This is a genomic window from Thalassomonas sp. RHCl1 (assembly GCF_947387555.1).
GTDB lineage: Bacteria > Pseudomonadota > Gammaproteobacteria > Enterobacterales > Alteromonadaceae > Thalassomonas.
Map to the genome: position 1 here is coordinate 1 of NZ_CANDNZ010000022.1, position 57,671 is coordinate 57,671.

Sequence of the window (57,671 nt, forward strand, 5' to 3'; positions counted from 1 at the left end):
ATTGTCTGATATCGGATTTTGAAGCCTTTAAAAGATCGGTCAAGTGATCATTTATTTTCTTAACTGATCGGCATTACGCTTTATGCGGCTTTTTTATGATGGAGCTTGGTTTACATGGCTGCAATTTGCTCTTTTTGCTCAAGCATTTTTGCTAAGGTTGACTCGGCATCGGCGAGCTTCTCTTTTTCCTTGTTAATCACTGCTTCCGGCGCCTTACTGACAAAGTTTTCATTGCTGAGCTTGCCGCGGACACGTTCTACGTCTTTGGTGAGCTTTTCAATGGCTTTGCTTAAGCGGGCCAGTTCAGCGTCTTTGTCGATATTACCTGCCATAGGGATCATCACTGTCATGGCGCCGATCACCGCGGTAGCAGAAGCCGGGCCGTTATCGTCACTGGCTAATACTTCAATGCTGTCAAGCTTCGCAAGGGCGCTTAAAAACGGCTTATTCTCATCAAGGCGGCGTTGGTCGTCGGCATCGACATTTTTCAAAAATACCGGCAACGGTTTGCTTGGAGAGATGTCCATTTCGCCGCGGATATTACGAATGGCAACAATAAACTGTTTCACCCACTCCAAATCGTCAATAGCGGTTTGATCGCATAACGCGGCATCAAACTGCGGGAAGCTTTGGATCATGATGCTGTCGGTGCCTTTGGCGGCTTTCTCGGCGAAATCCGTTAACGGCATAACACGTTGCCAGATGGTTTCCGTGATATAAGGCATGATAGGGTGCATCAGGCGCAATAATTGCTCCAGGATATTGACCAGGGTGTGGCGGGTGCCACGTTGCTGGGCTTCGCTGCCGTTAAACAGCACAGGTTTAGTCAGTTCCAGGTACCAGTCACAGAACTGGTTCCAGGTGAACTCATATAACGCTTGCGAGGCCTGGTCAAAACGGAAGTTTTCAAAGGCTTCATGTACGGTTTTAATGGTTTGCTGGAACTGGCCGGTGATCCAGCGATCCGCCAGCGATAATTCCATGTCGCCGCCGGTGCGGCCGCAATCCTGCTCTTCAGTGTTCATCAGCACATAACGGCTGGCATTCCATAACTTGTTACAGAAATTGCGGTAACCGTCCAGGCGCTTCATATCCCAGTTGATATCACGGCCGGTTGAAGCCAGCGAGGTCAGGGTGAAACGCAGGGCATCGGTGCCGTGGGCTTCTATGCCGTCAGGGAATTGTTTCTTGGTGGCTTTGGCAATCTTGGCCGCCAGTTTCGGCTGCATCATGTTGCCGGTGCGTTTTTCCAGCAGGCCTTCGAGGGAGATACCGTCAATCATATCTAACGGATCCAGGACATTACCTTTAGATTTTGACATCTTCTGACCGTCGTCATCACGGATCAAACCTGTCATATAAATCTTTTTAAACGGTACCTGAGGTTTGCCGTTTTCATCTTTATTGAAATGCATGGTCATCATGATCATGCGGGCAACCCAGAAGAAGATAATATCGAAACCCGTTACCAGCACATCGGTAGGATGGAAGGTTTTCAAATCGTCGGTTTGCTCCGGCCAGCCTAAGGTGGAGAAAGTCCACAGCGCGGAAGAGAACCAGGTATCAAGCACGTCGTCGTCTTGTCTCAGCGGTACCAGAGGTTCTATATTGTGTTTCTCGCGTACTTCTGCTTCGGTGCGGCCAACATAAACCTTGCCCTGGTTATCATACCAGGCGGGTATTCTGTGTCCCCACCACAGCTGGCGGGAAATACACCAGTCCTGGATATCGCGCATCCAGGAGTAATAGAGGTTTTCGTATTGCTTAGGCACGAATTCGATTTGGCCGTCTTTAACCGCATCAACGGCGGGACCTGCCAGTTTTTCAACGCGCACATACCACTGGTCGGTTAATAGCGGCTCGATGATCACGCCTGAGCGGTCACCGTAAGGGGCTACTAAGTCGTGATCTTTAACTTCTACCAATAAACCTAAGTTTTCGAATTGATCAACGATTGCCTTACGGGCAACAAAACGATCTAAACCGGCAAAGGCTTCTGGCAAGGCGGTGTCGTAGGCGTCGCTTGGCTCACCTTTAGTGTCGTAAACTTCTGCTTGTGGCAGGATGGCGGCATTAATATCCAGGATATTAATGAGCGGCAGGTTATGACGTTTACCGACTTCGTTATCGTTAAAGTCATGGGCCGGGGTGATTTTCACACAGCCGGTGCCTTTTTCCATATCGGCATGGTCATCACCAACGATAGGAATTAAACGGTTTACCAGCGGCAATAATACATGTTTGCCGATCAGGTCTTTATAACGTTCGTCATTAGGGTTTACCGCAACCCCGGTATCACCCAGCATGGTTTCAGGACGGGTGGTGGCCACGACTAAATAGTCTTTACCTTCGGTGGTTTTTGCACCGTCGGCCAAAGGATAACGTAAGTGCCACATATGGCCTTTTTTATCCTTGTTTTCCACTTCCAGGTCAGAAATGGCGGTATGGAATTTAGGATCCCAGTTAACCAAACGCTTGCCGCGATAAATCAAGTCATCTTCAAATAAGCGCACGAAGACTTCCTGTACCGCTTCAGACATGCCTTCGTCCATGGTGAAACGTTCACGGGTCCAGTCGATGGAGTTGCCTAAACGGCGCATCTGCTGACCGATGGTGCCGCCGGACTCGGCTTTCCATTCCCAAACTTTATCAATAAAGGCTTCACGGCCGTAGTCGTGACGGGTTTTGTCTTCTTCGGCAGCTATTTTACGTTCAACCACCATCTGGGTAGCGATACCGGCATGGTCACAACCCGTTTGCCACAAGGTATTTTTACCTTGCATGCGCTGGTAGCGGATCAGGGTATCCATAATGGTTTGCTGGAAAGCATGACCCATGTGCAGGCTACCGGTGACATTTGGCGGCGGTATGGCAATGCTGTAGCTGTCGCCTTCGCCGGTAGGGCTAAAATAACCTTTCTCTTCCCAGCTCTGGTAAAGAGATTGTTCGATATCGGAGGGATTAAACGTTTTTTCCATCGGACTAGTACTTAATTTTTAATAACATGTTTTGATTCACCGGCGGCCGGGGCAGGTTGGGTATCAACCTGGAATCCCCACTGGCGGCAGGTGCGGAAACGGTCACGCGCCTGCTGCTTTTGTTCTTCGTCCGCCGGGACAAAATCTATGATATGTGAAAACTGATTAGCAAAGTTTGGCACTGTGCTGGTTAAATTAATTAAAACGGCTCGACGGTTAGTAGGCGCTTGCCAACTGATTTCTACCGCGGCGCCGTTTTTTGGCCCCTCGCCAATGAGGTTGTGAGGGACAAAGCTGTCGGGATCAAAACCCCAGAGCAGCTCATCTATTGCCAGGGCTTGTTCCCGGTCACAGGTGTAAATAAACACCCGCTGATTGCGGCGGTAACATCTCGCTGCCTGGATACAGGCATGAAACAAGGTGTCGTTATTATCCGACTCCTCGTTTAATAATAAAAATGTTACCTGGGTTTGCAGCATAAGCTTATTCGCTTTGTTCCTGGCCTGAACGGTTCAGTAAGAACTGGGTTAGCATGCTGACCGGACGACCGGTGGAACCTTTGTCTTTACCGCCACTGCGCCATGCGGTACCGGCAACGTCCAGGTGCGCCCAGTGGTATTTCTTGGTAAAGCGCGCCAGGAAACATGCGGCGGTAATGGTACCGGCCGGACGGCCACCTAAGTTGGTGAAGTCGGCAAACGGGCTTTCCAGCTGCTCCTGGTACTCATCCCATAACGGCAGGCGCCAGGCGCGGTCGCCACTTTGATCCGAGGCGTTGAGCAGTTCATGGGCCAGCGGGTTATGGGTACTAAGTAAGCCGGTGGCGTGTTTACCTAAGGCAATCACACAGGCGCCGGTTAAGGTGGCAACATCAATAACCGCTTCCGGGTCGAAACGCTCAACGTAGGTTAAGGCGTCACATAATACCAAACGGCCTTCGGCATCGGTATTGAGGACTTCTACTGTTTGTCCCGACATGGTGGTGAGTACGTCACCCGGACGGTAGGCATTGCCGCCCGGCATGTTTTCACAGCCGGCCAGTACGCCGATCACATTAATCGGCAGATCAAGCTCGGCCAGGGCGTGCATGGCGCCTAAGACACCGGCGGCGCCGCCCATGTCGTATTTCATTTCGTCCATGCCTTCGCCCGGCTTGAGGGAGATCCCGCCGCTGTCAAAGGTCAGGCCTTTACCGACTAAAACAATCGGGTTGGAGTCGTCACCGGCGCCATCGTATTTGATGATGCTCATCAAAGATTCGTTTTCAGAGCCGCGGCCCACGGCCAGGTATGACCCCATACCCAACTCGGCCATTTCTTCTTCATCAACCACTGTGGTGGTGACTTTGTCGTATTCGCTTTCCAGGTTTTTCGCCTGGTCGGCTAAATAGGCCGGGTTACAGATGTTTGGCGGCATATTGGCGACATCTTTACAGGTATTGATACCGGCTGCTACCGCCAGACCATGGTTGATGGCGCGCTCACCGATAGGTAATTCGCGGCGGGTCGGCACGTTAAAGACGATTTTGCGTAACGGGCGACGTGGCTCTTCTTTGCGGGTTTTTAAGCTGTTGAAGCTGTAAAGGCAATCTTGTGTTGCTTCTACCGCCTGGCGTACTTTCCAGTAGGTGTCGCGGCCTTTTACATGCAGCTCGGATAAGAAGCAGACTGCTTCCATGGAGCCGGTTTCATTTAAGGTGTTGATGGTTTTGCTGATGATTTGGCGGTACTGGCGTTCATCCAGTTCGCGCTCTTTACCGCAACCGACTAATAAAACCCGCTCGCTTAAGATATTCGGCACATGATGCAATAACAGCATCTGGCCTGATTTACCTTCGAGATCGCCACGGCGTAATAAATTGCTGATATATCCTTCGCTGATCTCATCAAGTTGTTCAGCTATAGCCGAAAGACGACGTGGTTCAAATACGCCAACAACAATACAGGCACTGCGTTGTTTTTCAGGGCTGCCGCTTTTTACACTGAACTCCATGGGGGCTCCTTTGGCAATAACATCTGTTTTCCAGATAAATTATTGGCTTAAACTTATTAAAATTGATAAATAAACAGGTAACTAACAGCTAAGTTTACTATTAAACCGGCCGTGCTAAGGGCTATAATTATAACCGGATCCGCCAGTTTTACCTAAGCAGGTTAACTTTTAATTACTTATAAAAACGACCAGTTTACCGAAAAATCGACGCTATGCCAGAAAAAAACTAAGTTATTCTCTGTCTATGTCATATTCTTTAACGATTTATTGCTTGTTAATGAAAGACAAAAGGGGGCATATCGTTGAAAACGGGTGGGATCTAAGTCAAAATAACGGCATATTTTTTCAGTCACAAAAAGCGCTGGCGGATAGGCCAGTTTCAAATAATCGTTATTTTCCAATTTTAAGTCGTTGTTGAGACTTTTCCCGGGCTTTTTCCGATATAGCAGGGACGGATTATTTGAACGTTTAACTTGGATGTAAAAGCGCTATCGCGCTGAAAGAGCCAAACAGGCAAATGAGGGTTTAGAGGTCAATTTGATTATTTTTCGTTATTTACTAAAGGAAGTTGCCAAAACTCAACTTGCTGTTTTTTTTGTGCTGATGACCATTTTTATCAGCCAGAAATTTGTCCGGGTGCTCGGAGATGCATCTGAAGGGGGCATTCCTGGCCAGCTGGTGATGACCTTTATCGCATTAAGAGTGCCTGATTTGGCGGGGATGCTGTTGCCGCTCAGTTTATTTTTAGGCATCTTGCTGGCATACGGACGGATATACGCCGATAACGAAATGACGGTGTTACATTCCTGCGGTGTCAGTGAATGGTATATTGTGCGGGTGACCCTGGTGCTGAGTTTAATTACCGCCCTGGTGACCGGTTTGTTTACCCTCTATCTGGCTCCTATGGCGGCGGAATATGAATATCAGGTAAAAGAAGAGCTGGCGGCCGATTCGGGATTAAGTGCCCTGGTTTCCGGGCGTTTTCAAAAAACCGGTAACGGCAAGGCGGTGGTTTTTATCCATGATAAAGACAGGGACAGCAATAATCTGGAAAAAGTCTTTGTTGCCCAGTTGCCGGATAACGGCGAAAACCGTGAAAGCATTATCAATTCAAGCCTGGTATATGCCGCTAAAGGGCAAGTGATTGAAGAAGATACCGGCTCGCAGCGCCTGGTATTGGAAGACGGCATACGTTATCAAAACGACGCAGAGCAGGGGGAATTCCGTGCGGTGGAGTTTTCCAAGTATTACATCCAGATCAAAGAGCAGGAAATAGAGCACAAAAGGCGCAAGTTAAACGCCTTGCCGCTGAAAACCTTAATGAGTCAGGATTTACCTGAATATAGTGCCCAGATCCAATGGCGCATTGCCTTCCCGCTTGCCTGTTTAATCTTAACCCTGATTGCAGTGCCGTTAAGTGTGGTAAATCCGCGGCAGGGTAAATTCGGTAAGATGATGCCGGCACTGTTGTTATTCCTCGGCTATTTCTTATTGCTGATTGCGCTGCGCTCAAGCATAGAGCGGGGATCTGTGCCCCATACCCTGGGCTTGTGGCCGATACATGTGCTGGCGTTTTTGTTGGGGTGGTTATTGCTGATCAAAAGCCGCACCAGCGGCATGAAGATCAAGGCGAAACTCCCCTGGGTTGGCCGAAGTAAAACCACAAAAGGAGCGGCATAATGCGTATTCTTGACTGGTATATCGGCCGGATTATCACCTCTACCACTTTTATCACCCTGGCGGTATTTGTCAGCGTCAGCGGCATTATCAAGTTTGTTGAGCAGATGAAAAGCGTGGGTAAAGGCAATTATGACCTTGCCCATGCCGCTCTGTATGTGCTGTATGCCATTCCCCGTGATGTGGAAATCTTCTTCCCGATGGCGGCGCTGATTGGTGGCCTGATTGGTATAGGTATGCTTGCCAGCAACAGTGAGCTGGTGGTGATGCAGGCGGCGGGACTTTCCCGGCTCGATATCATCAAATCGGTGATGAAAACCGCGATGATCTTAGTGGTGGTAAGCATGGCGGTGGGCGAATGGCTGGCCCCCAGCGGTGAAGCAGCCGCCAGGGAAATCCGCGCTCAGGCGATATCTGGGGGCAGTTTGATCTCGGCTAAAAACGGCATCTGGGCCAAAGACGGCGATTATTTTGTCCATATCACCGAGGTTGAAGATCAGGGGCGGCTTAACAAGGTACAGGTATACCGCTTTAATGAACAGTTGAAACTCGATAGCTGGTTGTCGGCAGAAAGCGCCGTGTATGTTGATAAAGCCTGGCAGTTAAATAATGTTGTTGATACCAGTATCAAGGACGAACAAATCACCCAGAAAAAAGCGCATATCCAAAGCTGGCAATCCAGCCTGACCCCGGAAAAGCTAGGCGTGGTGACGGTAAAGCCTGAGTCTCTGTCGGTACGTGGCCTGCTTAATTACCTGGATTATCTTAAAGCCAATGAGCAGGATCAGAGCCGTTATCTGCTGGCATTTTGGCGTAAGGCGATGCAGCCGGTAACCGTGGCTGTGATGTTGCTGGTGGCGCTGTCGTTTATTTTTGGCCCGCTACGCTCTGTGTCTATGGGGGCGCGGATCATGATGGGGGTCGGTACCGGTATCTTGTTCTTTGTTTGTAATGAAGTGCTTGGTTCTTTGAGCCTGGTGTATCAGTTCCCGCCGATACTTGGGGCTATGATGCCGAGTGTGATCTTTATTACCGTGGCCCTGTATTTCATGAATAAAAGGGCCGGTTAGCCGTTTTTTATTAGCAAATAGCGGATACCATTTCATTAAAAAACCTCAAGTGCTGCATGGCACTTGAGGTTTTTTTATAGATGAAAGCATCTATTTTGGAAGGTTAGACTGTGGAGGTAATCAAGGCGGTGTGCAGTTCACCAGGATTACAGACGCCCTCTGTTGGCTTCTTTGGATAAGGTGACCACTTCGGTATCTGTTAACTTATCTTGCAGGCTTAACTTGTTTTTTCTGTCGAGCAATACCCAGATATTGCCTAAACCAAGCAAAGTCGGCAGCAAGCGCTTAATGGCGGTTCTTTTGCTGATTAAGCTGCCGTCCTGGTTTTGCACCCTTAAACGCCAGGCTTTCATGCCTAAGGTTTGGCCGCTTTTTGACCAGAACCAGACAAAGAAAAATGCCACCCAGCCAAGGTTCCAGCCATAAATCAACACGCTGTAGACAATAGAGCTTTGTTGTAAGTCAATCAGGTGATCATGACCTTGCATCGACAAAACACCGTAATTAACCAGCAAGCCAAAGATTAAAAAGCTTATTGCTCCGGCGGCCATATAAACGGCAACTGACAGCAACACATCATAAACCCAACCGCCGAAGCGGCGCATAAAACCGGCGCGGGGAAAGGTTTCTTGTGTCGCGTTTTGTCTTGAGTCTTGAGTCGTGTCTGTCATAAGTTGCACCCGGAAAAATTTGCGCTAGTCTAGCAAATGCCCTGCTTGAGGTGAAGGGGCAGCTTAATTGCACTGAAGCGCGAAATTTAAGCTTTTGGCCGGGTTTTGCCTAAAGAAGCAGCAGACGGATGAAAATCCTGATAAAAGTGTTGCCATGCCTGGTTTTTTTCGTATAATGCCTGCCACTTCAATATGTTTTTGCTTTAAACATATTTGATGTCACTGTGTCGCCGGAGTGGTGGAATTGGTAGACACGACGGATTCAAAATCCGTTGCCTTCGGGCGTGACGGTTCAAGTCCGTCCTCCGGTACCATTTCTTGTTTATAGGCAAGAAAACAATAAACCAGCTTAGTGCTGGTTTTTTTGTGTCTGAAGTCTTGTGCATCTTTATCGAAAAAGCCCCAGTTAAACGCATTATTCATAAAAATACAGGGATAAATTACTCGTTCAATAATGAATAGATCATTTATACTATTTTCATTGATATTTCATCATTAGCCGTATCCATATTTCAAAGGAATGAAAAATGACTACAGCAAATCTGGCGCCTTTGCCTATCCCTGAAGAATACGCCATCCATATCGTTGAGAAAGCCATGCCGGTGGATCAGCTGATTATGATCCTTTACGACTTCCCTGAACAAATAGTCTATGACCATTTTAAACTGGTCAATTCACATATTAAAAATGACGAGGTACACCCCGGACAGATAGTGCTGTTGTCACCAGCTGATGCCACTCAATGCACTATTGAAGAAGCTGAGTTTTTAAAAGTGGCGGAACAGGTTGATCTAACTCTGCTACAGCTTTCAAATTCAGAGCGGGAAATACTGGCAAGACGTTATGATTTGCTATCTAGTATTGGCTCTTATTCCGGGTTATTGCTTGGTGTGGCCAATAGTTCATGGACTGCTCACGTGAAGCAGGTGGAACTTATCCTGAAAGATATCGAAGAAACTTATGTTACCAGCTATAACCGGCAGGGAAATCTGAATAATCAAATATTCTTTCAACGACGTAGAATGCACTTCACCCGTTTAGATGCCGCTTTGAGCCGGTTGGGGCAGCCTGAAATCAGTGGCAGGATACTTCCCGGAGATATTCGCAGTAACCTGGGCTTAAGTTCTAAAAGTACTATTCGCCAATGGAAGAAATTAGGCGGGGCTGCTGAAACCATACCAAACTTTGCACGAAACTATGAAGCTGTAGCTAAGATGTCGCGTAACTTAAAACGTGTAGGTTATGTTGGTATTGCTTTAACGGGCCTTGATGCCAGCCTCAATATTCGTATAGCCTGCATTGCCGGTGATGAAGAGACATGCAGGCAAACAAAATATAGTGAAACCGGTAAAGCTATAGCTAATGTTGCTGGTGGGTTAGCGGTTGGTTATCTGACTACATGGGGGACTTGTTCGTTAATTTTCAGTTTACCTTCGGGAGGCACAAGTGCATTTTGGTGTGCTTTAGTTGCCGGAGCTGGTGGTGGCTATGCAGGAGGGCTTGGAGGCGGCTCTCTTGGGGAAGAATTAGGAATGATTTTATACGCAGCTAATGCTCAGCATTAGCTTGGAGTTAAGCAATAATGAATCATGAAACCATTATCTATATTGCAGCAATGATTGGAGCTGTAGCTTGTGTAGGCATCTTTATCTGGGTTGGCTTAGTCCTTTATTTAAAGGCTAAGTGGTTACCTTATGTCGAAGATATTCTTGATGGCCACCGGTTTTATTCTTTAAACATTTTTCTGGCCGGACATGGTGTTTTAAATTATGGCACTGTATTTACCAGCCGCTGGCATGCTAATCGTATGAGTATGTTAGAAAAAAGAAAACAAGTGCCCAAAAAAGTACAGCGGTTATTTATTTTTAGCTTTTATTTTTTTATGGCAAGTGCGGTTTTATTTTTTTGTTCGGCGGGTGTGATTTATTTTTTCAGAAAAATGATATAGCTAGCTCTAGGGCCGTAACTACTTGTATTTTTATGCCAGACGTTTTTTAGACAGGACGAGCAATGGATATCGAAAACATTTTGGATATAGGTATAAGTATTGGGGTGTTATTGGTTTTTATATGGATGGGCTGTGTCTTATATCTGAAAAATAAGTGGTTGTGCTTTATTGAAGATAGGCTTGAAGATGGGCGTCATTGGTATTCTCTTAATTTCTTTTTGGCAGGTCATGGAACATTGCACTATGCCACTGTATTCCTGAGTAAATTCCATGCCAGACGTTATGGGCTATTGGAAAAGAGAGATAAAGTACCTCTGCATGTGCAGCGATTATTTATTATGGTTTATTGTCTTTTTATGACCAGTATTATCTTGCTTTTTGGCTTTTCTGGGATTCTCTCTTTTTTACAAGATGGTTAAATCGCATCATATACAGGAATATATGAGAAGGTGGGGGAGTAGCTAATTTAAAGGATATATTGTCAAGTTAGCTCTATTAATTGATATGCTATTAACTACAGATGAAATATTATTTTTGCTCGTATTGGGAGTTGGCTTTTCAGGGATTTTTATTTTTATCTGTTTTACCTTCTATTTAAAGTCTCACTGGCTACCTTTTGTTGAAGATATTCTTGATGGGCAAAGGTTTTATTCTTTGAATATTTTTTTCGCAGGGTTAGGGGTTTTGCAATATGCAACCATCTTTCTGAGTAAACTCCATGCAAAGCGTTACGGTATGTTGGAAAAAAGAGAGCAAGTACCTAAAAAAGTCCAGCGCTTATTTATTGCTGGTTTTTGCCTTTTCATGATTAGCGGTTTATTGATGTTTGGTGCTTCTATTTTCTTTGAGGAAGTGAAATAAATTAAGAGGATATTAGCTAACAGGGAGGTATCAATGAGCATTGAAGCCCTTGTGGATATATCGACGACATTGGGATTCATTTTAGGAGCCTGCTGGATTGTTTTTGTGTTCTATCTAAAATCTAAGTGGTTACGATATGTTGAAGACGTTCTTGAAGATGGCCGTCGCTGGTTTTCACTTAATATATTCTTGGCTGGGCATGGCGTATTACATTATGGGACGATTTTTTTCAGTAAATTTCATGCAAAACGTTATGGCATGGTAGATAAGCGGAAGCAGGTACCGGTAAATGTACAGAGACTTTTTATTTTTAGTTTATGTCTTTGCTTGTTGAGTGGATTATTGATGTTCGCCTCTCCTGGCATTATTCACTTTTTTATGATTTCTAGTTAATGGGGCTGGCTATTATCAAGTTCATTTCCATCATTACTTCTATATCACCTTTATTTGTGTCATAGGTGATAGCTAGGCTCAGTTTGCTTGTTAGAGTCACGTTCCCCTCCATTTTACAGCTGATAGCCGCTATACCTGAAATAACGCCTTAACTAAATGACTTATTGGCGTACTGCCATGAAAAGAGTCGCTGAAATTGGCTGAAAAATGCTTGTTTAAGTGAACAAGGCGGATAATCATCTTTAGGGCTGTTGTCACCCGGCAAGGGCATTATCACAAGGAAAGTTTGCGCCGGAACAAAGCTGGGAAAAACCATTGGCGCTACTATAAAACCTTGGGCACTGTCGTTATAACCTGCCATTACTTTATGTGCTGCTTAAAGGTTATTTGATGAAGACAGGTTTTTCTTAAGCCGCCAGTTGGGAAGGTGCAAAATATCATGGAAAAAATGTTTTGGTTAAAAGTCATTGTCGGCATGGTATCCGGGGTTGCGGTAGGCTTATTGTTGTCGCCGGATGCCCTGGGGTTAATCGAAAAAGATATCGCCTATGCCATAGCTCCCTGGATTGCCCTGGTCGGCAATGTTTTCTTAGAACTGATCAAAATGATCGTGATCCCGCTGGTGATGAGTTCGATCATTATCGGCATTACCAGTGCCGGCGATACCGATACATTGAAGGAGCTGGGACTTAGGATCGCTCCTTATTTTATCTTTACCACGGTAGTCGCGGTTGCTATCGGCATGTCGGTGTCCTTTTTGTTGCAGCCGGGGTTGTCGGTATCAACGGAGGTTTTGCGTTCGCTGCCGCCGGCGGTAGAGGTCAGCAAATCCGCCGAGGCCACTTTTACCACTTTGCCTGACATGATAGTCAAGCTTATCCCGGTCAATTCGGCGCAGGCTGAACTTGACGGCAATATCCTGTTTTTTGTGATCTTGGCGGTCTTTATGGGGGTGGCGCTGATCAATATGAAACACAAAGACGCCCAGCCGTTATTGCAGTTATTCTCATCGCTGCAGGCTTTTGCCATGACCATAGTGGGCTGGACCATGAAACTGGCCCCTTATGCGGTGTTTGGTTTGTTGTGCAGCATCACCATTAAGGTGGGCTTGGATGCCATCGTATCTATGTTCTTTTATATTGCCACGGTTGTCCTTGGTTTGCTGGCGCTGCTGTGCTTTTATTTTATCGTTATATACGTCACTGCAGGCATTCCCCCCTGGCGCATGCTGTCTTTGGTGAAAGAAGTGCAGTTGATGGCATTTTCAACCTCAAGCTCTGCGGCTGTGATGCCCCTGTCCATCGAAACGGCAGAAAACAAGTTAAAGGTGCCGCCGAGTATTTCCAAGTTTGTTATCCCTCTGGGCGCCACGGTGAATATGGACGGTACCGCGCTTTACCAGGTGTGCGCGGCAATTTTCCTGACCCAGCTTTTTGGTATTGATTTAAGCATTAATGAACTGCTGATGCTTTCTATTACCACGGTTGGTGCGTCAATCGGTGCGCCGAGTACGCCCGGGGTCGGCATAGTGATCCTGGCAACCATTTTGCAAAATATCGGGGTGCCGGTGGAAGGCATAGCGCTTATCCTGGGGGTGGATCGCATCTTGGATATGTGCCGGACAACAATAAATGTTACCGGCGATTTAACGGCTTCGATGGTTATGACTCGCCTGGTGGGCCAGCGGGAAGTTGCAAGCAAGCCGGTAGAGGATGGTCAATCGTGATCCCTGGTACCCTTTAATTTAAGGGGGCTGATGCTTGTTAATTGCAAATGATAAACCGTCCTTAGTGCCGTCGGTGATTATTTCGAAGGGGGAGCCTTGCGAAAGTGTTCAATAACAGGTTCGCTCACCTGAGTGCTTTTTCCTGACTCGCATGCCGTGAGGTAATCTCTATAGGCTGCATCATAAGCATGAACGTGATATTTCAGCTCCAGGTTATTTGGGGCAAACGGAAGTAAATTCAGCTCCTTATTAAAGGCTTCGTTATCAAAAAGGATAATATCCGTGCCGTGAGTTGCTACCGCTTTAACAAAATTAAATCTGCTCTCCAGGGATTTGAGCAGGAAGCTTTTTTTAGGATCCGTGAACCAGGTGCCGGGTTTGAGTAATTGCAGCGGTTGCTTATGGTACCAGCGGTGCTTTTTCTGACATGTCCAGGTATTTCCGGGACCTTTTTCATTACAGGGGTTGAGAGCCAGAACCGACTCTTGATAAGCATATAGGGCAAGTTCAAATTGTGAAGCTTGGGTCAGGCAGCGCATTAATATCTTCCCGTTAATTGCGGACAATTGAGGGCTACTGATCTTGAGTATAGTTTACCGGCTCGTATGAACTTCGGGCATCAGGCGTAAATGTGCTTTTGCCGTTCTGGATTGAAGTTGTAGTAATAAACCCAGAAGGCGCTCTGAAGATTGCATTTAACCCCTTGATAGGAGCTTGGGGGAAAAGGGAAGGGGGGAAGTTTCCATTTTCATGCGCAGAATGACGCTAAGTTTTATCCTGTTTTTTTATCGCTATCCGGTGCTAAAGCTGCCTTGGCCGAATGTAAACCATTACGGACAAATCCAGCGTCAGCCACTGTAAAAACAGCCAGCACCATTATTGCTTTAACCGCTAATAAGGTCTTTCATTAAGAGTGCCCATCCAGTCAACAAAGGAGCGCACAAAAACCAATATTGCCCATTCATTAATGGTCGCAACCCCTGAGTGTACAGACCACTCAGAGGTCGCTAACCACAACGAACTAAACAGGAGTCCGTCATGGCTGAATATCATCATACGTCAGAGCCAAGCTCGGCAAAAGTAAAATATCCCATTTATCGGCAACTTACCGTAGTGGAAACCGTGTGCGAGTCGGCGGTGAAAGTCCGCGGCGTAGGCATTAACTATGCGCCGGTAAAGCTTGAGCCTTGTATCGTGCTCAGGGGGAAATGGTTACACAAGGCCGGTTTTACCGTCGGCCAAAAGGTCAGCATTGTTGTCAATCAAGAGGAGATGAATATCACGCTTAAACAGGGCGGTTGAGCAAATAGCGGTTAAAGCCAGGGCTACTACTGTTTAAGTCACAGCAGTAGCCTTTTTTATCATTAAAACAGTATGATAATGGCTGTCTACGGTTATTGAGCTTTGGCTTCCATGCCATTATAGCGGGCATAAAAGGTCGGTTATATCGTTTTGTAAGGGGTTATGACCCTAATAAACGGCCCTTTAAATCATTGCCATAAGTTTAGAGGAGCGGTCGCTGGTATCCCGGGTGACATGCTCTGACAACTCAACCACATTGCCAACCCCAGCCTGCACCTCCTGGGTAATACTGGATACCATATCGGCATTTTGGGCAATCTCGGCAGTAGTCATGGTTTGCTGCTCGGCAGTGGCGGCAATCGCCTGTATCTTAGCCACGACTTCATCGACACTGATAATAATATCCCCCAGGGAGCTGGCCGCCTTATTGGACATTTCCACGCCGTTCTCAATTTCACCGCCGCTTGCATTGATCAATACCACGGCATTGTCGGTTTCTTTACGCATGGTTTCTATGGCGCTTTCCACTTCCACCGTGGCACTGGTGGTACGGCTGGCCAGCTGGCGCACTTCATCTGCCACTACGGCAAAACCCCGTCCCTGCTCTCCGGCACGGGCCGCTTCAATGGCGGCATTAAGCGCCAGCAAATTGGTTTGCTCGGCAATGCCGCGGATCACACTGAGGATACTTTCAATTTCCTTGCTGTGTTCACTCACCGTGGCAATGGCACTGGCGCTGTTATCAAAGGCGACTTTAATGGCTTCCATATGGGTTAAGGTTTGCTTGACGACCTCTCCGCCGGATTGTGCCAGGTTTGCGGCGTCCGAGGCGCTTTGTGAAGCATCATTACAATTGCCGGAAACCTCTACCGATGAAGTGGAAAGCTCTTCAATCGCTGCGGCAATCTGTGCCATTTGCCCGACCTGATCTTCTATGCTTGACGCCATATCCCGGTTGGCACTGGAAATTTTATCGGTTCCTTTAGACGCATCTACCATAGAGTTTGCCGTTTGTTGTACCAGGGACTTTAAAGAACCAGACATCTTATTTACCGCAACGGTTAAGTTCGCCAGTTCATCTTGCCCTTTAATGGTCAATTCTTTACCTGTCATATCGCCATCGGCAATCTTTTCGGCACGTCCTAAAATCACCGCTAAGCGTTGCAGCAAGTCTTTGCTAAAGAGCAGTGCACAGGCTATCCCTACAGCCAGCGAAATCAGGGTCAGAATGACTAAATTGGTTTTTAATGCCTGTACCAGGCCGGCGGCTTGTTCGGTATCTGTTACTAGCAATTTCTCCTGGGAGGCTTTCATTTCATCCAGCAAGGTGAGAATTTTTTTCGCTGTCGGTGCCGCCTTGGTGCCGAGCCAGTGGTTCGCCTGATTCCAGTTCGGCGCACTGCGCAGGGCGAACATGTTTTCAGGCAAAGGAGCAAACTGCTGGCGGGTTTGTAAAAATTCCTGCCAATGCCCTTGCTGTGTTTCGGTAAATAATGTCTGTTGGCTGGCATTAATGGTCTTTACCCTGGCCTCATTTACCTGCCATTTTCCGTCAAAGTTTTCTTTGAATTTTTCATCGCCGGATAACAGGTAGGCCCGGATATTTGCCAGCCCCACGGCAAAGGAGCCCCGGGTATCGGCCAGATTTTTCAGCAGGCTTTTGCGTGCTGCAGTCGCCTTTAATTGGGACTCTTCATCAATAATGGCAGTGATACTGGCCAGCATGGCTCCAGCTTTAGGGGCGGCCTGGCTTAACAGTAAATTATAGGAGGGGATATTTTCACCGCTTTGGGCAATGTCTTCAATTTCCTGTTGCGCCTGTTTAAAAACCGCCAATTCTTGCCTGATAGCCTGCAAGCGCTTTACATTTTCCGGTACGGTCCAGTTTTTGGCTAATTGCTGAAACTGCTTTATCGACGCTTCTATTGTTTTCCAGGCTTCGGCACGGGCATTTATCATTAACTCGGCTTTAGCCGGATCTTTTCCCAGGATCATATAACCCCGCAATGCCGCCAGTGAAGCATTAATACCGTTAGTGACATCCTTACCCAAGAGCACGGTTTTCATTCTTAAATTTACCACCCGATCCTGAACTTTTTCATTATCGAGCACCAGGGTGTAGGTTACGCTACCAGAGATAACCATCAAGAATAAGATGACACCAAAAGAGAAGCTTAGTTTTTTACCAATAGATAATTTCATAGCTTTATCAACCTGTTAAAAATATAATTTCAGAATCAGCCAAACTTTTATCAAAAATACAACTCGGATTGATTTGATATAGCTTTTGCCCCCTCTATTTCATTTTCCTGCTCGATGCGATAACGGATACTGAGCAGGCTCTTTTTTGAAAGATAATAAAAGTTATAAGCGTCTTATCCCCCTTTAAAAATCAAGGACTTCTGGTTGGCGTTGATTCTTTTTCTTCTGCTCTTCCCTGGCGTGGACACGTGTGGTTTTTGGCGGTTAAGGATAAACATAATTTTCTCCTTCATATCGATAGATGGGAAATATAAGCGACATCAAGCAACCCCTGGATATTGTCCGCTTTTTCCGGGCGGGATATATAGTAGCCCTGCACTACGTCACAGCCAATCGAGCACAATTGCTGGCAATGCTCCTGTTCTTCCACCCCTTCGGCCACCACTTTTAGTCCCATCTTATGGGCCATATTGGTAATGGCCTGCACTATGTGGATGTCATCTTTGTGGTGATGCAGGTCTTTAATAAAGGAGCGATCGATCTTCAGGGTATCAACGGGCAGTGATTTAAGATAAGCAAAGGAAGAATAACCGGTACCGAAGTCGTCGATTGATATGCATACTTTACGTGCTTTCAATGCTTTAAGCATAGGGATGATCACATCCATATTTTGCATCATCATGTTTTCGGTTATTTCGATTTCCAGGCATTCTGCGGGCAGGTTATATTTTTTCAATGTTTTATCTATATCTTCCAAGAGCTTGCCATTATTGAAATGACCCGCCGATATGTTGACCGCAGTAGTGATCTTATACCCTTGTGTATGCCATAGCTTGGCTTGTCGACAGGCTTCATCGAGTACCCATTCGCTGAGCGGTAAAATCAAACCCGAAGCTTCTGCTGCCGGGATGAAGTTAATCGGCGATACTATGCCATGCTCCGGGTGTTGCCAGCGGATCAGTGCTTCGACTCCTTCAATCTCGGCGGTGGCCATATTGAGCTTAGGCTGGTAGGTTAAAAAGAATTCCTTTTTTTCCAAGGCATTGCGGATGTCAGATTCCAGTAATAATGAATCTTTTATTTGTTTGTTTATGTCTTCGTTGTAGAAGCAGAAGGAGCTGCGTGCTTCTTTTTCATTATGACGCAGGGCATCGCGGGCCCTTTCGATTAAATCAACCGGGGATTTTGAATCTCGCGGATAAACACTGACACCGACCTTAAGGTTGAGCGACAGGCTATGTTTATCAATATGCAGTGGACGTGTTAATTTTTCACGGATCATATTGATATAAAAAATAAATTCTCGTCCGGTGTCGGAAAATGGCACGATAAAGGCAAACTCATCGTTACATACCCGGTAAAGGCTGGTTTGATAACCTATGGCGCTATCGATGCGCTTGGCTATTTTTTGCAGAACAGTATCGCCAAAAGGAAAGCCAAATTCCTGGTTGATATAGGAAAAACTTTCGATATCAAGATAAATCAGGGCAACTTGCTTAGAAAAGTTGGCGGCATAGTGGCAGGTTTGTACCAGGCGATCCTCCAGCAGGTAGTGGTCGGGCAACCGGGTAAGGGCATCGTGGTTGGGCAGGTAGTTTGTCAGCGAGCCTTCGGCTTTAAGGTCGGTTATATCGTTGTAGATTGCCAGATATTGAGTGCCTTCATTCTGGTTGCCCTCGACCAGTGCGATGGTTGACATAAACAGCAGCGCCTGACCGCTTTTGTTGCGGTTCCAGATTTCCCCCTGCCAAGATTTTTCTTCAAGCAAGGTTTCCCACATGTCCCGGTAGAATGCGGCATCGTGACGCTCCGAACGCAAAATTTTAATAGGACCGTTGAGTAACTCTTCTGCAGCGTAACCCATCAATTCGCAAAAGGCGCGGTTTACCCATTCAATCGTGCCCTGCTCATTGGTGATCACCATGCCTTCGGTGGCGTTTTCTAAAATGGTGTTGGCGATCATTAATTGCTGCTGTGCTCCCCGCAATTCGGTGATATCTTGCACCGTGGCAATTAAATGGCGGGTGCGGGTTTCTTCATCAATAAAATCTTCGCCATGATGGCGTATGGTTTTTTCATTACCGTCTTGTGTGGTTATTTTGTGCTCAATATCCCAAAAGGCAGGCTCTCCCTGCTGAAAGGAACGAATGGAGTTGTCGATCACTGTCCTGGCTTCCTGATCCACCTGGCTGAGCAGGCTGCTGAGCTGAGTGTTTTCGCTGTCGGTCAATCCCAGGACCCGGTAGCATTGGGCAGTAAAACCGGCCTTATTTTCCCTGTCGATCAGATCCCAGCTACCGACTCCTGCAACTTCCTGCGCCTTTTCCAGGCGATACCGTTCCAGGCTGAGCTCTGCTTTGCGTTGTTTAAGCTCGCGGAGCTGGCCATCTAATAATGACGATTGTTGTTTCAATTGTTGTTTTTGAGCATCCATCGCCAAGAATACCTTGACTTTACTTAGCAGTACTTCCTCTTCGATAGGCTTAAATAAAAAATCAACACCACCGGCGGCATAACCTTTGAACATATGCTGCTGGGCTTTACAAATGGCGGTGACAAAAATAATAGGGATATTGCGTGTGCGTTTGATGCTGCGGAACATCTCGGCGGTTTCATAGCCATCCATTCCGGGCATCTGCACGTCGAGCAAAATAATGGCAATATCCAGATCCAGGGACAGCTCCAGGGCTGCTTCGCCGGAACTGGCCTGGATAATGTCACAATCAAGGCTCTCAAGTGTGGCCTCTAATGCGATTAAATTTTCGGGTCGATCGTCGACAATTAATACCGATGCTTTGTTCATTTACTGCCTCCCGAGTTAGCTTTTCTGACAGAGACAGGCCCGCCCTTGGTATCAAACGAGACTAAATTATTCTCTGCCGGTTGCGTAAAAATGCTGAGCTTTTGTGGAATAATTAAGGTAAAACAACTGCCTTTGCCTGGCTCGCTGGCGACCGTGATATAACCTTCGAGCAGGGTTGCCATACGGTTACATACCGCGAGACCAAGTCCGACACCTTCGACTTTTCTGTTTACCGAAGCGTCGAGTTGGGTGAAATCCTGGAAGATCTGGTTGACGTCCTCAACCGCCATACCAATGCCGGTATCCTGCACCGACAAGTGAATAAAAGACTTGGCACCGGCCTGGCTATCATCGGGTCGGCACTCCTGAGTGACCTTGACAGTGATTTTGCCGGCATCGGTAAAGTTTATGGCGTTGGTGAGCAGATTGTTGACTATCTGGAACAGTTTAAATGGATCGCTGTGCACGGGTTCGCTCAGCAGTTTTGCCGAGATATCAATATTGATATCCAGCTTTTTGGCCAGCAGCGCCTGCTCACAGGGGACGATAACATTGCTGATCAGCTCTTCAATATAGAATTCGCTGCATTTTACTTCCATGTCGCCGGCGTCGATCTTCGCGATATCCAGGATGTTGTTGACTATGGCGAGCAGGCGATCGGCCGCGGATGTAATTGTTTGGCAGTAGGTCAGTAATTTCGGGGTCTGTGTGATGCGGGGATCGCAGGCAAGTTTTTTCGTTAGCAAGGTGATGCTGTTTAACGGTGAACGAAATTCATGCGAGATATTGGCGGTAAAGTCGCGCTTGTAGGCGTTCAATTGATGCAATTGGCTGGTGCGTTGCTTTATTTTAGTGTCTTTTAGCGCTAACTCCCGACGCGCCTGGTTGATATTCTTGATAATTTCATCTTGCTCGGCGGGTGAGGCGAGATCAGCATTTAGCTGTCCCCGGCCCAGTGCGGTGACGCCGTCGCGTATGGTGGTTAAATAGACGCCCAGCGCCTGGTAATCTTGTGCCAGCCTGCCTATTTCATCATTTCCCTGATAATTAACCGTCGCAGCCAAATCGCCATTTTTTAACTGGCTACTTGCTTGTTGCAGTTCACGCAGGGGATTGAGCAGCTTGCGGTATATTATTCTGTGGAGTAAAAATACCAGTAAAAGCAAGGCGGCAGCAATGATGGCGCTGGCCCGGTTCGCCTCCCGGTAGGCCGATTGCAAAGCCTTTTCAATCGGGATGCTGATTTCCAGCACACCCCTGAGATCGCCCAGCTGCCAATCGATTTTTGTTGAGTCCGGGTGGTTGTTGTGACAATTAACACAAGTTTCACTGCGCATCAGGTCGGCAACACTGTATTGAAGCATGCGCTGGCCGTTTTGCCGGGTGAATTGGATGCGGGCTTTATCGGGGGAGGCTTCAAGCTGTTGCCAGGTTTGCAGCTCTGTTTCCGAGTGAATACCGCTTAATTGCCTGCGCCAGGGAAAAGGGTACGCGGAATATAGACGTATGTTGACATGTTCGATATTCAATGAATGGCTGATATCGTGCACCATGGTAGCCGGTAAAGGCACGACATGCTTGTCTGCACGGTGATCGTGGCTTATTTCCAGTCCCTGGCTTTGCACATCCTTAATGACGTTGGCGGTATAGTAGGCACGCAATTGAGTGAGTAGATTGCTCACTATTTTGGCATTGTCAATGCTGGTATTTTGCACCTGTTCGGTTGCTACCGAGATGATCAGTCGGTTGGCCATAACACTGACTAATAAGCCAAAAAGAAGTATCGGTAACAATAATCGCCAGAAAAGATTCATGGTTGCTCTCCTTGTCTCAGGCTCTGATTTGCTGGTTGTCACCGCCCGAAGGGTCCAATAGACGGATGATGGTTGCAATCAGTTGCTCTTCATTGATCGGTTTGGCGAGATAACCGTTGGCGCCGGCAGCAAGGCAGCGCTCGTTTTCTCCTTGTTGATTTTTTGCTGAAATGGCCAGTACAGGCAGTTGTGAAAACTGTGCCTGTGCTCTGATTTGCTTGATGGCTTCATAGCCGTCGGTAACAGGCATCATGATATCCATCAGGACTATATCTATGATATTGCCGCGTTGTAACTGCTCCAGTGCCTGCTGGGCATCGCGGACAATACTGACCTCGGTACCGTAACACTCAAGCAAAGAACCGAGAGCAAAACTGCTGCGTACGTCGTCATCGACAATGAGAATATTAACGCTGTCCAGCTGATGTTGACTGACCAGGTTGATCTCATGCAGTTCTTCAGGCTCCGGGGCATCGGCAGCCTCTTCGTCAGTTACTGGCGTGGAGCTGGATTGCGGCGTTGGCGCCTGTGCCCGCGGAGCTGTTGGTGTATCCTGCTTGGCTTGGTTTTGTGACTGCAGCGCCTCTAGCGGACATTCCTTTAAGGAAAGCGTGAAGCAACTTCCTATATCGGGAGTGCTTTCTACCGCTATTTCGGCATTCAGCAGGCTGGCCATATGCTTGCATATGCTTAGACCCAGTCCGGTGCCGGATTCACTGTGTTGTTTCTTGGTATTGGCTTGAATAAAATCTTCAAAAATCGTATCAAGTTTATCCGCGGCAATACCGCACCCCGAGTCTTTCACCATAAACACTATGCTTGCTGTTGCCCATTTATTTTGAGCGCTGGCGTTTTGATAATCCCGAATCGCAGTGGAAAGCTCAATGCTGCCGGAGTCGGTAAACTTAAAGGCATTGGAGAGAAAGTTATTGAGAATTTGCTGTAGGCGAAGTTTATCGGTCACAACCTTATAGCTGGCTAAGCTGTCATCGATATCCAGGTTGAAATCCAGCGCTTTTTCTTCCGCAAAAGGGGCGTATTGCTGGTAAATGTCATCCAGGGTATCTGACAATAGGCACGGAGACAGATTAATGTCCATCTTGCCGGCTTCTACCTTGGATATATCGAGTATGTCATTAATAATTGTCAGCAGGTTGTTGCCTGATTTTTCTATGGTTTGTGCGAATTTAACTTGTTTGTCGCTGAGGGTTTTTTCCTCATTCACGGATAACTTTTTCGACAGTAAAATGATACTGTTCAGCGGAGAGCGAAGTTCATGGGACATATTGGAGAGAAACTCTCCTTTGCGCTTATCCGTCAGCCTCAATTCGCCATTTTTTTCACGTAACTCATTCGATAAGGTGGTGGTTTTTATCAACAGTGCCTGTGTTTTCTCCATATGCAGGTAATGCATGATATTTTTGGTCAGTACATCGGCGATGGAATGCAGGAATTTCTCTTTTAATTCGCCGATGGCTTCTAACGAGGCCACTTCCAGCAGTGCAATAGCTTCGTTTTGGGCGATCAGCGGCAGGCAGAGGTGTTCAAACGGTTGATAGCTGTGGGTGCTGGTATTGATGCGCATTGAATTAATATTGCCGACTCTGAGTTTTTGCATCGACTTACTTTCACATGCCTGCAGATGGACGCCGCTCAACGGCGAGTGTTGCTGGTAGTAGATGTCTTTGTTAAAACCCAAACCGGCAACGGGTTGTAGCTGATGATGCTCCATCCGGCTCAGCACAACGATGGGGAAATCGAGATAATCGCTGATAAACTTGCAAACCAGTTCGCTATACTCGTTTAATTGGCTGCATTGATGCGATTGATCGCTGAATTGTTTAAAGCCGGCCTTTAGCCAGGCTTCTTGTTCAGATAAGCTGGCATAACGCTTGATTTCTTCGGCCATGCTATTGAGTGAAATGCCCAGCTCATCCTGCTCAGAGATGACATCGATATTGGCGTCATAATTACCGGCAGACACCGCATGAGCCTGGTGTATGACCACTTTAAAACGTTCACTGATTTGTTTAATTGAACGTAACAGCAGACCGAGTTCATCTTCTTTGGTGACCGGCAGGGTGATATCAAGCTCACCGTGGGAAATTAACTTGGCCTGCGTGGCCGCCTGCCGGATATTGGCGATAAGGTAGTTATTCAGCCACAGCAATATCGCCACCAGTAAAGCACAAAGAGCGAGTACGGCGAGCACTATGATGCTGATTTCAATGATGCTGGTATGGCTGTTGAGTTTGGCGCGCTCGCTCATATAGTTGGCGCTGGCAATACTGATCTCGGTAGCATAATCAAGCATGATTGAGGCCTTGGCAAACCATGCTTTGGCAGTATATTCCGGGGGGATGTTATTAATGTCGGCCAGTATGTTTTTCTTGAGCGGCGAAAAGGAGAGGAAGTAGTTGTTAAGAAACTCTTCCACCTTACCTTTAATTTCTTCAGGCAGTTCAGTACTGCTGCTAAGCTGTTGCAGTTGTTTTATGGCGCTGTCTAACCGGCCCTGGATCTTATTTAGTTCATCGAGGTCGAAAACTTTGTTGCCTGCCTTGGCTGCCAGCAATGATGATATTAAGGCCCGCTCCAGCCCGCCGTCGTGGAGCAGGTGGTTGATGGTGATCTGCGTGTTGTTTAATACATAGATATCGTTATCCATTTGCGCATTAATCATCAATTGTTGTGACAGCTTGATGGTGGCGTTGATAAGCCGGTTAGCGCTTTTTAGCCAGGTACGGACGTCTAAGGTGCCGCGCAATAGTTCGATACGCTTTAATTTCAGTATTTCAACAGCTTGCTGCCATTCTTTGTAGTGGCTGTCCACCACCGAAGAAACAGCATTGGCCTGGTTGAGTTGTGACAGCAGTTTCTGAGTGTTGTTTTGACTTGTCAGTAGTTCGGTGGTTTTGCTGTTAAAGTCGTCCATCCACTCGTATGCCGCTTCGGGGGCGCCTAAAATAGTCACTCCGATACCACGCTCTTCCGCTTGCTTATGGATCACCATTAACAGGGCATTGGCGGTTTTGGTAATCAGTTGCCAGTTATTTGCTTGTTGAAAGTCCTGGTAGTAACGCCCGATTAGTAAGCCGCATATGATCAGGTTGAAGGTAAGAAAAACAATACCGATAATGGCTAATTTGTTACGTAAGCTATTTTTCATCGATGGTACCTGCCTCGTCTGTTGGAGCGTTAAATGGATAACGTTAATCGCCGTAGTCGAAACAGCCATAATCATGCCAATTGTTTTAATTGTTATAAATCATGCAGATAGTGATTTTTGTAAAGATGATACACTTGGCGGGAGACATTTTTTTGTGAGAAAACTTGTATCATGAGACACTTTTGAGACACTCTTTTTATGCTTTTTGGCAAAGGTTCGGCATAAAGGTTAGCTATTAAAGTTGAATATCGTGCTCTTTGATTTTTCGGTAAAAGGTTGCCCGGCTGATCCCTAATAACTCGGCTGCCCGGCTACGTTTGCCACCTGTGGTTTTGAGCGCATCGATGATACGGCAACGTTCATCCTCTTCGGGTGCATGATTGTTAGTCTGCTGGTTATGGGTGAATAATTCAGGGGGAAGGTGGCTCAGCCTGATATAATCTTCCTGGCAATGAATAACGACATACTCCACAAGGTTTTTAAGTTCACGGATATTGCCGGGCCAGGGATATTGGCGGAGGGTATCCATGACCTGTTTATCGACCTTGATGGCTGGTTTTCCGGCCAAAATCCGGCTTTCTGAAAGAAAATATTCGATCAGCAGCGCGATATCACCGTTGCGGACTCTTAATGGCGGCATCTCAACCCGGCCAACCCGCAGGCGATAAAACAGATCTTCCCGGAACCTTTTTTCATTGACTTCGATTTGCAGGTTTTTGTTGGTTGCTGCAATCACCCGGGCATTAACGGCAATAGTTTTGTTATCCCCCAGGCGCATGATTTCCTTTTCCTGGAGTACGCGTAGCAGGCTTTTCTGGATTGACGGTGAGATATCCCCTATTTCATCGAGAAACAAGGTTCCGTTTGCGGCAGACTCGAACAGTCCTTTTTGATCCTGAATGGCGCCGGTGAAGGAGCCTTTTTTGTGGCCAAATAACTGGCTGGCAAGCAGTGTTTCTGTGAGACCTGCGGTATTGACAGCAATAAACGGCCCTTGCTTGCGTTGGCTTGAGGCGTGGATAGCCCGGGCGGCTAACTCCTTACCTGTACCTGTTTCACCTTCAATCAAGACATTCCAGTCTCCGGCGGCAAGCTGTTCAAGTTCTTGATACAGTTTCTGCATCGGCTGGGATTGGCCAAGCATTTTACCATAATGGGTGACATTGATTTGCTCTCTTAACACGTGGATCTCAGAAACGTCATACATGTAAAGAATATGCCGCTTAAGATCGTTCGGATCTTTTTTAATGTCGATATCCACCCAGTATTGATTTTGGTGGTCCGTAGCCCAATTTACCGATATCCGCTGTTCGCTGATATCTCCTGCCAGTGCTTTTTCCAGCTGATGCCGGGCTTCTGGCGAGAAGGGCAGCACCGACAGCCAGCTTTTGCCGATCGGAGATTTTTCTCTCCAGCCAGGCAAGGTGTGGCATGATTCGCTGGCAAATTCGATAACCCCTTGTTTGTTGACGATAAGTGTTGCCACCCTGAATTGATTCAGGGTTAAGAGTAAATTGTCCCGGGACTCCTGTAGTTGCTCCAGGGTGATTTCCAGGGCAAGCTGTATTTTTTTCTGTTCACTGAGATCATGGACTACCCCGGTAAAGATGGTTCTTCCAGCTAAACGCACTTCGCTGACACTTAATGAGATATGGATTGGTGAGCCTTGCTTATCCTGGGCAAGCAATTCCCGGGTGCTGCCGATGACCTTTCGCTCTCCGCTTTGATAGTACTTTTCCAGAAACTGATCATGGTTCACGCGAATATGCTCAGGCATTAAAATCTTGATATTTTTGCCCTGAAGTTCGTTGGCTGTGTAGCCGAAAAGCTTATAGGCTGCGGGATTTGCCGATTCAATAATACCCTTATTATCAATGGTGATGATGGCGTCGACGGCTGTGGTCAGGATTGCCCTGGTTTTGGCTTCGCTGTCCTTTAACTCAGCCGTTTTAAGGCGCACCAGTGAGCTCACTTCAAAGGTTCTGCCTGTCAAAAATAGCAGCAGTGCCGAACCTAAGGCGGCAATAGCAAAAATGCTGGTCAGGATAAACCAGGAGTTTAAGCTGCGTTGTTCTTCGATGGCATAAACCGATGGTGTGACATTCAATTGCCAGTCTCGTTCGGCAAAGGAAATGGCAAAAGTCACCGAGTCAGCGGTTAGGGACTGTTGGCTGCCGCTGCCAAAACTTGCCAGGTTAACCGGTGGGCTGTGCTTGTCGGTTTTGTCGGCTAAGGTTGCGTACAGGCTATCAAAGGCTTGTATATCAAAAATAGTGTTAAGTAATGCACCGATACGAAAAACGCCAACCACATAACCTCGCAAAGATTTAACCTGCGTCTGGTAAAAGACCGGTAGAAATACCAGTAAGCCCGATTGCTTTTGTGTTTCCTGTACCAGGGTTATGCGGGCGGTACCCACGGCTTTGGCCAATATTTCGGCTTGACGCAAAGCCGCCTGTCTGGTTTTGTTGGAATTGACATCAAAGCCAACGGCGCTTTCATTGCCCTTTAACGGCTGAATATATTTCACCACTACATGGCGTGCCCGTGCTGTTGCGGTGATTAGCTGGTTATTTTGATCTCGTTCCACGATTTGAAAATCGTCTCCCAGTTCATGTGCTGCGTGCAATTCAAACAACTGTCGTTGTGCCTTACTCACCACGGGATTCCAGGACAGGGCATGGATACCGCTGTTTCGTTTTAACAACCCGTTGGCAAATTGAGAAAACTTGCTGTGACTGAGCTGGCTATCGCCGGAGATATAATTTTGCAGCGCATAAAGTGCATCCAGGTATTGATCCAGGGAATACTTTAGGGCTTTTTGGTGTAATTCCGATTTTTTTAAAAAATTAGTACTGATTTTTTCTTGCTCAAGTCGGCTCATAAAGGAAAATACTACGACAATCAATATGGTTAGCAGTGACAGCGGCAAGGCAATAAATACCCGTCTGGGGTGCCAAATGGAGCGTGGAAACCCGTGACAAGATAAGGCTATGGGTACCAGGAGCAGTAAGCCCACGGTGTTGCCTACCCACCAGGTAAACCAGGAAAATAGCCATTGTTCGCTGCTGATCTGCGAACTGATCATTAAAATTGTGACACCCAGGCTTGAGCTTATTAAACTGCTAGCAGGGGCCAGTACTGCGGTAAACAGTACGATATCGCGGGTTTTCACTAACGTCAGTGGTAACCCTAGCTTCTTTTTTATTAAGGTATAAGCGGCTAAAGCTTGCAGGGTGGAAGCCAATGCTATCGCCAGTGCACTTATCACGACTACCTGCATGGCGTCGGCTGCGCCGTTCTCCATACCGATCCACAGACTTAACAGGCCGGAACCGATGAAAACTGCGGGCCACAGACGAACGCCGAAAACTAGCAAAGCATAGAGTGCAATGCCGGATGAGGGGAATATCGCGGTCGCATACCCGGGAGGGATTGCTAACAAGCATCCGAGTTTCCCTAAAATGATAAAGCTTAGTGATACCCAGGCGGCATTTCGTAAATACAGCAGTGTATTCACTTTATATTCCCCTATAGATAGAACATTCTTCATGTTTATTATTGAGTTATTATTAGTAAGTGTAGCTTGATTTGTTATTAACTCTTTTATTAAGTTGCGCTGAGGTGGTGGCTTAAATCGTCAATGGCTGTTTTGAATGCTTGGTTTGATGGCAGATAGCAAAATAAAATCTTTGCTTGTCTGCGATGTATTAATCATGCAGAGAGCTGATGTTGTGAAATTTTGGCAGTTAATTGGCATTTTTCTTCAACTGCATCTTTTTTATGAAATTTTCAGAAGCGATTTCAGTTAAGGTTAATTCTGTTCATCTGCACACTTTTATCCTGGCCTTTGCCTGCGGTTATTTATGTTGTATTTGGGTTTTTCAGGAGGGCTGATAACAGAAGGTTGACGAGAAGGAAGCTCTGCCTTAAAAATTTTCTGTCCGGGGGCAGGGTAACTCTGAGTTTTACCGAGTTTTTTGAAGGCAAACCTTTCCTGGCCTAATGTAAACAAGACCGGTTTTACTGTCGGCAAAAAGGTCAGCATTGTTATCAATCAAGAGGAGATGAATATTACGCCTAAACAGGGCGATTGAGCCAGTAGCGGTTTTAAAATCAAGGTGACTGCTTTTCAAGTTGCTGAAGTAGCTTTTCCGGCAGTTTATATTTACCGGCTTCAGTGGATAGAGGTATTTTTCCTGTTTTAGAGCGTAGGGGGTTCATATCCAGAGGAAATAATTGACCCTAGCTTATTCCAGCTAATGTCGCCTTAAGCTCCGCCAGATAGGGCTCGTAATGTTTCCATTGCTCAACACCCTTTTGATTAATGGGCTGTCGTACCTGCTCAGAGCTGGCGGTTCTGACCGCTCTTTTGGTTTTATAAAACTCCAGACATCCTGGTTCAAGCGGCAAGCCTACATAATCAAATAGCTTGGTGATTGTTTCGGTGGGCGAGGCCACTAACGCCTCGTAATCCAGTGTTAAAATCTGCCCCGGGTAAACCTGGTGCCAGTGAGCCATCAAATCTACGTAGCCTTGATAATACCTGGCAATATCGTCAAAGGAGTAGCTAAACTCCTGCCCTTCGGCAAACAGCTGTTTGTAGACACTAAAGCAACAGGACAATGGCTCCCGCCGGGTATCGATGATTTTGGCGTTGGGCAATATGGCTTTTATCAGGCCGATATGGCGAAAGTTGTTGGGCATTTTATCAATAAAATAAGCCGCGCCTTTTCGGTGAATCTGCGTTTCTTTGAGGTAGCGCTGGCCAAAATGGGCTAACTCATCGGCAGAAAGCTCCGCCAGTACCTTGGGATATCTGGCAGCAGTGTGTTTGAACTTGCGGCCGTTAAGCTCTTGCACATACGCCAATATATTGGGCAGCTCTAAGGTACCGTCTATCTGTGAATGGGAAGACAGTATTTGCTCCACTAGGGTGGAGCCGGTGCGGGGCAGGCCTAATACAAAAATGGGATCTTCGGCTTGCTCTCCCATGCCATGCAGCGAATTTACCTGCGATGCGGTGAAAAACTGCTTTTGCAGCGAGAAGTTGTTGGCCATCACCTCGCTGTCATAGTTGACTAATGCCCGCTTAATTTTATTGCCCGCTTGATAGTGTTTAAAAGAGCGCTCAAAAGCTTGCTGGTTTTCAAAGGCTTTACCTAAGGCAAAATGCAAATGCACCATATCTTCACTGTGGTTAGCCTGCTGCGTTACCACAGATAACATTTGTTCGATTAACGCTTGCGGGAACGAAAAGGTTTTCAGATTGGCCAGGCTCCAGTAGGGGTCGCCGAACGATTTATTGAGCCTGATGGATGATAAATAGCAGTTTATCGCTTCCTGCTGTTGGCCGACGGTTTTATAAGCATGGCCTAATAACAGCGGCAATAAGGCATTGTTTTGGTCTTTGCTGATCAGTGCCTGGTAACGGGTAATGGCTTCATCATATTTGCCAATTGCCGCCTCCTGGTTTGCCAGGGTTAGCTGGCTGGCGCTATCTTCAGGCAAACGTTCGCTTAGCATCAGGGCCTGCACATAAGCGGATTCGAATTTTTGCCTGTGGTGGAGAATATTGACGTAATCAAATTGCAGCCAGTGATTTTCCGGCTCTAATTGCAAGGCGGTTTCCAGTAAAAATTCCGCATCGTCCAATACATGGTGTTTTTCGGCAATTTTTGCTAGCAGGCGCATACCTTCAACATGCTTGGGATGCTGCAGCATAAAGTGGCGGCAGAGTTTTTCGGCTTTTTCCAGCCTGTCTTCATAAATAAAGCTGAGCACACTTGCCAGTGCTTTTGGCAGGTGTTTTAAATAATTCAGGTTATGCGTGGCTGTACTTTGTTCGTCGCTATTGTCTGTCAGTTCGCTTACCGCCTGCCAGCTGGCGTGCAGCGAAGGGTTGCGTTTTACTGCCAGCAGGTAATTTTTCAGAGCCTGTTGATTTTCCCCGGTTGCCCGGTAGATATGCCCCAGTTCCTGATAGGCCCGGCCATAACCCGGCAGCAGTTGCACCAGCTGGCTAAGAAAGTGGCTTGCATCATTGTATTGTTCCAGGTAGCGACAGCAGACGGCGGCCAGATACAGTACTTCGGTATCGCTTGGTTTATTTTCAAGTGCTTGTTTACATAAGGCTAAAGCAACGGTAAAACGCCCTTGCTGGATCTGCTTTTGTATCGACGCGGTTTCAGGAATATGCATAGTTAATTAAAAAGTCCCGCCTAGCGGGACTTTATTGGTTTTTTATTAGTACCTATCACTATCCATTACTATCTATCAGTAATAGGTATAAGTAAAGCTTAAGCCCATGGTTCGTGGCCGGTTGGTGGAGACTCTGGGGATATCGTCTTGATTATTGATAAAGAGTTCGGCCCGTTTGTCGGTTAAGTTATCAATATAAACTTTCGCCGACCAGCTTTCTTTTTCTATGCCTATCGAAGCGTTTAACAGGGTGTAGCTGTCCTGCTTTTGTCTTTCGCTGTCAACAATAGAGCTGTAAGAGCTGCCGGCATATTGGCCGGCAACCTGCCAGTTGACCATGTACTCGCCTACTTCCCAGTCATACCTGGCGCGCAGGTTGCCCTGAAATTCAGGGGTCAGCGGCAGGGAGCTGCCTATGGGCGCCATTTCTATTACCTGGGCATTTAAGGCGGTTAATTCGGTATCGTTATAAGAGAAGGCAGCCAATAAGGTTAAATTGTCAGTGGCCTGCCAGGCGATGTCGCCTTCAAAACCCTTAATTTCTGAATCGGCGGCATTTTCAATAAAGGTGAGTATCGAGACGTTAACCGGGTCAAAGCGCGATACCTGCATATCGTCCCATTCGATATAGTAGAGGTTGGCGTTAAAGCGCAGGGTATTATCCAGTAACATCGCCTTCCAGCCGAATTCATAGTTGGTGACATCGTCGGTATCATAGGTCACTTCTACGTCCGGAAATGCCGGATTTGCCGATGCTATGCCGCCGCCGCGGTTAAAGCCGCCGGGCCTGAAGCCTTCGGAGTATGTGGCATAAAGCAGGATATCTTCTGTTGCCTGGTAGCTGATATTGAATTTGGTGATGGTATCGTCGCTTTTGAGCGGCTTGTCGGAGTGGCCGCCCGAGCTGTCATAATCCCGGCCGCTGTCGCCATCGACCCCTTTTTCGGCAAAGTTGGACGAGCCGGTAAAGTCGGATTCGATCTCATACCAGCGCAGGCCGGCGGTTACGGTCAAATCATCGGTTAAGTCGTATGACAACTCACCAAAGACGGCAATCTGTTCTTCGGTGCGGGTAATGTCGTTAAAGAAAGCGACCCCGGGAGCCCTGGCATTAGGGTTGATATTGTTGGCACCGGAAATAGGGGCATTCGGTACGAAACCCAGCTGTGGGGTAGCCTGGTAAACAAAATCGTCTTGTGTTTCTATTTCAAAGTCATCGTAGTAGACACCGCCAATAAAGCGCAGCGGCTGCTCGGCATCTGTGGCGATGCGAAACTCATGGGTGATCCGGGTTTGGTCTTGCTGACCTTTAAAACCTTTGGTGGGATCTAAACATTCGCGGTAGCTCACTTCTTCAGAGGCATAACTACAGGTATACCAGGGGATGAAGGCACCGCTGTTGTTGTAGCCGGTGTAATCTATGGCCTGCTCGACTTCCCGGTCGAGAAAGGCTCCGGTGTACACCAGTTCGAGATCATTAATGGTGCCGCTCACCGTCCAGGAAGTTTGCGAAAATTCATCCCTTAATTTATCGGGGAAGTAACGCTGTACTTCAAGATCGCCCACTTCCGGGTCGTAATCAAACACTCCGTCGGCGCCTAATTCCTGCTGGGCATGTTGTACTAACAGCTCCCAGTCGCTATTGATGTCGTATTTAAGGCCAAGGCGGGCGCCTTTATAAAAACTGTCGTTAAAGTCTTTTTCAACCAAAGAGGTGTTGGCGGCGCTTTGATAGACGGTATCTTCCGGTAGCCCTTTAACGCTGTCGGCGACCTCGGTATTGATGCTGGGATCTAAAGTGAATTCACCGGCGACATTATCGATATAACCGCCTTTATTGACACTGTATAGCGCGGCCCTGAAGGCGAGATCGTCGGTGACGGGTAAATTAATGAAACCTTCAACATTGGTACTCATTTCACCCTTATGGGTGTTGGCTATGCCGGAGGTAAAGCCGGCTTCAAAGGTATCGGTATCGGGCTTTTTGGTGATATAGCGTACGGTACCCGCCTGTGAGCTGGCGCCGAATAAAGTGCCTTGCGGCCCTGCCAATACCTCGATCCTTTCCAGATCTGTGGCATAAACATCTAAATTACGTCCCGGTGCGGTCACCGGTTGTTCGTCGACATATAAAGCAACATTCGGGCTGGTGCCCTGTGCCCCGGATAACATTACGCTGATCGGCTGAATGGCCATGCCACGGATAAAAACGTCCGCCTGGCCCGGGCCTCTGCCGCCGACGGTGACATTGGGCATATAGCGGACAAAGTCGTCAAAGTTGCCGATATTGTTGTCTGCTAAGTCGGCATCGCTCATCGCCTGAACGGAGACAGGGGTAGACTGGATGCTTTGTACCCGTTTGGTAGCGGTGACTTCAATGACTTCGATTTCTTTGGTATCTGCCATTGTCGAGAAAGGGGTGGATAGACCTAAGGCGGAGAGTACAGCACATGTTATTGCTTTACGTTGAAACATAGTTTTCCCATGGAATGATGTTTATTAAATTTTTTATAACAACTCTAAGTAATATAGTTGGCTCCTATCGGAGGATATTCATCAATATTACTTAGTGTTATAACAAATAAGGGTAGCATCATTGTCTATGTAAATCATATTTAAAAGGTTTTAACTTTTTGTGATGTTTTAAGCCATGCTGTACAATGATTTGAATTCTAATTATATGTAGTAGAAGTTTTATGAAGCTAGATGTTTCGAAGATAAACCCCCCGGTGTTTCTTACATCGTCCTTGCTGATCATCGGCCTATTGCTGTTTACCATTTTCACGCCGGATATCGCCAGCGGGTTGTTTTCCAATATCCAGGCGGGGATCATTGCTAACGGCAGCTGGTTTTATGTGCTGACGGTTGCCGTTATCCTCGGGTTTGTCATTTATTTGAGCATGTCCAGGTTTGGCTCGATAAAGCTGGGGCCGGATCACATCAGTCCCGACTATAAACTCTCTACCTGGCTTTCTATGCTGTTTGCCGCCGGTATGGGCATAGGTTTGATGTTCTTTGGTGTTGCCGAGCCGATCATGCATTATCTTTCGCCGCCAACGGCAGAGCAGGGCTCGCTGGCGTCGGTGAAAGAGGCGATGAAAATTACCTTTTTCCACTGGGGACTGCATGCCTGGGCCATCTATGCCATCGTTGCTTTGATACTGGCTTATTTCTGTTACCGGCATAAATTACCGCTGACCTTGCGCTCCGCCCTGCATCCTATTATCGGCGATCGCATTTATGGCTGGCCGGGTCATTTAGTCGATACTTTTGCCGTGGTCAGTACGGTCTTTGGTGTCGCCACCTCTCTCGGCTTAGGGGCCTCCCAGGTCAATGCCGGTCTGAATTATCTTTTTTCAACCGAAGTCAGCCAAAGCAACCAGGTGCTGATCATGGTGGTGATCACCGCATTTGCTTCCATTTCCGTGGCCACCGGGCTGGATAAAGGTATCAAGATCCTGTCAGAAATTAATATGGGCCTGGCGGTAGTGCTGTTATTGCTGATCTTCGTGTTAGGCCCGACTGTGTTTCTATTACAGGCTTATGTGCAAAATATCGGGGCATATCTGTCCGATATTGTTTCCAATACCTTTAACTTATTTGCCTATGAAAAGAAAAGCTGGATTGGCGGCTGGACCATCTTCTATTGGGGCTGGTGGCTGGCCTGGGCGCCGTTTGTCGGCCTGTTTATTGCCCGGATTTCCAAAGGCAGAACCATCCGGGAATTTGTGATCGGTGTTATGCTGGTGCCTACCGCGTTTACCTTGTTGTGGATGACGATTTTCGGCAATTCGGCCATTTCCCTGGTGGTGGATCAGGGGGTTACTGAGCTGACAACCATGATAGGGCAAAACTCAGCCGTAGGCTTGTTTGTGTTTTTGGAGAATTTCCCCTGGGCGACTGCCCTGACCGGACTTTCCATCCTGATGATAGTGATTTTCTTTGTGACTTCCTGTGATTCCGGGGCCATGGTGATAGATATGCTGTGTTCAAACGGACGTAACGACACTCCTTTATGGCAAAGGCTTTTTTGGGCGCTCGGTGTTGGTGTTGTTGCTGCGGTTTTGAGCCTGGCGGGTGGGTTGGATGCCTTGCAAACCATGACCATAGCCAGTGCCTTGCCCTTTTCTGTGGTGCTGCTAATGGCCTGCTTTGGCTTAATAAAAGCCCTGAGAATAGAATCGGCAAAACGCGAAAGTCTGCAAATTAATGTCGTGCCGACGAACTGCTATGCTAAGGCCGATAACTGGCGTGAAAAGCTGGACAATATAGTGTCAACGCCGGATAAGAAAAATGCGGATGCCTTTATTAATAAAACCGTTAAAAAAGCTTTTGAAAAACTCAAAGAACAGTTTGAAACCAATAATATCAGTGCGGAGATTTCTGTGAAGGAAGCGGGGCTGGCCTTTAAGGTTTTTCACGGCGATGAGCATGACTTTATTTACGGTGTCCATAAAAAGAAACTGGCCCAGCCTGATTTTACCCTGGAAGACAGCGAAAGCTACTACCGGGCAGAAGTTCACCTGCTTGAAGGGGGACAGGATTACGATATTATGGGCTGGTCAGAAGTTGCGGTTATCAATGATGTGATCGAGCAGTATCAAAAGCATATGCACTTTTTGCATTTGCTAAGAGAATAGCGAAACTTCGCTATTCTTCATTCTGTGTTGCCGTACTCATGTGCATAGGATCAATTTCCAGCACAGGGGCGGCATCAAGTTCATTGGCATCCATCATAGTGGCAATGCGCTGCATGGATGACAAGAGCAAGGATTGCTCCCAGTCTTCAAGACTACAAAAGTTTTGGATAAAGTGCTCTTGCAATGGCTGAGGGGCGTCGATTAAGGAATTACGTCCTTTTTCTGCCAAAAATAAACTGACCCTGCGTTTATCTTCGGTGCTGCGCACCCGGTTAATAAGTCCTTTATGTTCTAATCTGTCCAAAATATTGGTAACGGTTGCCGCACTCAAGTTAATGCTTTTGGCAATCTGGCTGGCGGTGACACCTTTTACTCTTGCTATTTCCTGCATAATCAAGAGTTGCGGGCCGGTGAGGCCGGAGGATTTATTAAGTTGCTTGGAATGCAAATCAATTGCGCGAATGACTTTGCGAATTGATACCAAGAGTTCTTCGTATTTTTCCATTCGATAATGATCTGAATTTAAATATTCGCAAAGGATAGCATTTAACAGTTTAAATTGTAATTACTCTCTTGGTACTAGCGGGTAGCTGTTTTGCGGGGCTGCTAAAAAAGAACTGAGATTAAAAACAGTCCTGTCAGTCCTGTTTGCCATTATTTTCTTAAAAGCTGATATTTTTTAGCAACACTTTTTTTATCTGTGTTTCTTAAGGTTGCAATAAGGCTTGTGTGTTTGAATATGCAGGCTGTATTTGCAAGTTTATTTTATGATAAAGGAATAAAAATGAAGATGATTAAAAAGTGTTTGTTAGGCGGTGTTCTGGCCATGGCTGCAGTGAGTGCGCAGGCGAATGATCTTGTTTTGCCGGAATTAGATGAGAAAGATTTACTTCTTTTTCAACAGTATCTGACCTGTACAAGTAAGGCTTATGACCAATATCCGCCGATTGTTTTGATACCCGGCACTCCGGCAATGGAAAATCCTGGGTTGGCACCTGCGCTGGCTGAATGCCAAAGGGTTTATGACGCTGTAAAATCCGCCGGTTAAATTAAGGAGGATTTGCCAGGGGCGCCACCTGAGGGGGCGTCCCGATATCTGTTAAAGTTTACTTTCCCAGGTTTTTTCACTGTCTTTTTCTAAAAGAAAATGGCAAAAATCAACAAAGCCGCTTACGCTATTTTTTATGCCTGAAATATAAGTCAGACAAGGAACTTCCGAGATGACTATTGAACGAATCGACACTAAACAGCGTATGAGTCGGGTAGTGAAACATAATGGTGTGATTTATCTGTGTGGCCAAGTTTGTACCGATTCTACTCAGGGAATAACCGAGCAGACGCAAACCATGTTAATGAAAGTCGACGCCTTGCTTGAAGAGGCGGGCAGCGACCGCGAGCATATTTTATCTGCCACTATTTATGTTAAAGACATGAGTTATTTTGGCGAAATGAATGCGGTTTGGGATAGTTGGGTACCGCAGGGACATGCACCTGCCCGGGCCTGTGTTACCGCTAATATGGCGCGAGAAGAGCTTTTGGTGGAAATTTCCGTGGTTGCCGCAGAAAAATAAACTTATCCCTGCATAATAGATCCGGCGTGAGAGCCGGTTTTCTTCCATATATGATATTTGTGTCATTATTTTTTACCTGCCGTGTTCAGGCTTTCAGTATGTTTACTATTGGCCAAGTCCCTGAAATGATATTTGCGAATAGGCAACTATTACTCCAACCAGTAGGGTCATGCCGTAAAAGTAGCCTTTGACTATCCTGCGGGTCAGCGGGGAAGTATGTTTTAGTCCCATAAATACATCTATCACCCAATGTGCTTTGACTATCACAATCAGGCAAACGAAAACCGTGGCGGCAACACTGCTGTTACCGGTCTCGGCTATGGCGGCGCTGAGCAGGGTCAGGGCGATAAGGCGCAGCCAGATATTGAAGGTTTGCTCCGAAAAATGTTTATGGGCGCTTCGGTACAGGTTCGTTAGCATTTGTTCACCTTAAAACATAAATCAATGGGAAAATCAGGATCCACACCAGATCTATCATATGCCAGTAACTGGCGGCACTTTCCAGGCCTTCATGGGATGACTGGTTGTAATAACCGATTGCTGTTAATACCGCGGTAAAAATGATGGTGCAGGTGCCGACCATTACATGCAGCAAGTGGTTGAAGGTAATGTAGTAATAGCTGGCAAAATAATAGTTGGTGCGCGGGCTGATCCCTGCCTGCTCGTTGAGTTGGTATTCCCAGCTTTTGATCAGACAGTAGCCGATACCGGCGGCTATGGTAAACATCAGCCACATCAGGGTACGGTTTTTGTCGCCGCGTTTGATGGCTTTTACCGCCCGGGCAACGAAGAAGCTGCTGCTTAGCAGTACCAGGGTATTGAGTAAGCCGGTGATGGTACTTATTTGCGCCGGGCCCTGGTAAAACTCCACTGAAAAATACAGTTTGGCGATTAGGAAACCAATAAAGAAAAAACCGAACTCGGCTAATTCTGCGTAAATAAATACCCAGACAGCGACAGATCCGGGCGTTTTTGCTGCTTTAGTCTTCGGCTCTGTTATTGAGGGAGTTAACTCATCCAGGGCCGGGTTAGAAGTATGCATGTACCAGCTTCTCTAGTGCTTTAACGGTTTCCGGTTCGTCCGTTAACGGTTCGATAATGCAGTGGCGGCAGGCTTTGCTGATATTACAGCCGCTACTCAGCATTTTGGCAGTATAAATAAGCAAGCGGGTTGATACGGCGGCTTTAAGGTCTAAGTCGGTCAAACGCCTGATATCGCTGGCCAGCTTCACCAGTTGACTGGCGGTTTCTTTGTCTACTTTGCTTTCATGAATCAGTATTTCAATCTCTTTTTCCGCTTCGGGATAATCAAAGCTCATGCCGACAAAACGCTGCCGGGTACTGGGTTTAAGGCCTTTCATGATATTTTGGTAAGAGGGGTTATAAGAAACCACCAAAACAAAGTCTTTGTGGGCCTTGATCACTTCCCCGGTGCGTTCGATATGTAATTCGCGCCTGTGGTCGGTTAACGAGTGCAAGACCACGGTAGTATCTTTTCTTGCTTCGATAATTTCATCCAGGTAGCAGATGCCGCCATTTCTCACCGTCCGGGTGAGGGGGCCATCCTGCCAGTAGGTGCCGTCGGGGCTGATCAGGTGGCGACCGATCAGATCGGCGGCGGTTAAGTCATCGTGGCAGGAGATGGTAGTGATGGGGCGGTTCAACTCCTGCGCCATATATTCGACAAAGCGGGTTTTACCGCAGCCGGTGGGGCCTTTGATCAATGCGGGCAGATCGTGCTCTACGCAATAGTTGAATATTTCCACTTCGTCACCTTGTACCTGGTAATAACATGTATTGTTCATCATCTTCTCCACTTTCTGTTCGCTATTAGTTTTTGGTCAGGTTTAAATAAATTTTCGGCAAGACTTTCGGCAATTGTGTTGCGTCATTAACGATGGCAAAACCGTTATGGCCGAATAAAAAAGGTAAATAGTCATGGGCTTTTTGGTCTATGGTGACGCAATAGGGCACCAGGCCCGCCTGCCGGGCTTCGATAATGGCCTGGCGGGTATCTTCCAGGCCGTAGCGGCCTTCATACTGGTCGAGATCGTTGGGCCTGCCGTCGGTGAGTAATAACAGAATTTTATTGTCGGCGCCTCTGTCGAGCAGCAGTTTGCTTGACTGGCGGATGGCGGCGCCCATACGGGTATAGTAACCGGGCTCAATCCGGCTGATCCTGCCCCTGACATGATCGTTGTAACGCATGTTGAAGTTCTTGAGGATATGGTAGCGAACATGCTGGCTGCGCACCGATGAAAAGCCGTAAATGGCAAATTCATCATTGAGCTGGTTTAAGGCCTCACTAAAGACGATCAGGCTGTCGCGGATAACATCGATTACCTTTTGTTCGTTATTGATATGGCCTTCGGTGGAAAGGGATAAGTCCGCCAGGATCAGACAATTGACGTCACGAAAGTTATCCCGGCTATCAATAAAGTAGTTTTGTTTGCTGCTGTCTTTTACCGGACGGCTTTGCTCGCTTATCCAGGCATCGAGATCTAATTCATCCCCCGTTGCCTGGGCTTTTCTCCTGGTACGGTTTAAGCCGATAGCTAAGAACAGCTGTGAAACTTCCCGGCTTAATAGCTGGTGTTTTTGTGAAAGCGGCACAGGTTTTACATCATCTGCCAGCATAGTCTGGATAAAGCAGCTGTTTTCTACCAGGCGTTGCTGTTTAAAATTCCATTCCGGCAAGGGAATGCCTTCACCCAGGCGCAAATCGTCATTTTCTGCGGCGGGTAAATCCAGGTCGAAACGGATCCTGGCGGCTTTGGCCTTGCGGTGGCGGGACAGGGTGATAATATCGAGATCTTTGGCGATGTCATCCAGGTTGTCGTTATCATCGTCTTCATTCTGGCAACGATCCAGGTTCACCTGTTCGGTCCAGGTTTCCAGGGCTTCAGCCTGAAAGGCCATAAAGCCGTCGGTTTTACGCTCGTCATCGACGTAGTCCACCTGCTTGCGCTGCTCTATTTCCTTAATATCAGGTAGGTTACGCTGTCCCGGATTATTTTGCTCCAATCCTTTATCATCGGGTCTGGATGCCAGGCATGTCAGCGGCGGATAAAGCCATAAGCTTACCGGCAAGGGCTGATATTTGCCGTCCGGTAAATGGTTCACTATGCCGGGCACTTTTAAAGCCGACTGGATCTGTTTTTCCAAAGCCCGGTCCCGGGGGGATAAAGTATCGGGCTCTGGTCTGGCGGCCAGATAAGCCCGGCTAAGCTTCAGATAGCTTTGTTTTAACCCGGGGTAATCGGCCATTAACTTGATGGTGGCTACCTGGTTGTCTTGCAACCAGTGGGTCATGATCGGCATTTTAGCCGCCAGTGCCACTAACCAGAAATAGAGGGCTTCATTGAGGTCTTTATCGGCAAAAATTGCCAGGCTTGCAGGTAAACGCACGCTGCGTTCATCCTGCCAGGCAAGAGAGAATTTCTGATGGCTGCCGGCAACTTTTTGTAAGGTGGTGCGTTTAACTTTGAGTTTTTGTCCTTCTGCTATTTCAATACTTTTGGCGGTTACCCCGCCCATGGCACGGTAGAACAGCAACAATTGTGATCGGATATCACACAAGTTAACAGTGGCAGCAGGGTGGTCTGCGGATACTTGCCGGGTTAACCATTTGTCCCATATTTTTCCTACGACTTCTTCCATATTGCCCTCGCTTATTGCGCCTTAGTGAATAATGCTGTGGCAACCGGCTGAGCTGCTCAGCCGGTTGCTTTAGTAGCGGGTGAACTTAGCCGATAGCGACTTGTTGCGTTTGCTTTTTGTCGACAAAGAAGCTGGCGAAGTAGGCCACCAGTCCTAAGGAGAAGACAACTCCGGAAATTAACCGTATCCAATAAAAGGACATCAGTTCGTCTTGTGTGGACATAAAGTTCAATGCTTCACCTGACTCAGGTAAACGTTGCAGGGCAACCTGCCATGCACCTGCTGCGGTTAACGCCAAGGTGATGCCTATCATGCCGATACACATTAACCAGAAACCGACCAGTTCCACTTTCTGGGCTTTTATCGAGTTACCTTCTGGGCGTCCGCGCATAATCGGCATGGCGTAGGAGATGACACACATCACCACCATGGCATAAGCGCCGAAGAAGGCAAGATGACCATGGGCTGCGGTGAGTTGTGAGCCGTGGGTGTAATAGTTTACCGGGGCCAGGGTGTGCAGGAAGCCCCAAACACCGGCGCCGAGGAAGGCCATCACCGCCGTGCCTTTGGCCCAGGTAACGGCAACCTTGTTGGCATGCTGGCGACGTCTTTCATTAACCATCTTGTAGGCAAATAACACCATCATAAAGAAAGGTACCGGCTCCAGGGCGGAGAATATCGAACCCATCCATAACCAGTATGGCGGCGGACCAATAAAGAAGAAGTGGTGCCCCATGCCGATCAAGCCTGAGATCAGTGCCATAGCAATGATCACGTACAACCATTTTTCAATGTGCTCGCGGTCAACCCCGGTCACCTTGATTAAGACAAAGGCCAGCAGGGCGCCCATGATCAGTTCCCACACGCCTTCTACCCAGAGGTGAATAACAAACCACCAGAAGAACTTGTCTAACACCAGGTTTTCCGGGTTGTAGAAGGAGAACAGGAAGAATACCGACAGACCTATCAGACCGGTAATTAAGACCATATTGATCACGGTTTTACGGCCTTTTAAGATGGTCATGGCAATGTTGAAGACATAGGATAAACACACCAGCACTATACCTATTTTGGTAATGGTCGGCTGCTCCAGGAACTCGCGTCCCATGGTCGGCAGTATTTCGTTATGGGTGAGCTTGGCCAGTTCGGCATAAGGCACCAGCAGGTAACCCAAGATGGTGGCAACGCCTGCTACGGCAAAGACCCAAAAGGTGATCATGGCGAGTTTCGGGCTGTAGAGTTCGGTTTCGGCTTCTTCCGGCACCAGGTAATAACTGGCCCCCATAAAGCCGAACAGCAGCCAGACTATCAGCAAGTTGGTATGCACCATACGGGCTACGTTAAAGGGAATGTACGGAAAGCCGACATCGCCGTCTATGTATTGCATGCCCATTAACAGGCCAAACAGGATCTGGCCGGCAAATAATATCAGGGCAAAAATGAAATATGGTTTTGCAACCATTTGAGAGCTGTACTTCATTATCTCTTCCTTAACCTTCTATGTTGGGTGGCCAGTTGTTGTCTTCAATTCTTGATGTCCAGATCAGAAATTCAGACAGGGCATCTATTTCTTCGTCGGATAAGTTAAATTGCGGCATCTTGCGTCTGTGGGGCACATCCAGCGGCTGGGCGTTGATCCAGCCGCGTAAATACCCCCTGAAGGCATCTTCATTGCCGGCGCCGCGGCGATCAAAAACATTGGCCAGTTCCGGCGCATAATAGGCCCCTTCACCCATCAGGCTGTGGCAGCCGATACAATTATTGTTTTCCCAGATTTCTTTGCCGTGAGCGACTTCGGCGGTAATGTTTTCTCTGTGGTCCCGTTTCGGCAGCTGCCTGACGGTATCGACGGTTAAACCAAATAAAAGCAGCAGGAAGAAGAAGCTCCCGCCGTAATATATGTTCCTCGCCATACTTTTTGTGAATTTTTCAGCCATTGATGACTCCTTTTGATATTTATGTACAAGTCATGAATATCAAAGAGTATGCCAAATGGTAAGGTGTTGATATTTAAGTTCTTTATGTTTTGTTGATTAATAGGGAAAGATTGAAGCTGTCTGATTGACAGCATATCCAGTCTTTTTGCCATTACCTGGTAGTGTCTTTTTGAATTTATTTATCTTCTTTCTTGCTCCTTTCTTTATTAGTTGTTGTTAATTAAGGTTTTTTAGTGTTGGCACAGCTTCTGCTATATCCACGTCGTTAGTGATTCAACATTGTATGAAAGAGAGCAGTTGTTATGAGTACAAATAATAAATTTAACATCGATAGACGCCGTGTTTTTCAGGGAGCAGCAGCCATTGCCGGGGCCACCGCAGCGGGTAAGGTACTCGCCGGTAGCCCCGGCAGTCCGGGTAAAAGCAACGCAGTATTGACCAAGAGAGAGCAAAGCCTGCTGGCATTAAAGGCAGAAGCGCTTGAAGTGGTAGAGCAGAAGTTAGTGGCTCCTCCTTTAGTGCCCGAACATGATCAGGTGGCTAAAGGAAAACCTAAAGTGGTGAAAATGCCCCTGGAAGTTGAAGAAAAATTGATTGAAGTGGAACCCGGGGTAAAGACCTGGGCCATGACCTTTAACGGCTCGGTACCGGCGCCTATGATTGTTTGTCACCAATTCGATTACGTTGAACTGACCTTGTCTAACCCGAAAAGAAACAGTATGGCGCATAACATTGACCTGCACAGTGCTACCGGTGCCTTGGGCGGTGCGGGCTTAACCCTGGTAAACCCGGGTGAAAAAGTTACCTTACGTTTTCGCGCTACTAAGTCCGGGGTTTTTGTTTATCACTGTGCGCCGGGTGATGCCATGATCCCCTGGCATGTGGTCTCCGGTATGAACGGCGCCATTATGGTACTGCCAAGGGAAGGTTTGAAAGACGCTCAGGGTAACCCGGTAAAATATGACAAGGCCTATTACATCGGTGAGCAGGATTTTTATCTGCCGAAAGATAAAAACGGCAACTATAAAAAATACAGCTCGCCAATGGCGGGGTTTGTCGAAACCACCGAATTAATGAAAGGTTTGCTGCCCAGCCATGTGGTTTTCAATGGCGCCAAAGGTGCCCTGACCGGGAAAAGTGCCCTTACCGCAAAAACCGGTGAAACTGTGCTGTTTGTTCACTCCCAGGCAAACCGGGATACCCGTCCGCATCTGATTGGCGGCCATGGTGATTTTGTCTGGGAAAGGGGCTCTTTTGCCGATGCACCGTTAACCGGCCTGGAAACCTGGTTCGTTGCCGGGGGCAGCGCCGCCGCTGCCGTGTATACCTTCGAGCAACCGGGGATCTACGCCTATGTTAACCATAACCTTATCGAAGCCATTGCTCTTGGTGCTGCGGCCCATGTCAAAGTTGACGGCGAGTGGGATGATATGTTGATGACCCAGGTGAGTGCGCCAAGCGCCATTTAGTATTCACCGGAAAGGAATGATTTGGGGGATTTGATAGATGAAGAGTTTACCGCTTATTAGTTCGATAGTGTTGTTTGCCTTAATTGCTCAAGGTTCTGCGCTGCAAGCAATGGCGCAAGTGAACAGTGAACATCAAAGCGAAAATTTAGCGGATAAAAAAGTTTTGCGGCATAAAGTGAAACAGTTACCCGTTAAATGGGCTAATGCGCTTGATAACCTTGATGCAAAGCCGGTTGAGCTCAAGCAGATGTTTAGCCGACAGGCGAAAAGCCTGACCTCAATTCATTTTGATTTCTCTCAATTGAGCGAACTGGAATTATGGTATGCGCGGCGGAAAACGACCCTGGCGAAGAGTTTACACCAGGTGAAAAATATCCAACTGGAACAACTTGATGATAACAGCATGCGCCTGATGTTTGAATATGTGGTTCAGGAGCAGCATCAGGGCTTACCTGTGGATATTTTTCGTTTGCAGGAAAACTGGCTAATCGATATCAGGGACAGTGAGGCGCCGGTTGTGGTGGAAATCATCGAGCGTTACCTGCCGCCTAATATTAATTCCGGTATGCAAATTCAATGTTAAAGGATATTTAAATGCAGTATCTAACAAAGATTTTTTCTATTTTCTTGCTCATGTGCAGTACCAGTTATGCTGCCGGTGTCGGGGAAAATAACTTACCCGTTTTTCATGGTGTTGGCGGTGACTTTACCCTGGACAGTACCTTAGATAAACCGGCTTCATTGAGTGACTTTAACGATAAAATGGTTTTGTTGTCTTTTGGTTATACCAATTGCTCGGATGTTTGTCCGGTCACCTTAGGTTTTCTAAATAATACGATAAAAAAGTTGGGAGAGGCTGCCGATAAAACCCAGGTTTTATTTGTCTCTGTTGATCCCGACTACGATACCATCGCCCATCTGCAGAAGTATCTAGCTTACTTCAATGACGGCTTTATCGGCCTGACCGGAGATAAAAGTGCAATCGATAAAGCGGTAAAGCTGTATAACATTCGCTATAGCAAAACCTCAGATCTTCAGGTGAGTACCCGATACCGGAAAAAACAAATCCCAAAAGATGACGTACACCATGGCCATCACGGTAAAGGCAGCGATCATAGTGCCGGCCATGGTTCTGCACATGGCAAATACCACGGCGGGGAAGGAAAACACCATGATACTTCTTCGTTATTTTCTCACAGTACCTATATTTATTTAATTGATTTACAGGGCCGGGTGCGGGGGGTTTTTGATACCACCACCTCGGCAGAAAAGCTGGCGCAGTCGATAAAAGGCTACTTGCTCGATAACCAGCTTATTTAAGCCAAAATTTAAAATTTCTTATTCATTATCCAGAGGAAAATATTATGTTTAATATCTTTAAAAAGTCCAAGAAAGAACAGGCCAGTGACGATATGGCGGTAGTGTCAAATCAAGCCGAAAATACCGTTGAAGAAAACCTGGAAGCCGAAGAGCCGAGAAAAGTGCACGGTGAAAATGGTGTCTGCTGCGGCAGTTGTGGAGGACAGTAAATCCGGTTGTTTTAAATGTGATATTTATAGCAAAAATGAACCATTACCTTGATAAAAGTTATCGGGTAATGGTTATCCCTTCCTTTGCTGAACCCTTTCACCTTTTGTTATTTCCCGCGGGATAACGGCACCATAAAATAAAACAATTTAATTCCCTGTTAAAAACCCTGAAGAAAGTCCAATAAAGTCAAATTCTTGATAATGGCGGGGCTTTGTAGTTTTACTCTTTTCGAACGACCGTCCCCCAATTAAGCATTGTATGATAAATGAACAGTTGTTATATTCAGGTCTGGCAAACTTATCGAAAGGTAAGGACGCAAAGCCTACGGCCTAAGGGGAAACCTAGGGTAGCGTGGTTGCAACCTTTGTTTCGGTATGTTCCTAAATTATGATTTATTAGGGCATGCATATGTATAGTTATAGTGTTAAACCTGTCTTTATCTCTGTCTCTAAATCCAGAGCAGGGCCTGTCTTAGCTATTTTTTCTAAGGTGTTTTTATTGTGCCTACAAACAAAGCAGAGCAAAGTATTGCCTGTGCAAACTATTTTGTCTTTTTTCAGGCCGCAGGGGCGTTATCGAACATCTGAGTATTCGCATTTAACTTGTCGTTTAAGTTAAGGAGAAAAAGATGTTTAAAAATAAACAAACCGTAAAAATTGCTTTTGTGCTGGCGTTCACCCTGGCGTGTTTCTCTGTGTTGGGGCTTTTTAATCAGGCGCCCTCCAGCCTTGGTTATATAGTGAAAGGGACCAACACGGATACCATCACCGAACTCACCTTAGATGCCGGCGGTGAGATCACCCATACCCTTCCGATTATTAATGCCATAGGCGCCAAACTGACCGAGCAGCAAAAACAAGTGTTATTGCGTTATCCCCAGGTGATTGCTATCTATGCGGACCGGTCAATAAACAGTGCCGATAAGGATGTGACAGACAGAGCAAGATCGGGAAGCTGAAAATAACGGTTAAATCGGGCTTAATCCGGATTTATATAAAATAGTCAGGGCTTTAAACCTTGTCGGAGCTTTAGGCATCTTATAGAGGTTAACTGGAAATATTGGCGTCGCTGTCATCGCAAAAGCATAGCTACGCTAACTTTATGCCGGACTATTAATCTCAAAAAGACGGATGCTACAGATGAAGCTTAAATTGGTTTTCCCCCTGATACTGTTATTTTTTTCACAATACTGTGGCGCGGTAATCAAGCGTCATGATATTCCCGCTAAAGCCTACCAGGTGGTTAATCCGCCGGAATATTTGATTGATATGCCGCATGACGGGCACGGAGTATTGATTGCACCGAACTGGATAGTGACGGTTGCCCATGTGATTTTTTATGATTATCGGGGCAAGAGTATTGATATCGGAGATAGAAGTTATCAGGTAGAAAAGGTTATTATCCATCCGGGCTATAAAAAGCCGGATAAATCTCTCACCCAAGGGGATGCCAAGCCTTTGATGGACTTTTTCAAAAGTAATCATGATATTGCGCTGGTGAAGCTGGCATCGGGTGTTGATGGCATTACCCCGATAAAACTCTATAGTGGGGCGGATGAACTGGGCAAAACCGTGAGTGTTTATGGCAAGGGCTCTACCGGAGACGGGCTAACCGGAGAGGTTAAAGGGACTAAAGCTCTTAAGATCTTAAACAGGTTTGAAAACAAGATCGAAACATTGGAAACTAACTGGCTATCGCTGAAATTTGATCGCCCGCCCCATGGGCTTGCACTGGAAGGCATTGAAGGCAACGGCGACAGCGGCGGCGCATCTGTTATCTATCAAAACGATACGCCTTATTTAGCCGGTTTGGTGAGTTGGGATTATTGGCAAGGAGATCTGGCTGCCTTTAAAAACGGCCTGTACGGCAATCGTTCTTATCAGGTCAGGATTTCCAGTTATATCAAATGGATCAGGCATACCATAACTACTGGCTAACACGTTTTATCTGGCTTAAGGGAATGGCTTTCAGGCCGTATTAGGCTTAATTGCTATGGTGCGAGAGCCGCTTTAGCGCCCCTTTGGCCACAGGCAATGCCAGTTCACAGGTCAGGTGATTGCTTTTGGTTACTGTGGTGAAAGCTGATGCTGGCCCGGTAACCGTTGGCCACCTGGCTTAGCTGATATGGCCAGCCAAACTGTCCGGTGAGCTTTTCCACTAATTTCATACCCAGGCCAAAGCCTAATTCGTCTTGTTTTGCATTTGGTTTTATCTGTTTGGCGGTGATATTGGTAATGGTTACCTCGTGGCCATGCTGGCGGATCTCGACATGTCCTTGCTGGGTGTGCTGAAAGGCGTTGCGGATCAAGTTGCTGAGCACAATCACACTGGGGGTGATCGCCAAGGCAATCTGGCTGTCATCCACTTCAACGGCGACCGTTACTGCCTTTCCGGCCAGCAGGTAGCTCAGCTCTTCCCGGGTATTTTTTACTAATTGTCCCAGGCCGGTGGTTTCAACCGTCATTTCAGTTTCCCCATCCCGGCTTAACCATAACAGGGTTTCGGTCATGGATTTCATGGTTAAGCTGGCCCGTTGTATCCGGTCGCGGATCTGGCGTTCTTTTGCCGTTGGCCCCGGGCTGATTTTTTCCAGCAAGGCGGCATTGCTTCTGATCACGGCAATCGGGGTACGCAGTTCGTGGCTGGCGTAACTTAAAAATGCCTGCTCCCGTTCAACTGAGGCGGCAACCGAGGCCAGGTTCTCATGCATCAGTTTGGCCAGGCCATTAAGTTCTTTGAAGGTGAAGTCGGGGCAGGGTTTGGTTAATTCGCTTATTTTCAGATTTTTCCCCCATTGCTGCAGAGATTCAACCGGTACGGCTATCTTCTTAAAAATATAGAGTAATACCAGGATGAAAATGGCCAGTACTGCTAAACCGAGCAGAATAATGAGGATCATAGGGTCGATTAAAAAGCGGTCTTTGGGCAGCTTATTTTGATGTTTTGCGTGTACATCTTCATTAAAGTGGGAAACAAAAACGGTTTGCTCACCACGCTCAACCGCTATCAGGGAATAAACTTTTTTTGGCGGCTGAATATAAATCCAGTCGATAAACCTGGTATGCAGTTTGTTCTTTTCTTCGGGAATGGCTGGAAAGTGTTCCCGTACCTGTTCTGGTACTTTATCCCACTGGGTGGTGACATGGTATTTCAAGATTCTTTGCTCGGTTTTTCCCTCGTCCGGGTATTGCTGGCCAATATCAAACATCAGGCTTTCTATGACAATGGCAAAGGAGTTAATAAACAGCCTGCCGCTTTGCACGGAAAGCACTACGGCGATCAGCAGTACCAGGCTGGTTAATAAAGCAAAAATGTAGGTACGGATACTCATATTTTAATCCCAGATTATCACGGCGTTTTTTCCCTTAAAGAAAACCCGTAGCCGGGTTCGGTATCTATCAACAAATTGGCCTGCACTTTTTCCAGCTGTTTGCGCAGATGATGAATATGTACTTTTAAGCTGTTGCTGTCCGGCTGGTCTTCCCCCCAAACGGCATGCATCAGCACAGCGCGGGATACCGGCTTATCTGATTCCCGCATCAGTTTTTCCAGCAGCTTAAAGGTGATGGGGGTGAGCTTTAGCTCCCGGCCGTCAAAAAAAGCCAACCTTTCTCTTAACTGCAATACCAGTTTGCCAAAGCTGAGTTTGCTGACCTGGCCGCTGCGGCGTTTTGACAGGGCCAGCACCCGTATCAGCAACTCTTCAATTTCAAAGGGTTTGACCAGGTAGTCGTCGGTACCGGCATCAAATCCTGTCACCTTATCCACTAAGGTATCGCGGGCGGTGAGCATTAAGATCGGGGTATCATTGCTGCTCTCGCGGATCTTCTGGCACAGGGTAAAACCGTCCATTTCCGGCAGGTTGATATCGAGCAAGATCACCTGGTAATCATGGGCTTCTACCAACGCCAGGCCATGTACGCCATTAGCTGCATGATCACAGCTAATGGACTCCACTTCAAAATAGTCGACGATCGTTGCGGCAAGATCGATATCGTCTTCAACCAACAGTATGTTGATGCTCATCTAAGTGCTTCTCTTGTGAATGTTTGCCTGTTAACTTTTGCTTTAGTTTATCCAGTAAAGCGATTGCATCCTGATGCATCATGAGTAATGACGGCACTAAGATCAAGGTGATCAGGGTGGCAAATAAAATGCCATACCCCAGCGATGCCGCCGCCGGAATAATAAACTGGGCCTGGGCCGAGGTTTCGCTTAATAACGGCATCAGTCCGGCATAGGTGGTAATGGAAGTCAGCAGCACTGCCCGTAAACGGCCGGTACAGGCCTGGACTATGGCATCGGTGAGTTTGTCTTTTGTCGTTTTTAAATCATTGAAACGCGAGACTAACAGCAGGCTGTCGTTTACCACTACTCCGCTTAAGGCGACAATACCATTAAAAGATAAAATGCTTAACACCATATCATTGAGCCAATGTCCGAGAATGGCGCCCACTAAACCAAAAGGAATGGCGGTCATAATGATCAGGGGCTGGACATAAGAGCGCAGCGGAATGGCCAGCAGGATATAAATGGCCGCCATGGCCATGATAAATAAACGGGTCATAGAGCTGGCGGTTTCCTGCTGCTGCTCTGCTTCACCGGCAAAATGAATCGCCAGATCAGGATAGCGGTTTTCCAACGCCGGTATCAAAGATTTTTTCAGCTCGCTTACCAGCTCGTTTGAGGAAATGATGTCTTTGTCGACACGGGCGCTGACATACACCGCCGGCAGGCCGGAAATACGGGTCATTTCATTTTGCTGATACTCGGAAGTGATGTTTGCCACCACCGCCAGCGGTACCACCTGGCCGTTATCAAGCCGGATATTGGCTTTCATGACATCGTTTACGGTTTGCCTTTCACTTTCCGGATAACGGATCCTGACCTTAACCTCGTCTTTTCCCCTTTGGTAGCGCTGGACTATTTCGCCGCCAAATGCCTGTAATACCTGGCGCGATAATCCCTGGGTGGTGAGTCCCAGTGACAATCCCTGCTCGGTCAGGGTAAATCTCAGCTGTGCCTGGCCGGAATCGAAATTATCATCGATACCGCTGACCCCGGCAATTTCGCTGATGGCAGCTTTGATCTCCTGTCCCGCCTCGCGGATGGTGTCGGTATTCCAGGCTTTTAATTCCACCTTGAAATTGTCACGGCCACCGAAACCCGAGCGGATATCCAGTTTACGCACCCCTTCCGGTTTCTTGGCAATGGCTTTCCATACCCGGGCAAATTCGTTTAAGCCATAAGGGGCACTGTCGGTTAATTCCACCACGACAGAGCCGGCGAGATCGCTTTCCCCTATTACCTCTATGGTATCGATAGCGCTGCCTTGCCAGTGATATTCTGCCGCCAGCTGTTCGTCGGCGCTTATCGCCGCCTGCTCGATAAAGGTGAGGTTTTTACTGGTTTGTCCGAAGCTGGCATCGTTTTGCATGCTCATGCTTGCCTGGATCACACTGCCGGGAATATCCGGGAAAAAGGCGACCCGCACGCCGCCGTTTTGCGGCATGCCGATCACGAGAATAAATACCGCGATAAACACAAACATCACCCCGTAGCGGTAGCTGATGGCTTTTTCTATGGTGGGCTTGTACAGGCGATCGTTAAACCATTGCAGCCCCCGATCGGCTTTGGCCTGGAGTCGGGGCCAGAGGTTGGCAAGCCCGGATTTTACTTCTCTGCGGGTATTTAAATGGGCTAAATGCGACGGCAAGATCAGCTTAGATTCCACCATGGACAGCAACAGGCAAATGGTGACGATAACGGCAAATTGCGAGTAAACATGCCCCATGCCCCCTTCAACATTGGCCAGGGCGATAAAGGTGGCTACTGTGGTTAATACCCCGAAGATAGTCGGCACGGCAACCTTTTTGGTGCCGGCTATGGTGCTGTTGAGGCTGTCTCCCCGGCTTTTCCGGGTGGCATAGATACTTTCGCCGACCACTACGGCATCGTCTACCACTATGCCCAGTGCCAGGATAAAGCCAAAAGTGGTCATTTCATTGATGGTCATGCCGGTAAAACTGTCGGTCATGAAAAACAGGGTACCGCAAAAAATAAAGGGTAAACCGGCAGTTACCCAGAAGGCGACCCGCAGGTTTAAAAACAGTGCCAGTACCAGGAATACCAGGGCAATACCGGACAAGGCATTTTTGATCAGCAACGCCAGGCGATCGCGGATTAAGGTGCCGCCGTCATCCCAGGTTTCCATGGTCATGTTTTGCGGCAACAAGGCGCTTTCTTGCCATTTGGCCACCACGGTTTTTGCCTGCTCAACGATTTTCAGCACGTCGCCGTGTTCATCAACCTTGATCTCTACCCCTATGCCGGGTTTGCCGTTATAGCGGCCGACCACGAAAACATCATCGGCAAAGTCGTCCTCTATTTTTGCAACATCGCCTAATTTGATCTGGCTGCCGTCCGCCAGGGTTACCAGGGGGATATTGGCAAACTCTTTTTGCCGGTAGGCCTGCTCGGCGACCTTAAGGCGCACTACCTTGTTTTCATTGCGCAAACTGGTAGAAATTGCGGTGGAGGACTCGTTGTTGACGATATTGGCGATATCGGAAAAGGACAGCTGGTAGGCCTGGAGTTTCTGCTCGTCGAGCTCAATCGACATCATGGGCTCGGCCTTGCCTTTGATCTCGACATTGGAAATCGCCGCTTGTGCCAGCAGATCCACTTTCAGCCGTTCGGCGATGGCTTGCAGGGCGCTGCGGTCGCTGTCACCAAAAATTTTTACCGAATAGGCGTGCTGTAAACGGCTTTGTTTATCGATCACCGGCTTTTCCGCCTCCGCGGGAAAGTTATAAATAGCATCTACCTTGGCTTTAACATCCCGCAGCAAGATATCGAGATCGTATTCGGATAAGGCTTCCACCGTTACCCTGCTGCCGCTGGCATTTGAGGTTGATGAAATGCGTTTAATGCCCTGTACGTTGGCCAGGGCTTCCTCAATTTTGATGGCGATGCCTTCTTCCGACAGTTTGGCGTCGCCGCTGTCATAGGTCATGGAAACCGTGATCGAGTCCGTCGGCCAGGGGGGAAAAGCTTCTTTTCTTAACTGGTTAAAAGACATGATGCCGAGGAAGATGATGGACAGCATCAGCAGGTTTGCCGCCACCGAGTTTTCGGCAAACCAGGCGATAATGCCTTGAGGTTTATTCACTCCGGTCATTAGCTTGTCTCCCCGGTGCTTGTTTTCGCTTCTACCTCGGCTCTGGCTTCGGCTTTTGTTTTGGCTGTTGCTTCGGTTCTTGCTTCGGCTCTTGTTTCGACATTGCTTTCGACTTGCGCATCAACTTTCATATTCTGCAGATAACTCGACAGCGGCCGGTTGACGATTTGTGCGCTGGCTTTATTGTCCAGCGGCTGCACATAGATATTTTTACCCTGGGCAAAAATGACCTTAACCGACAGAAAGTCTAATACGCCGTTTTCATTGACCTGCCACATGGTATTGCTGTCGATTAATGCCGATGCCGGCAGTTGCCATAAGCCGTCAACGGCGCTGCCGCTCAGGGTGGCTTTTACAAAGGTGCCGGGGAATAGCGGGGATTGCTGTTTGATCGGGTTTTTGATACTGGCAATTAAAGCCCGTTGACGGCTTTGGCTGTCGATGTGCTGTTCGAAACGGTCAAACTGAGCAGTCCATTGTTTTTCAGAGCCTTCGTCTTTCAGTTGTATTTGAATGTTTGCCAGCTTTTCACTGCCACCGGCTGTTGGCAATAACTGCCACTGCTGCAGGGACAGAGGCAGGCTAACTTCAAATAAGGCGATATCATATAATTCACCTAGGCTGCTTCCCGCCTGGACATTGCTGCCGACTTGTATTGCTTTAGCGACCACCAGGGCATCAAACGGCGCGGTAATTTGGGTTTGCGCCAAATCATATTCCGCTTTAGCGACAGCCTTGCTGGCCATGGCGTACTTTGCCTTGGCGGCGGCCAATTGCGGTTTGCGCAACACTAAGTCCGAGGCCTGTTCATTGGCTAGTCCCGATTGTTGCCATTCCTGTGCTGCCTGGGTGCTGTTTAATTCTTCCTGTGCCAGGGCAAGGGTGGCATCGGCTAAATCTGCCCGGGCGTCTGCCAAAGCCTGCTGGTAAAGGATAGGTTCAATTTTTGCCAGCAGCTCTCCTTTGCCGAAGGTTTTGCCGGTCAGGAACTTGGGCGATAAATAGGTGATTTGACCGCTGACCTGGGAAGTTAAGGTCAGCTGGTTTCTCGACTTTACTTCACCATATGCAGTAATGGATGCCTGGTGGCTGATGGCGGCCACCTGAGTTACCGAGACCACGGGATATTGAGGGGCAACTTTAGGCGGCGGAGTGAGTTGCTGGTTTGCCGATAATACGCCGTTAATGGCAACGGCAATAAAAATACTGGCGAAACCACCTAAGGTGATTAGAGACTTTCTGGTTAATATTGGCATGTCGTTATACTCCTAAGCCCAGTGCTAAACCTAAAGTGATACGGTTATTTAATTTCTGATAGGTGAGCTGGGTGACTTGTGCTTGTAATGAAAAAGTTTGTTGTTGAACCTGCAGCAGGTCGAGCAAAGATACCGTGCCCTGGCGATAGCGCTCGGTATAGGTAACTTCGCTGCGTTTGGCACTTTGCAGGGCCGATTCTGTTAAGGTCAGGCGTTTGCTGATGGCCTGCTCCTGGGCAATGGCGTTATCCACTTCATTGACCGCAGACAGCAAGGTGTCCTGAAAGGCCCAATAGCTTTTTTCTGCACTTAGCCGGGCGATTTCGACTTCGCTTTTAAGTTTACCGGCATTAAACACCGGGGCGGTTAACTGGCCAAGCAGCTGCCAGGCATTACTGCCAAATAAGGCGTCATGCAGGTTGCTGTTATTGCTGCTCAGTGAAGCTGACAGGGATAAGCTCGGCAGCAGGGCTTTATAGGCCACTTTATGCTGATATTGCTCGCCAATAATGCCCTGGTAGGCCTGTTGTAAGTCCGGGCGTCTGGCCAGGTTTTGCGACGGTATTTTATCCAGCGGCATAATAACTTCAGGAAATTCATTGCGGTATATCAGCCGGTTCTTGGTCACGCCGGTCCCTGTTACCCCGGTAAGTAAAGTCAGGTTTCTTAATGCTTGCTGATATTGTTCCTGGTAGTCCACCAGCGTGGCCTGGCTGCTTTGGGTCGACGACTTGGCAGTATCGAGATCTTTTAAGTCAATCAAACCTTTACGGTAACGGTCGACAATCACGCTTTCGTTGGTTTTTAAGGTGGATACCTTACGTTTTTCGATATCGATAAGTTGTGCATACTGCACCAGGGCAAGATAGGATTGCATCACATTTGCCGCCAGTAAATCCCGCGCCCCCTGGTAGGCATAGCCGGAGGCGGCCAGCTCGGCCTCCCGGGCACTGGTGGCATTGGCAAGTTGTTGCCAGATATCCAGCGTCCATGCCACGTTAAGGCCGGGGTTGTAATTTGCCGTATTTGCTTCGGCCTTGGTGGCATTGAGCTGGGCTGAAATATCCGGCCACTGTGCTGCTGAGCTGACATTGAACTGCTGCTCTGCTGTTTTCAGGGTTAACCAGGTTTGCTGTAATCCCGGATTATTGGCCAATGCCGTGGTAATTAAGTTATCTACTTCCGCTATTGCCAACAAGTCAGTCAGCGGGATAGCGGCAGTCTGGTTAGCCTGTTCAACATTTGTCTTTGCCAGGGCTTGTAGTTGACTACTTGCTTTATCATCAAAAGCAAGATCGTCAAATGTTGAGCATGCGCTTAATAAACAAAGGCTTATGATGCTGATAAAGTATGTTGGCTGCTTCATGAATAACCTCACGTATCAAAGTAAGGCTAAAGTTTACGCTCAGGGGCGTTAAATCAGGGTTAAGAAACTTTTTTCTTTTTCGATGGGCTGAAACTGGCGGCTTAGCTCCTGTTTCAGATCAGTTAAACAGCGGGTGTGCCAGTTGTTTTATATCGGCCTGTGGCGAGCGGCTGGAACTGAACAACAGCTTATTTTCCGACGGCAGCATGGTTAGGGAGCCGCCTCCTTGAAAGGTTTTTCTCGGTAAGCGAATAAGCGTGTTTAGCTCCTCCCTGGCAAAGTCATAGCGCATCAATTGCTGGGCCTGGGTCAAACTTTTCTTGAAATAAATGCTGCCCTGAAAATAATGCCAGCTATAGAGGCCGCTAAAAATATTCCCCGGGATTTTTATTTGTGCATTGGAGTTGTCGTTGAAGTCTATATACCATAAGCCTTTGCTTAGGCTGGTATATAAGAGTTCGTTTTCGGAGATCATGACGCCATACCTGGCATCGTCATAAGTGAGTTGCCGGTAACTGCTGTTGTCGATGGCAAACCGGAAAAGATCTTTGCCGCCGTCATGGGGCACGGATGAAATAATGGCGCTGCCATCCGGGCTCCAGCCGGGGCGGTTATAAGTGGTAAAAGGCGCTTTGATGGCGGTGATTTTATGGGTAGCGACATCCAGTATATAGAGGCTTTCTTTTTGCTCATCCGGCGTTGGTGCTAAAAAGGCAATTTTATCCCCCTGATGCGACCAGGCAGGGTAACGTATGGTGCGTTTAAACTGGGTTAATTGCTGGCGGTTTTGGCCATGGGTATCGGCAAGCCATAGCTCATAAAAACCGGATTCATTGGAGACATAAACAATCTGCCCGGCCTGGCTTGAGTAGTCGGGATACAGGTAGCTGAATTCCGACTGCAGCAGGGGAAACGGACTGGTGGCGACATCCGTGTTTAAGGCAAAACTGGCCAGTTGATAATTTTCTTTGCGCTGATGATAAAAAAGTGCGCCGCTGCTTTTGGCAAATGCCGGATAACTAAATCCTTCGATGCCGATGTCCTGCTTGGTTAGGCTGTTTACATCGAGAATAAAGCCCCTGCGGATATCTGCCCTTTGGGTGGCATAAACCAGATATTGGCCTTGCGGATGCCAGCTGATGCCGACAATATCTTCTTCTCCCGTGGTTAAAGGTTTTTCAGCCTTAGTGGCTAAATCGATGAGATAAAGATTTTCATTAAAACGGTTAACGCGCCGGGTGACGGCTAAACTCTGACCGTCGGGGGAAAAAGCAAAATCCCTGTCTTTATAACCGCAATTTTTCAGGCAGGAAAAACGTCTCGGTTTTTGCCCGCGGTTTTCCAGGTCGAAAAAATAGATGCCGCTATATTCTTCTCCCGGCTCAGAGCCGCGAAAAGCCAGGGTTTTATCGTCGGGGGAGATATCTATGTAATAGTAGCCGCCGGTCGCCGGGCAAGTTGTCAGGTTGGTTTCCTGGTTTAAGGCAACATTTAGTTCGACTATGTCGCAGCTATTGAGTTTGCTGTTATAGCGGGCAAAATATAAGGAGTTGCCGGCATGGCTCCACACAGAATGTCCTTCACTGGCACTGTCGAAGGTGAGTTGCTTTGCGGCAATTTTGGGGTGCTGTAAATCTTTCAGGTAAAGGTTGCTGGCGCCGGTTTGCGTGCGCCATTGATAGGCGACATAACGGCCATCGGGTGAAGGGGCAGGAAATAATTCTGTGCCCGGCTCTTTAGTGATCTGGGTGATTTTTGTCTGGGGCAGGGATTTGGCTTGATTGAAAAAATAATTCCCTGTTAACACCAGCAGTAGAGGCAGCAAGCAAAGTATCGCTGTCAGGGGGAGTTTTGTGTTTTTCGGCTGGTTAACAGCTATATCTGCTGCCGGAGAAACAGGTGTTTCTGTTATCTCAGGTGTTGGTTTATTCCACCGGGGTTGAATTAATAACCTGTAGCCGACCTTACGTATGGTTTCGATCACTTCGCCGTCTTCAATCGCGGCATTAAGCTTTTGTCTTAAATGCCAGATAGCATTGGTCAGGCCTTTTTCGCCGACATATTCGTTGCCGTCCCAAACCTGGTTGATCAACTCTTCCCGGGGGATGACCCTGGGATATTCCCGGGCGAGATAATATAAGACTTCAATAAATTTAGGTTGCAGCGATTGCTTCTCTTGTTCGGCAATTTTTATGGCAGACTCAAGCGGTAGTACATGGCAACAGCCAAGAGAAAAAGCTTGATTGACCTTCATA

Annotated in this window: 44 protein-coding genes, 1 tRNA gene and 1 riboswitch; of the genes, 19 read left to right on the plus strand and 26 right to left on the minus strand. The window is 47.4% G+C overall.

Going from position 1 to position 57,671, the window contains the following annotated elements; all coding sequences use genetic code 11:
• Positions 1 to 110 precede the first annotated feature (110 nt).
• The 3 genes from QL234_RS30015 to pepA are packed head-to-tail and all read right to left on the minus strand — an operon-like array spanning position 111 to position 4,970.
• Positions 111 to 2,978 (minus strand): valine--tRNA ligase, encoded by a 2,868-nt coding sequence (locus tag QL234_RS30015; protein WP_281561407.1) that lies wholly within the window; start codon positions 2,976 to 2,978, stop codon positions 111 to 113.
• Between the two features lie 11 nt (positions 2,979 to 2,989).
• On the minus strand, positions 2,990 to 3,457 hold the full coding sequence (locus QL234_RS30020) for a DNA polymerase III subunit chi (RefSeq protein ID WP_281561408.1): 468 nt from the start codon (positions 3,455 to 3,457) through the stop codon (positions 2,990 to 2,992).
• 4 nt (positions 3,458 to 3,461) lie between these two features.
• Positions 3,462 to 4,970 (minus strand): leucyl aminopeptidase, encoded by a 1,509-nt coding sequence (gene pepA / locus QL234_RS30025; protein ID WP_044836174.1) that lies wholly within the window; start codon positions 4,968 to 4,970, stop codon positions 3,462 to 3,464.
• 537 nt (positions 4,971 to 5,507) lie between these two features.
• On the opposite strand from pepA, the gene lptF reads away from it, so the two are divergent.
• Positions 5,508 to 6,650, plus strand: a complete 1,143-nt coding sequence (lptF, locus tag QL234_RS30030) for an LPS export ABC transporter permease LptF (RefSeq protein WP_281561409.1) — start codon at positions 5,508 to 5,510, stop codon at positions 6,648 to 6,650.
• The gene (gene lptG / locus QL234_RS30035; protein ID WP_281561469.1) at positions 6,647 to 7,717 is read left to right on the plus strand and encodes an LPS export ABC transporter permease LptG; all 1,071 of its coding nucleotides are present in this window, start codon (positions 6,647 to 6,649) and stop codon (positions 7,715 to 7,717) included. The genes lptF and lptG overlap by 4 nt, the downstream gene beginning before the upstream one ends.
• Positions 7,718 to 7,863: 146 nt before the next feature.
• Here the strand turns inward: lptG and QL234_RS30040 are convergent, their stop codons facing one another.
• Positions 7,864 to 8,388 (minus strand): RDD family protein, encoded by a 525-nt coding sequence (locus tag QL234_RS30040; RefSeq protein ID WP_281561410.1) that lies wholly within the window; start codon positions 8,386 to 8,388, stop codon positions 7,864 to 7,866.
• Between the two features lie 229 nt (positions 8,389 to 8,617).
• Here QL234_RS30040 and QL234_RS30045 point away from each other — a divergent pair.
• The 6 genes from QL234_RS30045 (at position 8,618) to QL234_RS30070 (ending at position 11,590) form a co-directional block, all read left to right on the plus strand.
• Positions 8,618 to 8,702: transfer RNA gene (locus QL234_RS30045), tRNA-Leu, on the plus strand.
• A 213-nt stretch (positions 8,703 to 8,915) separates the two neighbouring features.
• Positions 8,916 to 9,953 carry a hypothetical protein gene (locus tag QL234_RS30050; protein ID WP_281561411.1) on the plus strand — a complete coding sequence of 346 codons (1,038 nt, stop codon included), beginning with the start codon at positions 8,916 to 8,918 and terminating at the stop codon, positions 9,951 to 9,953.
• Between the two features lie 17 nt (positions 9,954 to 9,970).
• Positions 9,971 to 10,336, plus strand: a complete 366-nt coding sequence (locus QL234_RS30055; protein WP_281561412.1) for a hypothetical protein — start codon at positions 9,971 to 9,973, stop codon at positions 10,334 to 10,336.
• 62 nt (positions 10,337 to 10,398) lie between these two features.
• Entirely contained in the window at positions 10,399 to 10,755 is a 357-nt protein-coding gene (locus QL234_RS30060) for a hypothetical protein (RefSeq protein WP_281561413.1), read from the plus strand.
• 85 nt (positions 10,756 to 10,840) lie between these two features.
• Positions 10,841 to 11,197, plus strand: coding sequence for a hypothetical protein (locus QL234_RS30065; RefSeq protein ID WP_281561414.1), 357 nt, complete (start codon positions 10,841 to 10,843; stop codon positions 11,195 to 11,197).
• A 33-nt stretch (positions 11,198 to 11,230) separates the two neighbouring features.
• A complete protein-coding gene (locus QL234_RS30070) occupies positions 11,231 to 11,590 on the plus strand; it encodes a hypothetical protein (RefSeq protein WP_281561415.1) in 360 nt (119 codons plus the stop codon).
• A 148-nt stretch (positions 11,591 to 11,738) separates the two neighbouring features.
• On the opposite strand, the gene QL234_RS30075 is transcribed toward QL234_RS30070, so the two are convergent.
• Positions 11,739 to 11,951, minus strand: coding sequence for a hypothetical protein (locus tag QL234_RS30075; RefSeq protein ID WP_281561416.1), 213 nt, complete (start codon positions 11,949 to 11,951; stop codon positions 11,739 to 11,741).
• A 78-nt stretch (positions 11,952 to 12,029) separates the two neighbouring features.
• On the opposite strand from QL234_RS30075, the gene QL234_RS30080 reads away from it, so the two are divergent.
• Positions 12,030 to 13,316, plus strand: coding sequence for a dicarboxylate/amino acid:cation symporter (locus tag QL234_RS30080; RefSeq protein WP_281561417.1), 1,287 nt, complete (start codon positions 12,030 to 12,032; stop codon positions 13,314 to 13,316).
• A gap of 77 nt (positions 13,317 to 13,393) precedes the next feature.
• On the opposite strand, the gene QL234_RS30085 is transcribed toward QL234_RS30080, so the two are convergent.
• Complete coding sequence (locus QL234_RS30085) at positions 13,394 to 13,855, minus strand: hypothetical protein (RefSeq protein ID WP_281561418.1); 462 nt, start codon at positions 13,853 to 13,855, stop codon at positions 13,394 to 13,396.
• A gap of 499 nt (positions 13,856 to 14,354) precedes the next feature.
• Here QL234_RS30085 and QL234_RS30090 point away from each other — a divergent pair, with 499 nt between their 5' ends.
• A complete protein-coding gene (locus tag QL234_RS30090; RefSeq protein WP_281561419.1) occupies positions 14,355 to 14,618 on the plus strand; it encodes a SymE family type I addiction module toxin in 264 nt (87 codons plus the stop codon).
• A 183-nt stretch (positions 14,619 to 14,801) separates the two neighbouring features.
• Here the strand turns inward: QL234_RS30090 and QL234_RS30095 are convergent, their stop codons facing one another.
• From QL234_RS30095 to QL234_RS30125, 7 genes are all read right to left on the minus strand, one after another.
• Complete coding sequence (locus QL234_RS30095) at positions 14,802 to 16,820, minus strand: methyl-accepting chemotaxis protein (RefSeq protein ID WP_044833054.1); 2,019 nt, start codon at positions 16,818 to 16,820, stop codon at positions 14,802 to 14,804.
• Positions 16,821 to 17,109: 289 nt separating this feature from the next.
• Positions 17,110 to 19,623 (minus strand): EAL domain-containing protein, encoded by a 2,514-nt coding sequence (locus tag QL234_RS30100; RefSeq protein ID WP_281561420.1) that lies wholly within the window; start codon positions 19,621 to 19,623, stop codon positions 17,110 to 17,112.
• A complete protein-coding gene (locus QL234_RS30105) occupies positions 19,620 to 21,437 on the minus strand; it encodes an ATP-binding protein (RefSeq protein ID WP_281561421.1) in 1,818 nt (605 codons plus the stop codon). The genes QL234_RS30100 and QL234_RS30105 overlap by 4 nt, the downstream gene beginning before the upstream one ends.
• Positions 21,438 to 21,453: 16 nt before the next feature.
• Entirely contained in the window at positions 21,454 to 24,606 is a 3,153-nt protein-coding gene (locus QL234_RS30110; RefSeq protein ID WP_281561422.1) for a response regulator, read from the minus strand.
• 235 nt (positions 24,607 to 24,841) lie between these two features.
• Positions 24,842 to 28,159 (minus strand): sigma 54-interacting transcriptional regulator, encoded by a 3,318-nt coding sequence (locus QL234_RS30115; protein WP_281561423.1) that lies wholly within the window; start codon positions 28,157 to 28,159, stop codon positions 24,842 to 24,844.
• Positions 28,160 to 28,851: 692 nt separating this feature from the next.
• On the minus strand, positions 28,852 to 30,807 hold the full coding sequence (locus tag QL234_RS30120; protein ID WP_281561424.1) for a tetratricopeptide repeat-containing sulfotransferase family protein: 1,956 nt from the start codon (positions 30,805 to 30,807) through the stop codon (positions 28,852 to 28,854).
• 75 nt (positions 30,808 to 30,882) lie between these two features.
• Entirely contained in the window at positions 30,883 to 33,282 is a 2,400-nt protein-coding gene (locus QL234_RS30125) for a TonB-dependent receptor (RefSeq protein ID WP_281561425.1), read from the minus strand.
• A gap of 221 nt (positions 33,283 to 33,503) precedes the next feature.
• On the opposite strand from QL234_RS30125, the gene QL234_RS30130 reads away from it, so the two are divergent.
• Positions 33,504 to 35,447 (plus strand): BCCT family transporter, encoded by a 1,944-nt coding sequence (locus QL234_RS30130; protein WP_281561426.1) that lies wholly within the window; start codon positions 33,504 to 33,506, stop codon positions 35,445 to 35,447.
• Positions 35,448 to 35,457: 10 nt separating this feature from the next.
• Here QL234_RS30130 and QL234_RS30135 read toward each other — a convergent pair whose 3' ends face one another.
• A complete protein-coding gene (locus QL234_RS30135; RefSeq protein ID WP_281561427.1) occupies positions 35,458 to 35,952 on the minus strand; it encodes a MarR family transcriptional regulator in 495 nt (164 codons plus the stop codon).
• Between the two features lie 279 nt (positions 35,953 to 36,231).
• On the opposite strand from QL234_RS30135, the gene QL234_RS30140 reads away from it, so the two are divergent.
• Together QL234_RS30140 and QL234_RS30145 are read left to right on the plus strand one after the other, a co-directional pair.
• Positions 36,232 to 36,495, plus strand: a complete 264-nt coding sequence (locus tag QL234_RS30140) for a hypothetical protein (protein ID WP_281561428.1) — start codon at positions 36,232 to 36,234, stop codon at positions 36,493 to 36,495.
• Between the two features lie 172 nt (positions 36,496 to 36,667).
• On the plus strand, positions 36,668 to 37,018 hold the full coding sequence (locus QL234_RS30145; protein ID WP_281561429.1) for a RidA family protein: 351 nt from the start codon (positions 36,668 to 36,670) through the stop codon (positions 37,016 to 37,018).
• A gap of 105 nt (positions 37,019 to 37,123) precedes the next feature.
• Here the strand turns inward: QL234_RS30145 and QL234_RS30150 are convergent, their stop codons facing one another.
• The 6 genes from QL234_RS30150 to QL234_RS30175 all read right to left on the minus strand — a co-directional run bounded on the left by QL234_RS30150 (position 37,124) and on the right by QL234_RS30175 (position 42,615).
• Complete coding sequence (locus tag QL234_RS30150) at positions 37,124 to 37,438, minus strand: cytochrome C oxidase subunit IV family protein (RefSeq protein ID WP_281561430.1); 315 nt, start codon at positions 37,436 to 37,438, stop codon at positions 37,124 to 37,126.
• Positions 37,439 to 37,442: 4 nt separating this feature from the next.
• Entirely contained in the window at positions 37,443 to 38,060 is a 618-nt protein-coding gene (locus tag QL234_RS30155) for a cytochrome c oxidase subunit 3 family protein (protein WP_281561431.1), read from the minus strand.
• Complete coding sequence (locus tag QL234_RS30160) at positions 38,047 to 38,826, minus strand: CbbQ/NirQ/NorQ/GpvN family protein (protein WP_281561432.1); 780 nt, start codon at positions 38,824 to 38,826, stop codon at positions 38,047 to 38,049. Before QL234_RS30160 ends, QL234_RS30155 begins: the two co-directional genes overlap by 14 nt.
• A gap of 22 nt (positions 38,827 to 38,848) precedes the next feature.
• Positions 38,849 to 40,678 carry a VWA domain-containing protein gene (locus tag QL234_RS30165; RefSeq protein WP_281561433.1) on the minus strand — a complete coding sequence of 610 codons (1,830 nt, stop codon included), beginning with the start codon at positions 40,676 to 40,678 and terminating at the stop codon, positions 38,849 to 38,851.
• An 85-nt stretch (positions 40,679 to 40,763) separates the two neighbouring features.
• Positions 40,764 to 42,158, minus strand: coding sequence for a cbb3-type cytochrome c oxidase subunit I (locus QL234_RS30170; protein ID WP_281561434.1), 1,395 nt, complete (start codon positions 42,156 to 42,158; stop codon positions 40,764 to 40,766).
• 10 nt (positions 42,159 to 42,168) lie between these two features.
• Positions 42,169 to 42,615 carry a cytochrome c gene (locus tag QL234_RS30175; protein ID WP_281561435.1) on the minus strand — a complete coding sequence of 149 codons (447 nt, stop codon included), beginning with the start codon at positions 42,613 to 42,615 and terminating at the stop codon, positions 42,169 to 42,171.
• A 302-nt stretch (positions 42,616 to 42,917) separates the two neighbouring features.
• Here QL234_RS30175 and nirK point away from each other — a divergent pair, with 302 nt between their 5' ends.
• The 6 genes from nirK to QL234_RS30205 all read left to right on the plus strand — a co-directional run bounded on the left by nirK (position 42,918) and on the right by QL234_RS30205 (position 47,551).
• Complete coding sequence (gene nirK, locus QL234_RS30180) at positions 42,918 to 44,084, plus strand: copper-containing nitrite reductase (protein WP_281561436.1); 1,167 nt, start codon at positions 42,918 to 42,920, stop codon at positions 44,082 to 44,084.
• Between the two features lie 37 nt (positions 44,085 to 44,121).
• On the plus strand, positions 44,122 to 44,667 hold the full coding sequence (locus tag QL234_RS30185) for a hypothetical protein (protein ID WP_281561437.1): 546 nt from the start codon (positions 44,122 to 44,124) through the stop codon (positions 44,665 to 44,667).
• Positions 44,668 to 44,678: 11 nt separating this feature from the next.
• Positions 44,679 to 45,404: an SCO family protein gene (locus QL234_RS30190; RefSeq protein ID WP_281561438.1), complete on the plus strand. Its 726-nt coding sequence runs from the start codon at positions 44,679 to 44,681 to the stop codon at positions 45,402 to 45,404.
• Between the two features lie 44 nt (positions 45,405 to 45,448).
• On the plus strand, positions 45,449 to 45,613 hold the full coding sequence (locus QL234_RS30195; RefSeq protein ID WP_281561439.1) for a CCGSCS motif protein: 165 nt from the start codon (positions 45,449 to 45,451) through the stop codon (positions 45,611 to 45,613).
• A 281-nt stretch (positions 45,614 to 45,894) separates the two neighbouring features.
• Positions 45,895 to 45,977: riboswitch (cyclic di-GMP riboswitch) on the plus strand.
• Between the two features lie 265 nt (positions 45,978 to 46,242).
• A complete protein-coding gene (locus tag QL234_RS30200; RefSeq protein WP_281561440.1) occupies positions 46,243 to 46,572 on the plus strand; it encodes a hypothetical protein in 330 nt (109 codons plus the stop codon).
• Positions 46,573 to 46,753: 181 nt separating this feature from the next.
• Positions 46,754 to 47,551, plus strand: a complete 798-nt coding sequence (locus QL234_RS30205; protein ID WP_281561441.1) for a trypsin-like serine protease — start codon at positions 46,754 to 46,756, stop codon at positions 47,549 to 47,551.
• Between the two features lie 104 nt (positions 47,552 to 47,655).
• Here the strand turns inward: QL234_RS30205 and QL234_RS30210 are convergent, their stop codons facing one another.
• From QL234_RS30210 to QL234_RS30235, 6 genes are all read right to left on the minus strand, one after another.
• Complete coding sequence (locus tag QL234_RS30210) at positions 47,656 to 48,945, minus strand: HAMP domain-containing sensor histidine kinase (protein WP_281561442.1); 1,290 nt, start codon at positions 48,943 to 48,945, stop codon at positions 47,656 to 47,658.
• A 17-nt stretch (positions 48,946 to 48,962) separates the two neighbouring features.
• Entirely contained in the window at positions 48,963 to 49,640 is a 678-nt protein-coding gene (locus QL234_RS30215) for a response regulator transcription factor (protein WP_281561443.1), read from the minus strand.
• Positions 49,615 to 52,794 (minus strand): efflux RND transporter permease subunit, encoded by a 3,180-nt coding sequence (locus QL234_RS30220; RefSeq protein ID WP_281561444.1) that lies wholly within the window; start codon positions 52,792 to 52,794, stop codon positions 49,615 to 49,617. Before QL234_RS30220 ends, QL234_RS30215 begins: the two co-directional genes overlap by 26 nt.
• The gene (locus QL234_RS30225; RefSeq protein WP_281561445.1) at positions 52,794 to 54,050 is read right to left on the minus strand and encodes an efflux RND transporter periplasmic adaptor subunit; all 1,257 of its coding nucleotides are present in this window, start codon (positions 54,048 to 54,050) and stop codon (positions 52,794 to 52,796) included. The genes QL234_RS30220 and QL234_RS30225 overlap by 1 nt, the downstream gene beginning before the upstream one ends.
• Before the next feature lie 4 nt (positions 54,051 to 54,054).
• A complete protein-coding gene (locus QL234_RS30230) occupies positions 54,055 to 55,416 on the minus strand; it encodes a TolC family protein (protein ID WP_281561446.1) in 1,362 nt (453 codons plus the stop codon).
• Between the two features lie 118 nt (positions 55,417 to 55,534).
• Positions 55,535 to 57,670: a winged helix-turn-helix domain-containing protein gene (locus QL234_RS30235; protein WP_281561447.1), complete on the minus strand. Its 2,136-nt coding sequence runs from the start codon at positions 57,668 to 57,670 to the stop codon at positions 55,535 to 55,537.
• Position 57,671: the final 1 nt, after the last annotated feature.

Excerpts from the sequence above, each read along its gene's own strand:
- QL234_RS30015 (WP_281561407.1), bottom strand. The coding sequence starts at position 2,978 with ATGGAAAAAACGTTTAATCCCTCCGATATCGAACAATCTCTTTACCAG.
- QL234_RS30020 (WP_281561408.1), bottom strand. The coding sequence starts at position 3,457 with ATGCTGCAAACCCAGGTAACATTTTTATTATTAAACGAGGAGTCGGAT.
- pepA (WP_044836174.1), bottom strand. The coding sequence starts at position 4,970 with ATGGAGTTCAGTGTAAAAAGCGGCAGCCCTGAAAAACAACGCAGTGCC.
- QL234_RS30040 (WP_281561410.1), bottom strand. The coding sequence starts at position 8,388 with ATGACAGACACGACTCAAGACTCAAGACAAAACGCGACACAAGAAACC.
- QL234_RS30050 (WP_281561411.1), top strand. The coding sequence starts at position 8,916 with ATGACTACAGCAAATCTGGCGCCTTTGCCTATCCCTGAAGAATACGCC.
- QL234_RS30055 (WP_281561412.1), top strand. The coding sequence starts at position 9,971 with ATGAATCATGAAACCATTATCTATATTGCAGCAATGATTGGAGCTGTA.
- QL234_RS30060 (WP_281561413.1), top strand. The coding sequence starts at position 10,399 with ATGGATATCGAAAACATTTTGGATATAGGTATAAGTATTGGGGTGTTA.
- QL234_RS30065 (WP_281561414.1), top strand. The coding sequence starts at position 10,841 with ATGCTATTAACTACAGATGAAATATTATTTTTGCTCGTATTGGGAGTT.
- QL234_RS30070 (WP_281561415.1), top strand. The coding sequence starts at position 11,231 with ATGAGCATTGAAGCCCTTGTGGATATATCGACGACATTGGGATTCATT.
- QL234_RS30075 (WP_281561416.1), bottom strand. The coding sequence starts at position 11,951 with ATGGCAGGTTATAACGACAGTGCCCAAGGTTTTATAGTAGCGCCAATG.
- QL234_RS30080 (WP_281561417.1), top strand. The coding sequence starts at position 12,030 with ATGGAAAAAATGTTTTGGTTAAAAGTCATTGTCGGCATGGTATCCGGG.
- QL234_RS30085 (WP_281561418.1), bottom strand. The coding sequence starts at position 13,855 with ATGCGCTGCCTGACCCAAGCTTCACAATTTGAACTTGCCCTATATGCT.
- QL234_RS30090 (WP_281561419.1), top strand. The coding sequence starts at position 14,355 with ATGGCTGAATATCATCATACGTCAGAGCCAAGCTCGGCAAAAGTAAAA.
- QL234_RS30095 (WP_044833054.1), bottom strand. The coding sequence starts at position 16,820 with ATGAAATTATCTATTGGTAAAAAACTAAGCTTCTCTTTTGGTGTCATC.
- QL234_RS30100 (WP_281561420.1), bottom strand. The coding sequence starts at position 19,623 with ATGAACAAAGCATCGGTATTAATTGTCGACGATCGACCCGAAAATTTA.
- QL234_RS30105 (WP_281561421.1), bottom strand. The coding sequence starts at position 21,437 with ATGAATCTTTTCTGGCGATTATTGTTACCGATACTTCTTTTTGGCTTA.
- QL234_RS30110 (WP_281561422.1), bottom strand. The coding sequence starts at position 24,606 with ATGAAAAATAGCTTACGTAACAAATTAGCCATTATCGGTATTGTTTTT.
- QL234_RS30115 (WP_281561423.1), bottom strand. The coding sequence starts at position 28,159 with ATGAAGAATGTTCTATCTATAGGGGAATATAAAGTGAATACACTGCTG.
- QL234_RS30120 (WP_281561424.1), bottom strand. The coding sequence starts at position 30,807 with ATGCATATTCCTGAAACCGCGTCGATACAAAAGCAGATCCAGCAAGGG.
- QL234_RS30125 (WP_281561425.1), bottom strand. The coding sequence starts at position 33,282 with ATGTTTCAACGTAAAGCAATAACATGTGCTGTACTCTCCGCCTTAGGT.
- QL234_RS30130 (WP_281561426.1), top strand. The coding sequence starts at position 33,504 with ATGAAGCTAGATGTTTCGAAGATAAACCCCCCGGTGTTTCTTACATCG.
- QL234_RS30135 (WP_281561427.1), bottom strand. The coding sequence starts at position 35,952 with ATGGAAAAATACGAAGAACTCTTGGTATCAATTCGCAAAGTCATTCGC.
- QL234_RS30140 (WP_281561428.1), top strand. The coding sequence starts at position 36,232 with ATGAAGATGATTAAAAAGTGTTTGTTAGGCGGTGTTCTGGCCATGGCT.
- QL234_RS30145 (WP_281561429.1), top strand. The coding sequence starts at position 36,668 with ATGACTATTGAACGAATCGACACTAAACAGCGTATGAGTCGGGTAGTG.
- QL234_RS30150 (WP_281561430.1), bottom strand. The coding sequence starts at position 37,438 with ATGCTAACGAACCTGTACCGAAGCGCCCATAAACATTTTTCGGAGCAA.
- QL234_RS30155 (WP_281561431.1), bottom strand. The coding sequence starts at position 38,060 with ATGCATACTTCTAACCCGGCCCTGGATGAGTTAACTCCCTCAATAACA.
- QL234_RS30160 (WP_281561432.1), bottom strand. The coding sequence starts at position 38,826 with ATGATGAACAATACATGTTATTACCAGGTACAAGGTGACGAAGTGGAA.
- QL234_RS30165 (WP_281561433.1), bottom strand. The coding sequence starts at position 40,678 with ATGGAAGAAGTCGTAGGAAAAATATGGGACAAATGGTTAACCCGGCAA.
- QL234_RS30170 (WP_281561434.1), bottom strand. The coding sequence starts at position 42,158 with ATGAAGTACAGCTCTCAAATGGTTGCAAAACCATATTTCATTTTTGCC.
- QL234_RS30175 (WP_281561435.1), bottom strand. The coding sequence starts at position 42,615 with ATGGCTGAAAAATTCACAAAAAGTATGGCGAGGAACATATATTACGGC.
- nirK (WP_281561436.1), top strand. The coding sequence starts at position 42,918 with ATGAGTACAAATAATAAATTTAACATCGATAGACGCCGTGTTTTTCAG.
- QL234_RS30185 (WP_281561437.1), top strand. The coding sequence starts at position 44,122 with ATGAAGAGTTTACCGCTTATTAGTTCGATAGTGTTGTTTGCCTTAATT.
- QL234_RS30190 (WP_281561438.1), top strand. The coding sequence starts at position 44,679 with ATGCAGTATCTAACAAAGATTTTTTCTATTTTCTTGCTCATGTGCAGT.
- QL234_RS30195 (WP_281561439.1), top strand. The coding sequence starts at position 45,449 with ATGTTTAATATCTTTAAAAAGTCCAAGAAAGAACAGGCCAGTGACGAT.
- QL234_RS30200 (WP_281561440.1), top strand. The coding sequence starts at position 46,243 with ATGTTTAAAAATAAACAAACCGTAAAAATTGCTTTTGTGCTGGCGTTC.
- QL234_RS30205 (WP_281561441.1), top strand. The coding sequence starts at position 46,754 with ATGAAGCTTAAATTGGTTTTCCCCCTGATACTGTTATTTTTTTCACAA.
- QL234_RS30210 (WP_281561442.1), bottom strand. The coding sequence starts at position 48,945 with ATGAGTATCCGTACCTACATTTTTGCTTTATTAACCAGCCTGGTACTG.
- QL234_RS30215 (WP_281561443.1), bottom strand. The coding sequence starts at position 49,640 with ATGAGCATCAACATACTGTTGGTTGAAGACGATATCGATCTTGCCGCA.
- QL234_RS30220 (WP_281561444.1), bottom strand. The coding sequence starts at position 52,794 with ATGACCGGAGTGAATAAACCTCAAGGCATTATCGCCTGGTTTGCCGAA.
- QL234_RS30225 (WP_281561445.1), bottom strand. The coding sequence starts at position 54,050 with ATGCCAATATTAACCAGAAAGTCTCTAATCACCTTAGGTGGTTTCGCC.
- QL234_RS30230 (WP_281561446.1), bottom strand. The coding sequence starts at position 55,416 with ATGAAGCAGCCAACATACTTTATCAGCATCATAAGCCTTTGTTTATTA.
- QL234_RS30235 (WP_281561447.1), bottom strand. The coding sequence starts at position 57,670 with ATGAAGGTCAATCAAGCTTTTTCTCTTGGCTGTTGCCATGTACTACCG.